The sequence below is a fragment of the Bradyrhizobium sp. S3.2.6 genome, assembly GCF_040546885.1.
Taxonomy (GTDB): domain Bacteria; phylum Pseudomonadota; class Alphaproteobacteria; order Rhizobiales; family Xanthobacteraceae; genus Bradyrhizobium; species Bradyrhizobium cytisi.
This window is the reverse complement of record NZ_JBEPOS010000001.1, coordinates 111,843-167,057: the sequence shown is the minus strand read 5'-3', so window position 1 is coordinate 167,057 and position 55,215 is coordinate 111,843. Positions and strand designations below refer to the sequence as shown.

The following is a 55,215-nucleotide window of genomic DNA, read 5'->3' as shown; positions in this document are numbered from 1 at the left end:
AGGTGCGCTACTCGGCCGATCCGAGCACACATCTTCAGGCGGTGGGTCGCGATGCCGCGGGCCGGCTGCAGTATCGCTATCACGCCGACTGGGAGAAGGTGCGCGAGCACCGCAAGGCGCATCGCCTGGAGAAGCTCGTCGGCGCGCTGCCCAAAATCCGGCGCAAGGTCTCGGCGTTCCTGTCTGGCGACGAGCCGACGCGGGAATTCGCGCTGTCGGCGGTGATCGAGCTGATTGCGCGTACCGCGATCCGTCCCGGCAATGAATCCTACGCCCGCCTCAACGGCACCCGCGGCGCCACCACGATGCTGAAGTCGAACGTCACGCTCGAGGACGATTGCTTCGTGCTGACCTTCAAGGCGAAGGGCGGCAAGGCCGTGCGCAAGGAGTGCGACGCGGCCAAGCTGGTGCGCGCCATCGGCGTCCTCAACGGTGTTCCCGGCAAGCGCATGTTCCAGTATCGCGATGCTTACGGCATCGTGCGCGCGGTCAGCACCACGCAGGTGAACGAATTCCTGCGCGAGATCGCCGGCATCAAGATTTCGCTGAAGGACTTTCGCACGCTGATGGCCTCTGCCGTAGTCGTCGAGTCGCTGTCGCGAATCACGCCGGCGACCAGCCAGCGCGGCCGCAAGAAGCAGGTGCTCGACGCGATCTGCGCCGCCGCCGACAAGCTCTCCAACACGCCGGCGATCTGCCGCAAGAGCTATGTCCACGACACCATCGTCACCGCCTTCGAGGACGGCATCCTGGAGCGATTCGCCGCGACCATGAAGGGGCAGCGCTCGCAGGCCCGGCGTGAGCAGCTTTTGCAACAGGTCGTCGCGACCGCGGCGGTTTAATCCGCCGCAGCGCTACACATTGTCCGAAACACCGTTGTCGGGGCCGGGATCGCGGCCCGCAGCTGCGCTTGTGAGTCGGTCCAGATAATGCGCCCACCCTCTCGCATGCGCGGCCACCTGCTCCTCGTTCGGCAGCCCGCTATGTGTCATGCGCAGCAATGTTCCGCCGTCGCGTTCGATCAGGTCGATCTCGACCAGGCTCGAGCCGGGCGGCACTTCCTGACCGCCCTCCCAGCCGAACGTGTAGGCCAGACGGTGCACCGGCACGACCTCGCGGAAGGCGCCGCGGGCGACCACGCCGCGCGGGCCGATACCGCTAAGCAGATAGAGCCCGCCGGGATGCGGCTCGGTGGTCGCATCCGAGCCCATCCAGCTCAGGATTTTCGAGGGGTCGGTCAAATAGGCGAAGACGGTGGCGCGCGGGGCTGCGATCTGGGTCTCGCGTCGCAATACGAACGGCTCGGTCATCGGCGATGATCCCCTAGGCTGATTTTGGGACATGGCGCCGCCACAGCGCCCCGTCAAGGATTACCCGTGACAAAGGCGGCCGGTCTTCGCCATCATCAGCCGATGCAGCTCTCCCCGACCCTCGCCTGGCTTGTTGACGCGGCCTCCGACAGTGCCGGGGCCGATCGCCTGCTCGCGGAACTCGGTGCCCATCTGATCGCCGACGGCCTGCCGCTCGCGGCCGGCGCCCTGACGCTGGAGGTGCCACATCCGCTGATCGCGAAGCGAACCTGGTTATGGCGTGCGGAGAACGGCCGGGTGATCGAGGCGCTTGGCTTTGCACCGGGCGGATTGGCGCCCGATCCGCCCAACGATGCTGGTCGCCGCTGGTTGCGCGACATCGCAGGCGGCGAGGTCCACGAAGAGATCGTCGGACGGCAAGATGGGCCGTTGCTGGGCTGGATCGGGCCGCGACAGTTCACGGCAGACGAGATCGAGCAATTGCGCCGGGCCGCGCGCTTTGCCGCAACGCCCCTTGCCGTGCTTGCCGCGCGCGCCACGTTGCGGGCAACGCTGGACGGTTATCTCGGCAAGCGCAGTGCAGAGCGGGTGCTGGCGGCGCCGTTGCGACGCGATCTCGGCGAGACCATTCAGGCCGCACTGCTTTACGCAGACTTGCGCAATTTCACGATCCTCTCTGAAACCACGCCGCCCGCCGATGTCATCGCGGCGCTCGACGCCTGGTTCGATCGCATCGCCGGTGCCGTGCATGCCTTCGGCGGCGAGGTGCTGAAGTTCATCGGCGATGGCGTGCTGGCGATTTTTCCGGTGATCGACGCCGCGCCGCGTCAGGCCTGCGATTCAGCCCTCCGTGCGGCAGGTGCGGCGAGGGCCGGCATGGCTCATCTCAATGAGGAGCGCCGCGCACGCGGCCTGCCGCCGCTGTCGTTCGGTGCCGCACTTCATCTCGGCGAAATGCTCTGGGGCAATATCGGCGCCGCCAACCGGCTGGACTTCACCGCGATTGGTCCCGCCGTCAACCTCGCGAGCCGGCTCGAAGGATTGTGCAAGCCGCTCGGCCGGACCGTGCTGGTGTCGGGTGCGCTTGCCGCCGAGACGGACGCGCAACTGGTACCGCTCGGAACGCGTGCGCTGCGTGGGATCGCTTCGCCGTGTGAGGTGTTCGCGCTGCCGGAGGCGTGAACGACAGAGGAGACTATAGTCCGCCCATCTTGCAAACCAGCTTCCATTCCTCGGCCGTCACCGGCTGCACCGACAGACGCGAATATTTCACCAGCGCCATGTCGGCGAGTTTTTTCTCGGCCTTGATCGCGGCCATCGTCACCGGTGTCTTCAAGGGCTTGTCGGCCCTGATGTCGACGCAGACGAACTTTTCGGTCTTGTCGGTCGGATCCGGATAGGCCTCCTTGATGACTTCCGCGATGCCGACGATCTCCTTGCCCTCGTTGGAATGATAGAAGAACGCCTTGTCGCCCCTCTTCATCGCGACGAGGTTCTGGCGCGCGGTGTAATTGCGCACGCCGGTCCAGGCCTCGCCCTTGGCGCCCTTCGCGACCTGCTGCTCCCAGGACCACGCCGACGGTTCGGATTTCACCAGCCAGTACGCCATGTTCATTCCTCTGCCTTGAACGGCCGTGTCAGCAGCCCCGAGATCGCGGCGTCGATCGTGCTCCTGCCGCTCAGGATCGCTGCGACCGCCTCTGATACTGGCATCTCGACGTTTTGCGAAGCCCCGAGTTCGATCAGCACCGGCGCGGTGAACTCGCCCTCGGCAAGCTTGCCGGCGGGCGGCTGCTCACCGCGTCCGAGCGCGAGGCCGAGCGCGAAATTGCGCGATTGTGGGCTCGAGCAAGTCAGGATCAGATCGCCGAGGCCGGACAGGCCGGTGAGCGTCTCGCTGCGGGCGCCGAGTGCGCTGCCGAGCCGCGCCAGTTCGCTGAAGCCGCGCGTGGTCAAGGCGGCGAGCGCGGAGGCGCCGAGGTTGCGGCCGACCACGATGCCGGCGGCGATCGCGAGCACGTTCTTGGCAGCGCCGCCGATCTCGACGCCGCGGACATCCGTGGTGTGATAGGGCCGGAAAGTCGCCGAGCCCAGCGCCTGCACCAGCGCGCCCGCCAAGGCCTCATCCTTTGCCGCCAGCGTCACCGCCGTCGGCAGGCCGCGCGCGACATCGTCGGCAAAGCTCGGACCCGACAGGATTGCGGGCAGCGCATGGGGCGCGGCTTCCGCGATCACATCGGTCATGAACTTGTGGGTGCCGTGCTCGATGCCCTTGGCGCAGGCGATGACCGGCACAGGCGTCGAGACGTGCGAGGCCACCATGTTGACCGCGCCGCGCAGATGCTGCGCCGGCGTCGCGATCAGCAGCATATCGGCACGCGCGGCGAGCGACAGCTCGCTCGTCACCATGATCTCCGGCGCGAGCCGCACGCCGGGCAGCCGCGGATTGTCACGGGTAGATGCGATCCGCGCTGCATGTTCGGCGTTGCGCGCCCACAGCGTCACGTTCCGTCCGGCGCGTGCGGCCACCGTCGCCAGCGCCGTACCCCAGGCACCCGCGCCGATCACCGCGACGGACCGGAACGCAGTCATGGCGCGCTCCCTCTACTCCCTCTCTCCGCTCTTGCGGGGAGAGGGTTGGGGTGAGGGGCCTCTATCCACAAAGACGGCGAGATCTGGAATCGCGGAGAGCCCCCCTCACCCGGATTGCATCTACGATGCAATCCGACCTCTCCCCGCAAGCGGGGCGAGGTGAAGCGGAGCTCGTGGCCGCACCACAGCATTCAGTATCCCGCCCGCGTCTTGCCGTAGCCTGCCGGCGCGGTCGCATTGGCGTCGAGCAGCCAGCGCGCGCGCGGCTGCGCCTCCATCGTATCGGTGATGCCGAGCGCGAGGCGTTCGGCGCCGGCCCAGGCGATCATCGCGCCATTATCGGTGCAGAGTGCGGGCGGCGGTATGATCAGCTGCGTCTGCGCTTCGCGGGCAACGTCGAACAGCGCACCGCGGATCGCCTGATTGGCGGCGACCCCGCCGGCTGCGACCAGCGCGTGCGGCGCGCCGAATTGCTCCCGGAAAAGTCTGAGACCGACCCGCAGCCGGTCGGCCGTGGAATCCAGCACCGCGGCCTGAAAGCTCGCGCAGAGATCGTTGACGTCCTGCGGCGCGATCTCAACCAGCCGGTTCGCTTCGGTGCGGACTGCCGTCTTCAATCCCGACAGGGAGAAGTTGGCATCGGGACGTCCCTGCATCGGCCGCGGGAAGGCGAAGCGCGCCGCATCGCCGTGCGCGGCCGCGCGTTCGACCTGCGGGCCGCCTGGATAGGGTAGGCCCAGCATCTTCGCGACCTTGTCGAAGGCCTCGCCGATCGCGTCATCGACGGTGGTGCCGAGCCGCACATATTGGCCGACGCCGGTGACCGCGACAATCTGGGTGTGGCCGCCGGAGGCGAGGAACAGGCAGTAAGGAAATTCTACGCCATCGGTCAGACGTGGCGTCAGCGCATGCGCCTCGAGATGATTGACCGCGACCAGCGGCGTGTCGTGCACCATCGCGATCGCCTTTGCGGTGGTCAGCCCGACGATGACGCCGCCGATCAAGCCCGGGCCCGCAGCGGCCGCGACGCCGTCGAGCTGGGCATAGTCGATGCCGGCTTCGTGCATGGCACGGTCGATGATGCCGTCGAGCACGTCGACATGGGCGCGCGCCGCGATCTCCGGCACCACGCCGCCGAAGCGGGCATGCTCCTCGACCTGCGACCGCACGATATTGGACAGGATCCTGCCGCTGCCGTCAGGCGCGCGCTCGATCACGGCCGCCGCGGTCTCGTCGCAGGTGGTCTCGATGCCCAGTACCAGCATTGGCGAATTGTTATCCAATTTGCGCCCTTGCGCTCATCCGTAAAGCAGAGTTCTGGTACGTCCGGTAGCATTCCGGGGTTGGCTTGCGCAATCGTCACGCGCCGTCCTCCCTCGCGAATGCGTCGCCGCCACGTGGTCCGGGAACACAAGCGATGTCCATTCTTGTCACACGGCCGCATCCCGACAATGAGGCGACGGCGGAAAATTTGCGCGCGCGGGGACATGTGGTGTTGCTCGCGCCGGTGCTCAAGTTCGAGCCGGTCGCTTTCCATGACGAGAGTGAGACGGGCTATAGCGCCATCATCGTGACATCGGCCAATGCGATCCGCGCCGTCGTGCCGCAATTGCGGGACCTCGGCCTCTTGGAGCTGCCGCTGTTCGCGGTCGGCGAGCACACGGCTGCCGTGGCACGCGAAGTCGGCTTCGCGGACGTGATCGTCGCCGGCGGCGATGCCGCTTCCTTGCGCGACAAGGTGATGCAGAGCGCGCGCGCCAAGGTGCTGAAGAAAAAGAGTACGCTGCTTTATCTTGCGGGCGCCGATCTGTCGCGGGATCTCGGCGGCGAGCTCGGCGCGGAAGGCTTTAGCGTGGTCACTCAGACGACCTACCGTATGGTGCCGGTCAAGCTTCTGCCGCGCGACGTCTGCGACGGCTTTGCCGCGCATGGCATCGCGGCGGTGCTACACTACTCCCGGCGCAGTGCGCGGGCCTTTCTGGATGCGGCCCGGGACGAAGGCGTCGAAATCTCGGCGCTGGCGATCCCGCAATGCTGCCTGTCCGAGACGATCGCCAGCGTGCTGCGCGATGCCGGGGCGTCGCAGGTCCTGGTGGCCGCGACCCCGGACGAAAATGCCCTGTTTGACGCCTTGGAGCGTGCGTTGCGGACCCGTTTGGCGTAAGAGGACGGGCCGAATCCGAGGCAATCGGGCTCGTCTCTGGTAGGAAAGTGTGAGGAACCGTCACGATGGCCGACGACAAGCCTGAAGACGCAGGATTGGCCCCCGAGTCCGGCCGTGCCAAGCGCACCCCGCCTACCATCGACCTCGAGGCGACCGAAGTCTCCACCCAGCCGCAGGATGTGGCGGGTGAACCGGAGGCGCAGCCTTCGGCCGAGCGGGCAAACGCTGAGCAGGCCGGTGCTGAAGACGCCAAGGTCGAGACGGCCAAGGTCGAGGCAACCAAGGCCGAGCCGGAGCATGGCGAGGTGCAGGCGGCCGTTGCATCGGGCGCCATTTCTCCCTGGATCATCGCGCCATTTTCCGGCGCGGTTGCAGCCGCAGTCGTGATCGCGGTCGGCTGGGCGTTGGGTTGGCCCGCGGTGCAGGCGCCGCCGGCCGCGCCGCAAGTGACGAGTGCCACGGTCGATGCGCTGAGCGGACGTGTCGCCGCAGTCGAAGCCAGGACGGGCAAGCCCGCCGCCGATCCGGCCGTCGTCGCGCGGCTCGATGCGCTGGAGAAATCCGTCGGCACCCTGCGCGGCGACATCGCCAATTTGCGCGCGCAATCCGACAAGACCGCGAGCGCACTGAACGACGCGAAATCCGCGTCGGGCGACGCGGCGGCCTCGTCCGGCCTCGCCGCCCTCGACGACCGCATCTCCCGGCTCGAGCGCGCCAGCACCACCGCGCGCGCGGAGCTCGCACAGCAGGGCGAAAAGATCGCCGATGCCAAGGTGATGGACGACAAGTCGTTGCGCTACGTGGTCGCCGCCACCCTGCTCGACGTTGCCGTTCGCCACAATGATCCCTATGAGGCGCAGCTCACTGCTGCGCGGTCGCTCGCGACCAAGCCCGAACTGCTGAAGCCGCTTGATGCGTTTGCCGCGTCAGGGATTCCGACGCCGGTCGCTCTGACCCGCGAGCTCCTCAACATCGTGCCGAAATTGTCGCCGCCGCCGGAGGCGCCGAGCAGCAGCGCCGGCATCGTCGAGCGCCTTCAGGCGGGAGCGTCAAAGCTCGTCCGCATCGAGCGCACCGACGGCGTCGGCAATGACCGCGGCGCCATCGTCGCGCGGGTCACGGCCGCGGCGCTGCGCAACGATTTCGTCGAGGCGCGCCGCGAGCTGAAGACGCTGCCCGAGACCGATCGCGTGCCGGCACAAGCCTGGCTCGAGAAGGCCGACGCGCGCGATGCCGCGCTCGCGGCGTCCCGCAAATTCGCCGACGACGCTCTCGCTGGTCTCGCCAAGCCTGGTCAATAGGCCTGGTCAATAAGATTCGCGCAACGATCCGCGCGTATAGGGATAGCCATGCTTCGCATCGTTCTCTTCCTTGTTCTGATTGCGCTCGCAGGCGCCGGCGCGGCCTGGGTTGCCGATCAGCCCGGCGATGTCGTGCTGACCTGGGGCGGTTTCCGGGCTTCACCGAGCATTCCGGTGTTCGTGCTCTGCCTCGGCATATTCGCAGTCCTGATCGTCTTGCTCTGGAGCATCCTGACCGTGATCTGGCGCGCACCGGGGCGGATGCGCCGCCGCCGGCATGAAAAGCGTCATGCCCGCGGCCGCCACGCCATCACCCACGGCCTGCTCGCGATCGGTCATGGCGATACTGCGCTCGCCCGCCGTCACGCCGAAGCGGCGCGACGACACGCGCCGAACGATCCGCTTGCGCTTCTCCTGCACGCGCAATCGGCTCAGCTCGACGGCAATCGCGACGCGGCACAGCGCGCCTTCCGCGCCATGGCCGAGCGCGAGGATACCCGGCTGCTCGGCCTGCGCGGCCTGTTCATCGAGGCGCAGCGCGCCGACGATGCGGTCGGCGCCGTGATGATCGCGGAGGAAGCGATCAAGCTGTCGCCGTCCTCGACCTGGGCTTCGCATGCGGTGCTCGGCTTCCGCTGTGCGCGCGGCGACTGGAGCGGCGCGCTCGCGATCCTGGATTCGAACCTGTCCGCGGGCCTGATCGACAAGCAGGGCTACCGCCGGCAGCGCGGCGTGCTGCTGACGGCGCGCGCGCTGGAATTGGAGACGATGGACCTCGACGTCGCGCGCGAGAGCGTGATGGAAGCCGTCAAGCTCGCGCCGACCCTGGTGCCGGCGGCGGTGCTCGCCGCGAAATTCGAGAGCGAGGCGCATCAGGTGCGCCGCGCCATGAAGCTGGTCGAGGCTGCCTGGCTTGCCAATCCGCATCCTGATCTTGCCGACGCCTATGCGCATGTCAAACTCGGCGATGCCGCGCGGCAGCGCCTGCAGCGGATCGAGACGCTCGCGGCGAAAACGCCGGCGGACAAGGCCGGCCATGTCGAGGGCCAGCTTGCGATCGCGCGCGCCGCGATCGATGCGTCCGAGTTCGCCCGTGCGCGCAAGGTGCTGGCGCCCTACGTCAACGATCCGACCCAGCGCGTCGCGCTGCTGATGGCCGAGCTCGAGCGCACCGAGCATGGCGACGGCGGCCGTGCCCGCGCCTGGACCTTGCGCGCGGTGCGCGCCCGTCACGACCCGGCCTGGACCGCGGACGGCTATGTCAGCGAACGCTGGCGTCCGGTCTCCCCGGTCACCGGCCGGCTCGACGCCTTCCAGTGGCAGACGCCGGTGGCGAGCCTGCCTTCGGACAAGAGCACGACGATCGAGTCCTCCGCCTTCGAGGAAGCCATGCTCGCGGCCCCCCCGCCGAAGCGGGTAACCGTAGCCAACGATGCGCCGGCGGAACCGGCCGTGATCGCACCTATCCCGACCCCGGCCCCTGCTTTGGCCGCGCAGGACAACGCGCCTCCGGCGGTCGAGGAAGAACCGGTGGTGACACCTGCTGAGCCGGTCGAGCCGGTCCCTGAGGCCGCCGAATCATCGCCGCTGGCGGCAACCCCGGTGTTCCGGGCCCGTGCCGACCTCGGCAAGCCCATACAGGCGCCGATCCAGGCCATCATCCCGATCGTTCGGGCGCCGGATGATCCCGGCATCGATGACGACGGTCCGAGCGATGAATTTACGGAACAAATCGGTACATCCAAGGCCCAGGCCGGCGGTTGGCGCGGATTCTGGTCGCGCTGGGGCGCGTGAGCCGCATTCGCCTGCCGCTTGTCCTTGCCAATCCGGGCCATGCCCGATATCAGGAGCGCGTATCGGGGCCGGCATCGCCCGGGCCCGGCAGGGTTCGCCGCAATAGCTCAGCTGGTAGAGCACGTCATTCGTAATGACGGGGTCGGGGGTTCGAGTCCCTCTTGCGGCACCAGCACTCAGATTTCATCCGATCGTCACAAGCCCAGGTTTTGCCCACTGACGCCCGCGCGCCCGTGATCGCGCTCGATGCTTGTGTCACTGCGGTGCGCTGCTGAAATCGGAGACGGCAGCCGGCGTGATTTTCATCACATAACCTCCCGCGGCCCTCCCGTAGTGTCCTGGTCACGCAAACACGGGGAATTTTCACATGCGCAAGATCATTCTGGTTGCCGCCATGGTTCTGGTCTCTGCATCTGCCGAGGCAGGCGGCGCACGCAGCCTCTCGCTGGCCGCGGCCAATGAGCAGGCCCCGGCTGCACAAGCGGCCGCGCCGACGACCGCAACGACCGAGGTGAGCGAAGTCGCGCCAGTGTCCGACGCTCCGAAATATGTCGATCGTCCGCCGGCGGTTTCGGCCACGGCACCGGCCGCGGCGAACACGACGACGTCGGCGCCTGCCGGGTCCCAGCCTGCGCCCAAGTCCACCGCGAAAGCCGACAAGCCCAGGCACACGCGGACCTGGACCGAAGGCCGCATCATCAGCGAGCTGCACCGCCACGGCGTCTACTGGTAAGCGGCGGCGTGACACTCCCAAAATGGAAATGGCCGGGCTGAGCCCGGCCATCATGCTCGTCGAAACCTGACGCGCTCAGCGCTGCGAAACCGTCTGCACCACGCTCGAGACCGGGCGCGCGTTGGTCGCGCTGGACGCAGGCACCTTCAACTCCCTGAGCACCGCTTCGTCATACTCGGGCAGCGAGTCGAATGTCGTCTTCGCCTTGATCTGCACGACCTTGTAGCCACCGGCCTTGAGGCGCGCGAGCAGCGTCGGCAGCGCTTCGCCGGTGCGCTTCTGGAAGTCATGCATCAGGATGATGCCCTTGCCGAGCTTGTCGAGCTTGGTCATCACGTTGCTGATGATCTTGTCCGGCGTGCTCTCCTTGCGGAAATCGAAGGAGTCGACGTCGGTCGAGAAGATTCCGAGGTTGCGGCTGCCGAGATAGCCCACGAGCGCCGGATTCTGCTGAAGCTGCGGGAAGCGGAAGAACGGCGACGGATTGGTGCCGAGCGCCCATTTCACCGCACTGAATCCCTTCTCGATTTCGTCCTTGGCTTCCTGCTCCGTCATCTTCTTGCCGTTGAGATTGACGTGCGACCAGGTGTGCGCGCCCACCGTGTGGCCTTGGGCCAGAACCTGACGCAGGATCTCCGGATGCCAGGTGGCGTGCTTGCCGACCGAGAAGAACAGGCCCTTGGTGCATTCATCGGCCAATGCCTTCAGCACGGCGGGCGTGTTGTGCGGCCACGGACCGTCGTCGAAGGTCAGCACGACCTCCTTGTCGGCAAGGAAATCAAACTGCTTGAACTGCTCGAAGCCAAAGCCCGGGCCGCCCGTCGTGTCGATTTCGACCACGCGCGAGACGCCCAATGCATTCGGATTGGTGCAGGTCGTCGTCTGCTGAACCGGTGCCACCGCCGGTGCGGGCGCTGGCGCGGACCCGGCGGCAGGAGCGGCGGGTTTGCCCGCGAGCGCCGCAGTGGTCTCGACGTCGTCCTTGGCGGCAAGCTTGGCCGGCGCCGGCAGAGGATCGGCCGCACGGGCGGCTGTTGTCTTGGGAGCGCCCTGGTCGGCGCGCGAGGAATAAAAATACCAACCTCCGGCGATCACGACCGCCGCAAGGACACTGGCCAGCATCAGGCCCAACGCATTACGCATCGCTACTCTTTCCAAATACGCAACCAAACCAGCGGAATTGCCCGCGCGCCCGGCCATTAATGCGAAGGAACAGTTAACGTGACACCAACACGACAGCGGTTGCAGTGGAATTTCAGGTGGATGCGCCAAAGTGACCGATGTCACGGAGAGTGGGCCGCCCGTGACGGTGATCACAGTGGAAAGGATTTTGGAGGAGCATGGTCATTCCCATCAACAACGGGCCCGCTTCCCGCGGTGCCAATGGGAGCTTCGAATGACCACCTCGTCCTTCACCGCCAAGATCCGCGACACCGGCCTGGCTCTGGGCTTTGCCGCCATCGTCTCGATCATCTCGACCACCTCGGGCTTCGCCTTCTCGGCCGAAGCGCAGCAGATGTGCACCGGCGACGCCTTCCGCCTGTGCTCGTCGGAAATCCCGAACATTCCGAAGATCACCGCGTGCATGACGAAGCATCGCTCCGATCTGAGCGCCGGCTGCCGCGCCGTGATGGACAAGGATCTTGCCAAGGGCGCCTCACGCAAGGTCGCTGACGCCCAGGACGGTCAATAACAGCGCAACGATAGCGTCGTTGCGTCGGTTAGCTCCCCACGCGATGTGCCCCGGCGTCAAGCCGAGGCCACGCGGCAATCAGCCTGCAAAGTCAGCCTGCCAATAAAGCCGTTGCGGCTCCTGCATCACCGCTCTAGCTTCGCCCGCACATCTTTCCGGGTACAAGGTATTACGCGATGAGCCGATTTCTTTTCATTCTTCCTTTGATCCTGTGCGCATCCGGCGCTTCAGCGCAGCAGCAGCCCGGCCACGACGCCTGCGCGCGCGACGTCACGCGTCATTGCCGCGCCGTGATGAATAGTGGCGATAGCGCCGTGCTCGCCTGCCTGAAGCAGAACCGCGCCAAGCTGAACAAGGCCTGCGACAAGGTGCTGACGGAGCACGGGCAGTAAAGGCCTACGTACTGCTGCCCGCCGCTGTCGCGACCACCGGCAGCACCTCGGCGTTGGCGCGATCCGGCGTCTCTTCCTTCCAGCGCACCGAGCCGAACGGCCGCTCCAGCATGCGGCGGATCCGCACCGGATCGGGGCCGATGTGGAAATCGATCGCCTGCTGATGCAGCGCGCGTTCGGACTGGGTCGAACGGTTGCGCTGGCGTAAGTAATCGAACCAGGTCGGGCAGTGATAGCGCTCGGTCCACAATTCGGGATCGGCGATGTCCCGCGCGATCGACCAGCCATAGGCGCCGTTGCGCTGCCGGGAGAGCTGCACGTCCTGCATCACATTGTGGAAGGCGCGCGCGTTCGCTTGGGAGACGCGATATTCGATCTCCACCACCAGCGGTCCGCTGCGCCCGGTCAGCGACAGCTTGACTTCGGGATCGGCCAGCACCTCGGCATCCTCGTTGCGGGCGCCGACGCGCGGCATCGCAAGCCAGATTCCCAGCAGCGGCGAGAGCAGCATCAGACCGGCGGCCACCAGCAACGCGACCTCGACGCCGGCATAGTCGGTGAGATGGCCCCAGCCCCAGGCGCCGATCGCGATGCCGCCGGAGATCGAAGCCTGGAACGCGGCGAGGGATCGCCCCGCGACCCAGCGCGGCGCCGAAAGCTGCACACCGATATTGAACAGTGCGACGGAGGCCATCCAGACCGCGCCGGCCAGCACCAGCGCAGCCGCGGTCAGCACCGGCTCGCTGGAGAGCGCTAGCGCCGCCATCGCAAACGCCATCGTGATCGTGCAGGCGCGGATCGCGGACTCGCCGCTCATGCGTTTGCGCAATTCGTGGATGTTGAGCGCGCCGACGACGGCGCCCATGCCGAAAGCGCCGAGCATGATGCCGTAGGTCTGCGCGCCGCCATGCAGGAGGTCGCGCGCGACCAGCGGCATCAGTGCCATCACGGCACCGCCGCACAGGCCCATCACCAGCGTACGCAACAGCACGATCTTGATCGGCGGCGAGTTGGTGATGTAGCGGAAGCCCGAGACCATCGCGCGGTTGAGTCTCTCCCGCGGCAGACGTGAGGGCTCGGTCGTCCGCCGCCAGAGCAGCAGCACCACCAGCAGCGGCAGATAGAGGATCGCGTTGCAGGCAAAGGCGGCCACCGCCCCGAGCGCGGCGACGATGACGCCGCCCACCGCGGGGCCGAAGCTGCGTGCGATATTGTAGCTGATGCCGTTGAGCGCGACCGCCGATGGCAGGGCTTCGGGCGGCACCTGCTCGCTGACCGAGGACTGCCAGGCAGGTCCGAACAGCGCATTGCCGCTGCCGACTACGAAGCAGAAGGCCAGCAGCGTCTCCGGGGTGATAAGCTTGAGCCCGGCCAGGACGGTGAGGGCGGACGCGCCGATCAGCGCGATCATGAGCGAGACCAGCGTCACGATGCGCCGGTCATACATGTCGGCGATGGCGCCGGCCGGCATCGAGATCAGCATGATCGGCAGCATCAGGGCGGTCTGCACCAGCGCCACCTTGTCGGCGGAGGCCGCCATCTGCGTCATCGCCCAGGCCGCGCCCACGCCCTGGATCAGGAGGCCGAGATTGGAAAGCAGGCTCGCGAGCCAGATACGCCGGAACACGGTATACCGCAGCGGCGCCGCAATGCCGTCGGTGGAGCGTCTCTGGCGGTTGGTCTGCTCGGTCATATCCTCTTACAACTCGTCTGGCAGAAATGACTTCAATGATTTCGGCATCTCCAGTGATGCCTGCGAAAGTCCTTCGCTGTCCAGTGGTTAGGCCGCTATAAGCGGTGCAAAGACATGGTTCTGACGGGGAGGAACAGATGAAGCTGTCACGACGGACGATCCTGCAGGGTGCGGGTGGCCTGGCTTTCGCGGTTGCGAGCTTCCGCGGCGATGCGCTGGCGCAAGCGCCATCCGCGGCCCGGAGTCCAGACAACAACCCTGAGGTGCCGCCGATCCTGTTCGTCCATGGCAATGGCGACTACGACGCACTCTGGATGACGACGCTGTGGCGGATGGAATCCAACGGCATCGCGCGTGACAGCATGATGGCGATCAATTTCACCAATCCCAGCGCGCGCAGCGACGATACGGTCGAGCAGGCCAACCGCTCCTCGACCGAGGATCAGCGCCGCGAGCTTGCCGCCGCCATCGCCGAGCTGAAGCGCCGCACCGGCGCGTCGCGCGTCGCGCTGGTCGGCAATTCGCGCGGTGGTAACTCCATCCGCAACGTCATCAAGAACGGGGGCGCCGGCGACGTCAGTCACGCCGTCCTGTGCGGCACGCCCAATCACGGCGTGTTTGCGCTCGATGATCTCCTCGGCAGCGAGTTCAACGGACGCGGACCCTTCCTGCGCGGCCTGAACGACGGCGACAGCGAGGTGACGCCGGGCACGGCTTTCCTTACCCTGCGCAGCGACGGCATGGACAAATATGCGCAACCCGATGGCCGCTTCATGGGCAAGCCGGGCATGCCGACAAATGTCACCGCCGAGGGGCCGGAGCTGAAGGGCGCGACCAATCTCGTGCTCGGCACGATCGACCATCGCGAGACGGCATATCACCCGCGCGCTTTCCGGGAGATCTACAAGTTCATCGCCGGCCGCGAACCTGCGCGCATCGCGATCGCGCCAGAGCAGACCGTTCACATCAGTGGATTGGTCACGGGCGCGGTAGACGGTGTGCCGACCAATCGCCCCGTGGCCGGGGCGGTGGTGGAGATCAACTATGTCGACCGCGAGAGCGGGGAGCGAAGGGGCGATGTGGTGCACCGCGCGACGACGGGCGCCGACGGCCGCTGGGGGCCGGCCACGGTCGATCCGACCTCGCCGCTCGAGATCGTCCTGACTACGCCGGACGCCCCGATTACGCATTTCTACCGCTCGCCCTTCCCGCGCTCCTCCGACGTCGTGCATCTGCGCGCCGCGCGCCCGTTCATGCCGGCGGACAAGGACGCCGGCGCGGTCGTGATCATGACACGCCCGCGAGGCTATTTCGGCCTGCCGCGCGACATCGTCCTGTTCGACGGCCAGGAGCCCGCCGACGTCCATCCGGGCGTGCCCACGGATGCGGCAGCAACCCTGCGCCTTCCGGCCAGCGAGGTCGGGCGCAATATCGTGGCCCAGTTCAACCAGGAACGAATTGTGGCACGCGCCTGGCCGGCCTCCGAGAACAGGATTGCGGTTGCCGAACTGACTTACTAGCTAATTGCCTGCGTGAGGTCTGCGGGAGAGAGCCATGAACATCGCCAGCGTGCGTCGGCCCATCATCCCCCCGACCCCGCCGCGCGCGCCGGACAATCTGTCGTTCTTCGGCCGGCTTGCGGTGATCAAGCAGAACATGATCGCCACCTGGGGGCAGCGCGCCTATGAGGAAGAGATCATCCAGGGCCGCTTCCTCCTGCACAAGAGCTTCATCCTGAACCAGCCGGATGCGATCCGGCACGTCCTGCTCAGCAATTACGAGAACTATACGCGGACACCGGCGGGCATCCGCATGCTGCGTCCCGTGCTCGGTGAAGGTCTCCTGCTCGCCGAGGGCCACGCCTGGACGCATCAGCGCCGGACGCTCGCACCCGCCTTCACGCCGCGCGCCACCGCCAATCTCGTCCCGCACATGACGGCGGTGCTCGACGAGACCATCGCGAAGCTGGATGCGCGCACGAACGAGCCGATTGATCTGCGCGAGATCATGCAACGCATGACGCTGGAGATCGCCGGCCGCACGATGTTCTCGTTCGGCATGGACCGGCACGGTCCGACCTTGCGCAACTTCGTCATGGAATATGCCGAGCGGCTCGGGCGGGCCTACTTCCTCGACATGGTGCTGCCGGTCTCCTGGCCGACGCCGATGGATCGAGCCCGCGCCCGCTTCCGTACCCGCTGGACCGAATTCGTCGCGATGCTGATCGCCGAGCGGCGGGCGGCGGGCAAGAATGAGGGCGCGCCGCCGCGCGATCTGTTCGATCTCATGAACGAGGCGCGCGATCCTGAAACCGGCAAGGGCTTTTCAGACGAGCAACTCGTCGACGAGGTTGCGACCATGATCCTCGCAGGTCATGAGACGACCGCGACCGCGCTGTTCTGGGCGCTTTACCTGCTGGCGCTCGATCCTGATACGCAGGAGGAGGTCGCCTCCGAGACAAGCGGCGAGCATCTCGACAGCATGGCCGATATCGACCGGCAAAAATTCACCCGCGCCGTGGTCGATGAGACCATGCGGCTCTATCCGCCGGCCTTCCTTGTCGCCCGGGCCGCGCGCGGCAAGGACGTTGTGGCCGGTGCTAAGGTCAGCAAGGGCGACATCATCATGATCGCGCCCTGGCTGCTGCACCGGCACGAGAAGCTGTGGGATCAGCCGAACGCGTTCATTCCAAAGCGCTTCATGTCGAAAGAGGCGCCCGATCGCTTCGCCTATCTGCCGTTCGGCGCGGGCCCGCGCGTCTGTGTCGGCGCGCCGTTCGCGCAAGCCGAATCCGTGCTGGCGCTGGCGCGACTGATCGGCGCGTTCCGCGTCGAGCTGGCCGACACAATTCCCGTGATCCCGCATGGTGTCGTCACGACCCAGCCGGATCACTCACCCATGTTCCGCATCACGCGCAGGTGACAGGCGTTCGTCTGGCTAATGGCGTGATCCACCCTAGATAGAGTTGCGCCATGAGCGATATTCAAGCCCAGCTTTCGGTCCTGAAGCAGACCGCCGACCCGAAGGCGGTAGATGCGATTCAATACCTCATCGGCCACGGTGAGGATCACGAGCTCAATCGCGTCAATGTGCTCGACTTCTCCAGGCAGCATGGCGTGGATGAGGAGCGCGCGATCTCGGCCTTCCTGCATTCGGCACGGCTCGGGTTGTTCGATCTCGGCTGGAACGTGCTGTGCCCGGGATGCGGCGGCGTGCTGGGGGCGCACTCGACGCTGAAGGCACTGAAGCCGGACGATTATCACTGTGCGCTTTGCGCCTGCGGCTACAAGGCCTCGGTCGATGACCAGGTCGAAGTCTCCTTCACGGTGAATCCGCGCGTGCGCCATATCGCGGCGCACGACCCCAACTCGCTTCCGGTGTGGGAGTATTTCAAGCAGGTGTTCTGGAGTTCGGGCGTCGACTTCAACAAGGAGTCGTTTGCCACGCTCGCCAACGAGGTGACGCTCGATACGATGGAGTTGCCGGCCGGCGAGAAGGCGACGATGTCGCTGCAACTGCCGAACGATTTCATCATCATCTTCGAACCGGTGACGCACGCCGCCCATTTCATCGACGTCCAGGGGGAGCCGACCAAGGACCGCCAGCAGCTCGCCATCATGTACAACAGGGTGCAGGCTCCGACCGGCACCGCGACGATGCGGCCGGGCCCGCTGCGGCTATCGCTGGAAAACCAGGCCGGCGTCCGCGTGCTGCCGTCGGTGTTCATCGCGGCCGAAGCGCTCCATCATCTGATCGGCAAGCGCAAGCCGTTCCTTACCGCCAAGCGGATGCTGTCGAACCAGACTTTTCGCGATGTCTTCAAGGCGGACAATCTCAGTCTCGACCAGCGGCTCCAGATCACCTCGCTGACCTTCCTGTTCACCGACCTCAAGGGCTCGACCGCGCTCTACGAGCGCGTCGGCGATCTTGCCGCTTTCGATCTCGTGCGCGCGCATTTCCATGCGCTGCTGGAGATCATCTCGTCCGAGAAAGGCGCGGTGGTGAAGACGATTGGTGATGCCGTGATGGCGACGTTCGTCCGTCCCGAGCATGCCATCGTCGCGGGCCTGCGGATGCGCGCGGCGATGGACCAGCTCAACAAGCAGCGCGGCACCGCTGATCTCATCGTCAAGATCGGCATCCATGAAGGTCCGTGCCTCGCGGTGATGCTCAATGAGCGGCAGGATTATTTCGGCCAGACCGTCAACATCGCCGCGCGCGTGCAGAGCCTGTCGACCGCGCGGGAGATCCATATCACCGGCCCGGTGCTGGATGCGCCGGCGGTCGCCGAGGTTTTGCAGCAACGTGCCATCAAGCCGATCCAGAAGCAGGCAGCGCTGCGCGGCATCGCCGACAAGATGGTGGTGTACGAGATACCGTGAGGCCTTTGCGCATTAGCGCTACCCAGATTGCCGAAACGTAATGCAGCGCGCGGAACTGACGCATGTTGCGCCGGTTGAGTTTCCCACTCATATAATGCCGGTAGCGGCTGCGTTCCTCGCGGCGTCATCGATTCAGGTAGGATCTTATGCTCGACGGCCTGCGCCAATTCATCGCCGACATTGTTGCTCCTCATGCCCAGGACCGCGCCTTCGGCGATAGCGATTATCGGCTGGCGGCCACCGCACTCCTGGTCCACGTGGTTTCGCTGGACGGGCAGCCGACGCAGGCCGAGCAGAGCAAGCTGCACAATCTGATCGAAAGCCATTTTAAGCTCGACCGTGGCGCGGCCGACCGGCTGATTGCGGATGCGACTGAGGTCGAGGGCGAGGCGGTCGATCTTTATCACTTCACCAGCGCGATCATGCGCTCGCTCGACGAAGAGGGCCGCAAGCGCATCGTGCAGATGATGTGGGAGCTGGTCTATGCCGACGGCGAGGTCACCGAGTTCGAGGACAACGTCGTCTGGCGCGCCTCCGACCTGCTCGGGATTTCCCAGCGCGACCGGATCGATCTCAAGCACGCGGTCGCGAACCGCGCCGGCGGTCAGGTCAAAGATGGCGCGCTCGGCGGCTGAGCTGTCGCCAACGCGGCATGATTTCCGGTTGTATGGACCACATGACGAAACTTTAATGTAGCCTCCGGACCTCGCGTTTCCGGATTCCCCTGTAAATCCGCGGTTTCTTCTGCTCCCTGTTGTCCGCTCAGGCCGCCATGCTGCCAGCGCCGCTTGCCTGTCGCGCGCGGCCTATGCTCCAGTTCCGCCATTACGAAGGTCAAAAACTTCAATTCAAGAGACTGCGATCGTGACTGAGCGGGTAACCTTGATCACCGGCGCCTCGGCGGGCATCGGCATGGAGCTGGCGCGTGTGTTCGCCGCGAACGGACACCGGCTCGCGCTGACGGCGCGACGTGCCGACCGGCTCGAGGCGCTCGCAAACGAGCTCACCGCCAAGTGTGGCAAGAAGCCGATCGTGATCGCCTGCGACCTGCAGCAAGCAGATGCCGGCGAAAGGATCGCTGCCGCGCTCGCTGCCGAAGAGGTCGAGCTCGACAATCTCGTCAACAATGCGGGCTTCGGCGTGTTCGGCGACGCCATCGAGCGCGACCGCGACGAGCAGGTCGGCATCGTCGACGTCAACGTCCGCGCGCTGACCGATCTGTCGCTGCGCTTTGCCGATCAGCTCATCCGGAACAAGGGCGGTCTGCTCAATGTCGGCTCCGTCGCGGGCTTCCTGCCCGGTCCCGGCATGGCGGTCTATTACGCGTCCAAGGCCTATGTGATCTCGCTCACCGAGGCCCTGCGGGCGGAGCTCGCGCCGCGCGGCGTTCGTGTCACCGTGCTCTGCCCGGGTCCGGTGCCTACCGAATTCCAGGCCCGCGCCGGCGTCGGCTCCGGGCACGATACGGCGATTCTCAATGTCCCCGCCGCCGATGTCGCGCGGCAGGCCTATCGTGGCCTGATGGCGAATAAACGGGCCGTGCTGCCGGGTCTCGGTATCAAGATCGTGCCGTTCGCACTGCGTTTCTTCCCGCGCGGCTTCATCCTGTTCGCCACCAGCCGGTTCCAGCGGCAAAGACGCTAGAGCCCGTTCCGATGGAATCGGAACAGCTCTGGCTTCTTGTTTGACGCGTTTTCTTGACGCGAACCGGGATCCACTTCGCTCGAAAACGCTCTGACGAACGCCCGAAGCACCCGTAGTGGCCCGGAGCTTGCTTCAATGTCGGGGCGTGTGTGCGCGAACTCACACGATGTTAACCGTCGCTTAGCTATGCTGGCGGCTTGAACCGATAGCACTCGCAGAGACCATGTCGTTTCGGACGGACAGGTTTGGTGGCGCAGAATTGGTGTCCTTCCCCAGAAGGACGCCGAGCGCGGCCGCCTCAGAGCACCCTCTGCCGGTTCTGATCGTCCTGCACCAGGAATCCTCGACGCCCGGCCGCGTCGGCAACGCGCTGCGCGCGCTCGGCCATCATCTCGACATCCGCAGGCCGCGCTTCGGCGATCCGCTGCCCGACACGCTCGACCGGCATGCCGGCGCCGTGGTCTTCGGCGGCCCGATGAGCGCTAACGATCCCGACGACTACGTCCGCCGCGAGATCGACTGGATCCAAATTCCACTCCGCGAACAGCGGCCGTTCCTCGGCATCTGCCTGGGCGCGCAGATGCTGGCGATGCAGCTCGGCGCACGCGTCGCGCCGCATGCACAGGCACTGACCCAGATCGGCTACTACCCGATCCGCCCGACCGCGGCTGGCCGCGCGCTCTGCGCGGACTGGCCGGCGCAGGTCTATCACTGGCATCGCGAGGGATTTCAGTTGCCTTCCGGCGCCGAATTGCTTGCGGAAGGCGATGATTTTCCGATCCAGGCGTTCCGCACCGGCAATGCCTTCGGCGTGCAGTTTCATCCCGACGTGACCTACGCGATGATGCATTGCTGGACCACGCGCGGCTATGACGGTCTCAGCGCGCCTGGCGCGCGCGAACGGCATCATCATTTTGCCGATCGCGCGGTCTACGATGCCGCGGAACGCGTCTGGCTCGATCGTTTCATCGACGGCTGGCTGGCGTACCGGCCTGTGCTGGCGCAAGCCGCCGAGTGATCGCGCGTTCGCGCAAGTCCTTGGTGCAAGTCCTTGGCGCAAGTCCTTGCCTCATCCCTGGATATGCTAGGCTCGTTGCCAACGAGCGCGCGCGAACGCGTGCCGGCCAGACCCTCAGTGGGGCGACCATCGAGGCGAACCGGGAGATGATGGTGGCGTTGAACGGCAGCGATTTTCGCGAGGGGGTCGCAAGCTTCATGGAGAAGCGGCCGCCGCGCTTTACGGGGAAGTAGGGAAGCACTCCGTGGATAGGTCCGCCGTCGCCCTGCGGGCTATGCCGGGACAGCCTTCGCTCACTTCGCTGCGAGGTAGCTCGGCTGGCTTGCCTAGCCGTAGCTCGCGTAGCGAGCGAAGGCTGGTGGAGCCAGGCGGGATCGAACCGCCGACCTCGTCATTGCGAACGACGCGCTCTCCCAGCTGAGCTATGGCCCCTTTGCTGGCCGCTCTGGTAAACGCGGCCGACAACCGGGCGCCATTTAAGTCCCTGCCAAGGTCAAGTCAAGGACGGGTGCAACCCGGTTTTAGCCATCCGGGCACCGACCTCCCTTGTTTGGGCCGGGGGGAACCGGTATCTAGCCAAGACCCGTCCCACGACTGGCCCAGAGAGTGTTTCGCTGATGCGCCCGATAGTCTTCATTCTGATCCAGATCATCAATCTCTACATCTACCTGCTGATCGCATCGGCAATCCTGTCCTGGTTGATCGCGTTCAATGTCGTGAATACCCGCAACCAGTTCGTCGGCGCGGTCTGGGAATTTCTCTATCGGATTACCGAGCCGGTCCTCGGCCCTATCAGGCGCCGGCTGCCTGCGATGGGCGGGCTCGATCTGTCTCCGATCGTCGCCTTCTTCGTGCTTTGGCTGATCCAGCTCTATCTCGCCGAGTACGTCTATCCGAACGTGCCCTAGTCCGGCGAAACCGTGATGGAGCCTCGATGGATCCTTGGCGGATCTCCACCACGGGCGTCAGCATCGCGTTGCGGGTGACGCCGCGGGGCGGACGTGACGGCGTCGACGGGGTCGAACAGCTCTCCGACGGCCGCAGTGTGCTGAAGGTGCGTGTGCGTGCCATCGCCGATGGCGGCGAGGCCAATCGCGCCGTGCTGGTGCTGCTGGCGAAATCGCTTGGCGTACCCAAGGCCAGCGTCACTCTTTTGTCGGGGACGACGTCGCGGCTGAAGCAGGTCGCCATCGCGGGCGATCCGGCACGACTTACCGAGGCGTTGCGCGAGCTCGCTTCCGTCAAATCGACAGGCATAAGGAACTGACATGACGGCCACGATCATCGATGGAAAAGTCATCGCCGCGGACCTTCGTGCGCGCGTCGCGGACGAGGTCGCCCGCGTCAAGCGCGACCACGATCTGGTGCCGGGCCTCGCAGTGGTCCTGGTCGGCAACGATCCCGCCAGCGAAGTCTATGTCCGCTCCAAGCATACGCAGACCCAGGCAGCCGGCATGGCCTCGTTCGAGCACAAGCTGCCGGTGGACGTCTCGCAAGCCGATCTGCTGGCCGTGGTCGCAAAGCTCAATCGCGATCCCGCCGTGCACGGCATTCTCGTGCAATTGCCGTTGCCCAAGGGGCTGGACACAGAGGCGGTGATCAATGCCATCGATCCTGCCAAGGATGTCGACGGCCTGCATCCGAACAATGCCGGGCGGCTCGCCGGCGGCTTCGCGGCGCTGTCGCCCTGCACCCCGCTCGGCTGCATCATCCTGACCAAGAGCGTGCACCCTTCCCTCGAGGGCATGAACGCCATCGTGATCGGCCGCTCCAATCTGGTCGGCCGCCCGCTGGTGCAGTTGCTGCTGAACGAGAACGCGACGGTGACGATCGCCCATTCGCGCTCGCGCGACCTGCCCGGACTCGTGAGGCAGGCTGATCTCGTCTATGCCGCGGTCGGCAAGCCCGAGATGGTGCGCGGCGACTGGCTGAAGCCGGGTGCGACCGTGATCGATGTTGGCATCAACCGCATGCCGAAGGCCGACGGCAAGACCCGCCTCGTCGGCGATGTCGCCTATCAGGAAGCGCTTGGCGTTGCCGGTGCGGTGACGCCGGTGCCGGGTGGCGTCGGCCAGATGACGGTCGCCTGCCTGCTCGTGAACACGCTGCGCGCAGCTTGTGCGATCGCGGGGGTGCCAAGGCCAGCGGTGTAGTTCACCTCGCCCCGCTTGCGGGGAGAGGTCGGCGCGAAGCGCCGGGTGAGGGGGACTCTCCGCGAGTCCAACGCTCACCGTCCTTGCGGAGACTCCCCCTCACCCCGACCCTCTCCCCGCAAGCGGGGCGAGGGAGAACAGCTCACGCCTTCTTTTTCTTCTCGCGCTCGATGCCTTCGAGGATCAGCTTCTGCGCTTCCTCGGGGCCGCCCCAGCGCATGATCTTCACCCACTTGCCCTTCTCGAGATCCTTGTAGTGCTCGAAGAAGTGCTGGATCTGTTGCAGCGTGATATCGGGCAGGTCGGAATACGACCTCACCTTGTCGTAGCGCTGCGTCAGCTTTGACGACGGCACCGCCAGAATCTTCTCGTCGCCGCCGGCCTCGTCCTCCATGAACAGCACGCCAACCGGGCGCACGCTCATGACGGCACCGGGGATGATGGCGCGGGTGTTGATGATCAGCACGTCGCAGGGGTCGCCGTCATCGGACAGGGTGTGCGGGATGAAACCGTAGTTTCCGGGGTAACGCATCGGCGTGTAGAGGAAGCGGTCGACCACCAGCGTGCCGGCTTCCTTGTCCATCTCGTATTTGATCGGTTCGCCGCCCACGGGGACTTCAATGATGACGTTGACGTCCTCAGGGACGTTTTTTCCGATCGAGACCGCATCGATACGCATTAAATAGGCTCCGTTGTCGCCGAGGTTAAATCGCGCCCGGCAGCGATTTTGGCGCTGTCATACGCGGGCTTGGCCCCCCAATCCATCGTGTTTTTTGAAATAATGAATCCAGCGATCACCGGCGCAAAAAGCAACGGTATCGACGAATTGGCAGCGCTGCCGATTAAGGTTTCAGCAGGTCAATTGGTCCAGGCGAAGGCAACCTTGTCGAGCGACTTCGGCCCGAACCGCTCCGATGAGCGTGCCACCATGCGGCCACCCAGCGCCCGGTAGAACTCGGTCGCCGGATCGTTGTCCGAGAGCGCCCACACCACCATGCTCTTCAGATTGCTCTGCATGAGGTCGCGGCGGGCGGCGGTGAACAGGCGACGGCCGAAGCCGAGGCCCTGAAACTCGGGGCGCAGGTACAGCTCGTAGATCTCGCCGTCGAAATGCAGGCTGCGGGCGCGATTGCGGCCGTAGTTCGCGTAACCCGCGATCTTGTCGCCGAACACCAGCACGCTGACGCGGCTGCCCTTGCGGATCGCGCTGTCCCACCACTGCGGACCGCGACGGTTGATCAGCTTCTCCAGCTCGGCGCCGGGAATGATGCCCTGATAGGCGGAACGCCAGGCTTCGTCATGGGTGGACGCCACCGCAGTTGCATCTGCAGCTTTGGCCGGCCGGACCTCGATCAGGGTTGTGCTCATGGAGGCGATCAAACCAAGTCGCCGCGCCGGCGGCAAGACCTATCGTTAATTATCGGTTAACCTGTGGACTTTCTGCATCAGTATTTTAACCATGTTGTACCGAAAAAAGACAAGCCGCCATTTCGAACGGCAGTGGTCTGCCATGCGCCGGTGCAAAACTCCGCGGTCTCAGCGAACGAACGGCGATGGCAACGCAGAAAGTCCGCCCAGAGTGATTCGTTCCGAATACTCTGGCCTGTGTCATCCGTGTTCGTCCTCGGTCATTCATGCGGCTCCTCGATACCCTTGCTCTACTTCTGCTGTCTGTGCTGACGGCGCAGCCTCTGAGCGCGCAGGTCACGTTCGGGGCAGCGGGCGCAGAGAGCGAGCCGTTCCGGCGGCAGGAATGGCGCGTGCCGTCCCCGGATACCGACATTGCCGCACGCGCGCTGCTGTTTCGTCCCGCCGGTGCCGGTCCGTTTCGGCTTGCGGTGATCGCACATGCGTCGACACAGAACGTGTTGCGTCGCGCACAAATGCCGCAGCCGGAATATCGCGCACTCGCAGCGTTTCTCGTCGCGCGCGGCTTTGCCGTGCTGGTGCCGGAGCGACTCGGCCATGGCGCGACCGGCGGCCGCTATGTCGAGGACCAGGGTGGCTGCGACGAAGCGGACTACGCACGCGCGGGCCGCGCGACAGCGGAGCAAATTTCGCTCGCGCTGGACTATCTGCAAAAGCAGGCTTTTATTCGCAAGGATGCTGCGGTCGTGATCGGACACTCCGCAGGCGGTTGGGGCGCACTGGCGCTCGCGAACGCCGACCCGAAACGGATTTCCGCGATTGCAGTATTTGCGCCCGGACGCGGCGGTCACGCCAATGACGAGCCGAACAAGGTCTGCGCGCGACATACGCTTCTCGCTGCTGCGGCCGAATTCGGCAAGACGGCGCGCATTCCCGTCACATCGCTGGTCGCAGTCAATGACAGCTATTTTGCGCCGGCATTTTCGAAAGAGCTGGCGGATGCGTTTCGCAGCGGCGGCGGCCAGGACGATGTTCGCATCCTGCCGGCCGTGGGCAGCGAAGGACACTGGATGATCGAGACCGAGGCGGGCGTTCAAGCCGCAAGCAACGAGCTTGGGCGTGCGCTGAAGCTGGTGGTGGCGAAGAAGCCATGACGTTGTATTTCCTGGTCGCGCCCCCGATGTTGGACAATCGCTGATGCATAAATGGCCCGATGACGACGTGATTCTGTTCGACGGCGTCTGCATTTTCTGCTCGCGCTGGGTGCGGTTCGTCGCGCAGCGCGACACGACGAAGCGCTTTCGGTTCACGCCGATTCAATCGGACTATGGGGCAAAGCTCGCGCGGACGTTCGGCATCGATGCCGATGATCCCGATACCAATGCGGTGGTCCATGGCGGCGAGGTGTATATGAAGTCCGACGCCGCGCTGACCGTGCTGTCGCTGCTTTCCGGCTGGGGTTGGGTGCGCGCGCTGTTCGCCGTGCCGAAGCCGCTGCGCAATGCGGTGTACAGCCTCATCGCACGCAATCGCTATCGCATTTTTGGGAAGTATGATGCGTGCTTCGTTCCCGATGCCGATTTGCGGGCACGGGTGATCGAGTAGCTCGCAATGACGGAGTGTGCAGTTACGGCTTGCCAAGAGCCGCCAGCACTTCCTTCGCCGCGCGCTCGCCGCTGTCCCGCGCTCCATGCGCCGTCGTGAAGAAGTTCGGCGACGTCGCTTCGCCCGCAAAGAACAATCGCCCATCCACTGGCGCGGCCAACACCGCACGGTCGCCGGCGTGCCCCGGCAGCGCGTGCGAGTACGACCCTCGCGCAAACGGATCGCGCCCCCAGCGGGACTCGTACAGCGGCTTCAGCTTGCGGCGGATGTCGTCGCCGAGAAAGCCCGCGATCTCGTCGATGCTGTGCGCGGCGATGGCGCCGTCGCCGGCGGCTTCGAGCTCCCTAGCAAAGCTGCCGCCGAAAAAGCCTTCGATGCAGGGCTGGCCGAACGGGCGGATGTGATAGGTGCCCATCTCGGTGCGCATGCTGGCGCCGCGCAGGTTTCCTTCCCTGGGGAAGGCTTCGGCGTCGTCGAGTGCCAGCGTCACCTTGTCGTCGACGCCGAGCGGCAGGCCGCGCGCTGCGTCGACTTTGGCCGGTAGCGGCGGCGAGAAGCGGATCGCCTCCTCCGCGATCAGGTTGGTCGGAACGGTGACGATCACCTTGTCCGCGGCCATCGTGCCCTGTGACGTCTCGATGCGGACCTGTTTGTTCGAATGATCAATCAGCGTGACGCTGCAGTTCAGGGCCACCGGGCAGGGCGCGCCATAGGCCGCGATGAGCGCGCCATAGCCGCGGCGGACGCGCCAGTTGAGCTCGCTGTCCTCATAGGCGTCCCAGTCGAGCGTCGACATGTCCTTGAGCTCGCAGCCGTTGATGTAGGTCGAGATCGCGTCGATCATGGGGTTCCAGCGATTGCCGGGCTCGAGGCTGCGGCTGGCGGGCTCGTCCTTGCCCTTTTGCGCGGCCTGCCAGAGCCGCTGGTAGAACGCGTCCATCGCGCCCATGAAATCGTCGCGCTCGCCTTGCGGAAAGGCATTGCCATAGGCGCGCTCGCGCCAGGGCGGCAGGTCCTTGTTGAGCTCGAATTCGAGCGCGCGTGCGATTGGAACGAACGAGTTCTTGTCGGCCGAGTGCAGCCAGCCGCAGCCGACGTCGAAGGTGATCTCGGGTGAGGCCTGCACGGTCCAGGCGCGGCCGCCGAGCCGGTTGCGCGCCTCCAGCACGATCACCGAGAGGCCTGAACCGCGCAGCGCATGTGCTGCGCCGAGGCCGGCTGCACCGGCACCGATGATTGCGACGTCGACGGAAGAGGGGAACGACATGGGTGGCCTCTAGCACGTCTCTGGTACGCGCTAAAGTCACCACAAATCAGGTGTCATCACCCGCGAAAGCGGGTGATCCAGTATTCCAGAGGCAGTCGTTAGAGGGCCGAGAGAGCGCGGCGTACTGGATTCCCCGCTTTCGCGGGGAATGACAGCGAGCGAGAACGTGGCTTACGCCACCGCTTCCTTGGACTTTTCCGCGCGCTTGCGCTCGTTCGGGTCGAGGTGCTTCTTGCGCAGGCGGATCGACTTCGGGGTGACCTCGACGAGCTCGTCGTCCTCGATATAAGCGAGTGCCTTTTCGAGAGTCATGCGGATCGGCGGGGTCAGGCGCACGGCTTCGTCCTTCGAGGTCGTGCGGATGTTGGTGAGCTGCTTGCCCTTGAGCACGTTGATCTCGAGATCGTTGTCGCGGGTGTGCTCGCCGACGATCATGCCCTTGTAGACCTTCCAGCCGGGCTCGATCATCATCGGGCCGCGGTCTTCCAGCTTGAACATGGCGTAAGCCACCGCTTCGCCCTGGTCGTTGGAGATCAGCACGCCATTGCGGCGGCCCTGGATCTCGCCCTTGTACGGGGCATAGCCGTGGAACAGGCGGTTCATGATCGCGGTGCCGCGGGTGTCGGTCAGCAGCTCGCCCTGGTAGCCGATCAGGCCGCGGGTCGGCGAGTAGAACACCAGGCGCAGGCGGTTGCCGCCGGAGGGCTTCATCTCGACCAGCTCGGACTTGCGCTCGCTCATCTTCTGCACGACGACGCCGGAATGTTCCTCGTCGACGTCGATCACGACCTCCTCGATCGGCTCCATGGTGGCGCCGGTCGCCTCGTCCTTCTGGAACACGACGCGCGGGCGCGACACCGAGAGCTCGAAGCCCTCGCGGCGCATGGTCTCGATCAGGATCGCGAGCTGCAATTCGCCGCGGCCGGACACTTCCATCGCATCCTTGTCGGTGGCCTCGACGACGCGCAGCGCGACGTTACCCTCGGCTTCGCGCAGCAGGCGGTCGCGGATCATGCGGCTCGTCACCTTGTCGCCTTCGGTGCCGGCGAGGGGAGAGTTGTTGACGATGAAGGACATCGACACGGTCGGCGGGTCGATCGGCTGCGCCGGCAGCGGCACCTCGACGGTCGGGTCGCAGAAGGTGTCGGCGACGGTGCCCTTGGTCAGGCCGGCAATGGCGACGATGTCGCCGGCTTCGGCTTCATCGAGCGGCGTGCGCTCGAGACCGCGGAATGCCAGGATCTTGGTGATGCGCCCGGTCTCGACCAGCTTGCCGTCGGCATGCAGCACCTTGACCTGCTGGTTCGGCTTGAGAATGCCGGACGAGATGCGGCCGGTGATGATGCGGCCGAGATAGGGGTTGGCCTCGAGGATGGTGCCGATCATCCTGAACGGACCTTCCTCGACCGTCGGCGGCGCGACGTGGCGCAGGATCAGGTCGAACAGCGGCTCCATGCCCTTGTCCTGCGGACCCTCGGGGCTTTCGGCCATCCAGCCCTGCTTGGCCGACCCATAGAGGATCGGGAAGTCGAGCTGCTCCTCGCTGGCGTCGAGCGCCGCGAACAGGTCGAACACCTCGTTGATGACTTCGGTCGGACGCGCGTCGGGACGGTCGACCTTGTTGATGACGACGATCGGCTTGAGGCCGACCTTGAGCGCCTTGGAGACCACGAACTTGGTCTGCGGCAGCGGGCCTTCGGCGGCGTCGACCAGCACAAGCGCACCGTCCACCATGTTCAGGATGCGCTCGACCTCACCGCCGAAATCGGCGTGGCCGGGAGTGTCGACGATGTTGACGCGGGTGTCCTTCCACTGCACCGAGGCCGCCTTGGCCAGAATGGTGATGCCGCGCTCGCGCTCCAGGTCGTTGGAGTCCATGGCGCGATCCGTCACCTTCTGGTTCTCGCGGAAGGTGCCGGATTGCTGGAGGAGCTTGTCGACGAGGGTGGTCTTGCCGTGGTCGACGTGGGCGATGATGGCGACGTTACGAAGATTCATGAGTGAGCTTCTTTGCGATCGGACAATGGGTTAAGCGCGATCTCGCCGGTCAAGCCGGGACCTCTTCACGGATAACGCTGGAAACGTGGAAAACGGGGCCTGCTACGCCCAAAAAGGAAACCCGGCCATATCGACCGGGCAGCCTACGCGTTTGCGGCGCAATATAAGCAAAAAGCGCCAAAAAACAATGCGTTCTTTCTGGGTTGGTTGATTGAATTTTGCCCGGGAATCCCCGGGGGTTAGGGACGATTCTGGGCCAAATCGGCCCTTTAACCCGTGGTGGCCGCCGCAATCAGCCCTGAGCGGAGCCGCGGTCCGGCTGCTCGGTCGGATAGACCCCGCGCAGCACCTCCTCGAAGTGCATCTTCACGGCGTCGTTGCAGAGGCAGGCGCGCAGGCGCAGGCCGGCATGGTTGCGGACCAGGATCGAGCCGCGCCGCGTGTCGAGCACGCCTTCGGCCCTGAACGATTGCAGCACGCGGCTCGCATAGCTGCGCCCCACCCCGAGCAATGTGGCGAGCTGCTCATGCGTCAGTGGCACGCTGCTCTCGTCGCCGGTCCGCTCCATCGCTGCCAGGATCCATTTCGCCGTGCGCTGCTCGATCGAGTGGATGGCGTTGCAGGCGGTCGACTGGAACATCTGCGCCAGCATGCAATCGGCGTAGCGGGCAAAGATATTGCGCAGCGATGGCGAGCTCAGCTTGGCTGCTTCCAGCTTGGCGACATTGATGCGCACAAACGGGCCGCCGAATTTCACGCAGATGCGGGTGTAGGCCGGCAGAAATCCTTCGCTGACGATGCCGCCCACCGCGCCTTCGCGACCGACCAGAATGGTCTCGACGTCACGGCCGTCCTCATTCGGGACCAGAAACGTCGCGAGCGAAGGCCCGCAGGGAAAATGCACGACCTGGACGTCGTCGCCGGGACTGTAGAGCAGATGGTTCGCGCCGACGTCGTCGAGGGTGACATGGGGCGCGAGCAGCGCATAATCCGCCGCGTTCAGGCGCCGCAAGAGATTGTTGGCGGGGCGGCTCTCGATCTCGTTTGCCAGGCTGATACGCGCGTCCATCGTGAACTTTCCCTCCTCCTCTCCACATTAGCGGGCTCGGTTCACGGCTTGTGTGCACATGTGGACAGACATCAAAACTGTTCTGTGGTGAGTTTCGTTCCGGGAACCCTCCGATGTGGGCTTGGGCGCAGGCGTCGGGATGAGGCCGTCCAGATTGGTGAAAAACATGCAGCCCTCGATAGCAGCCAGGATCATGATACCTGCTTCCCCGGACCGTTCGGCCGACGTTCCTGCCGATGTTCTCATCGTCGAGGACGATCCGATCATCGCCATCGATTTCGAGGATCGACTGCTCGGCTTTGGTGTGACGAGCGTGCGCACCGTGGCGTCGGTGGCGCAGGCGCTGCAGGAGATCACGGCACGCGCGCCCGACTTCGCGCTGCTCGATGTCGAGCTGATCCGCGAGAAGAGCTTTGCAATCGCCGAGCGGCTCGCCGCCCTGGAAATCCCTTTCGTCTTCGTCACCGGCTACGGCGCGGAGACCGGCATCCCTGCGCAATTTGCCGCGCGTCCGCGGCTGCAAAAGCCGTGCTCCAGCGATGCGCTGGAAGCGGCGTTGCAGGCGCGCGACGCGTGACGGCGCGGTAGCCTCAGGCCTGCTTCGGATCGAGCGTGGTCGACCACAGCGCGACGTCGGCGCGGTCGCGCAACGTCACAATCATCTGGCCCGAGGCACCGTCGATCTTGACGTGACCGAAGAACTGCATGCCGGCGGACGGCGGCAGGTTCTGCTTGTCGAGGCCGGGCGCCTTGATGAAGCGCACCTCGGGGCCGAAGGTGTTGTCGAGCTCGTTCGGACCGAACGTGCCGGCATGCAGCGGACCCGAGACGAATTCCCAGAACGGCTCGAAATCCTGGAACTGGGCCTTGTTGGGATCGTAATAATGCGCCGCGGCGTAGTGCACGTCCGCGGTCAGCCACACCGTGTTCTTGATCGGTGCCATCTTGATGAAGCGCAGGATGTCGGCGATCTCGAGCTCGCGGCCGCGGGCCGGACCGTCGCCCTGCGCGAATGCCTCGGAGCCCTTCTTGTTGGTCGCATCGTCATAGACGATCAGGCTGAGCGGCATGTCGGAGGCAATCACCTTCCATGTCGCGCGCGAATTGAGCAGGCCACGCTTCAGCCACGCCATCTGCTCGGGCCCTAGGAAATAGCTGGCCGGGCCGTAGTCCGACTCGAGGTTGGCGCCGTTCGGGCCGCGATAGCTGCGCTCGTCGAGCACGAACACGTCGAGATGCGGGCCGTAGGAGATCTGGCGATAGACCCGGCCCGGCTCGTTGATGCTCTCGCGCATCGGATACATCTCGTGGAAGGCGCGGCCCGCGCGCGCCGCGAGCAGCGAGATGTCGCGCACCTTGTAGGTCGCCGGCAGATCCTTCGACAGCGACCAGTTGTTGGTCACCTCGTGATCGTCCCACTGCACGAAGATCGGCACCTCGGCATTGAAGGCGCGGACATTGTCGTCGGTGAAATTGTATTTGTGCGCGGCGCGGTACTCGTCCAGCGTCTCGGCGACCTTGGCCTTCTCGGGAATCGTGACGTTCTTCCAGATCTTGCCGTCGGCAAGCTTGACCTCGGAGGGGATCACGCCGTCGGCGTAGATGGTGTCGCCGGAATGCAGCAGGAAATCCGGCCGGTGTTTTCGCATGGCCGCGAAAGTGACCATGCCGCCGTCGTCGGGATTGATGCCCCAGCCCTGGCCGGCGACGTCGCCGCCCCAGACAAAGCTGACGTCGCGGCGGTCGGCGGGCGCCGTGCGGAAGCGGCCGACCACGGGCTCGCCTTCGATCGCGGTGTGGGAGAGATCGCGGAAGCGGACGCGGTAGAAGATGTCCTGGCTGGCAGGAAGATTGTCCACCAGCATCTTTGCGGTGAAGTCGCTCTCGGGCAGCGCCGCGATCGGCGGCAGCGCGCGGGCGTCCTTGAAGGACTCCGTGGTTGCCACCTCGACCAGCATCTTCGCGGGCCGGTCGGTCCGCGCCCAGACCACGCCGCCGTCGACTGTGACGTCGCCGGACTGCACGCCATGGGTCACCGCCGGCCGGTCGGCCGCGCGCGACAGATGCGGCATCGCGATCGCGCCAAGCGCACCGGCGCTGGTGCTGAGGAAACGACGGCGGGAAAATTTGATCTTCATGGATCGCTCGCTGGCTAGCAGTCTCGCGCGCATCTCGCGCCGTCATTCCGGGTTAGCGCTCTGCGCGCCCCGGAATGACAGCGGAAGCTATATTGAGACAATGTGACGCGGCGATTACGCGCGCAAGCGTTTATGCGTTGCCGGCGGCCCGGAATTGCGTGCCGGCGCGTTGCAGGTTCTGCGGCATGCTGGACAGCACGGCCTTGCGGTCGGCAACCGCAGTGTGGAACTGGTCGAGCACGATGTTGAAGGCGGTCAGCGCGCCTTGCTCGATCGCGCCGTGGTCGTAGCAGCGCAGCGTGTCGCGCAGGATCTCGTCGGCCTCGGCCTGCATCTGGTCGAGGTCTTCGGCGGTCTCGCTCTTGCGGGCGGCGGCGAGCATGTCGAGCAGCCGTTCGCGCAGATGGCTGTTGTTGTCGCGCTCGTCCTTCCTCAGATAGCCCGCGAACCACGCACCGAGCGAGCCCATGGCGGAAAGCGCCATCAGGCTCCACCAGATGTAATCGCTGTACTTGTCGAGGAAGGTTTTCTCCTCGCCGTCGACGAAAGCGGCCGCGCCCGGATGCACGGGGATCACCGCGTCCTTGTCGGTATCGGGCGTCTCGATCTTCGCGGCCTGCGGGAATTCGGTCAGCAATTGCTGGCGTACCGCGAAGAGCTGCCGGGTGAAGGCCGCGACGGTGGTCTCGGACAGGCCTTTGCGCGCCACGATGTGGTGCGAGAAGCTGATGGTCTTGACCTCGTCGTCCGGACGATCGGGCGAACCACCATAGGTACCCGCAGGAATCTCCGACGCTTCATAGACCGGATGATTCTGCGCGATCGCGTCCGCCGAATCGATTGCGAGGAAGGTCAGCGTGCCGCCATCCTTGGCCGATGCGGCAATCGCATCCGCCGTGATCTTGCTGTTGACGGGGCCCGCCGCGAGGTAGACGTCGGCCTTCTGTGACTTGATCGCCTCGGCAGCTTCATTGGCCGGGAATTGCACGATCTCGACCTTGGCGGGATCGACGCCGTATTGCTGCAGGATCACCTTGAGCAGATTGACGTTGGCCTGCGTGCGGCCGACCACGCCGACACGATGGCCGGCGAGCTGCGCGATCTTGGTGATTTTCGCGCCCTTCTTCTTGCCCTTGCCGGGCACGGACCACAGCACCGCGACGTTCTTGCGCAGCGTCGCGACGGCTTGGGCGTTCTTGGGGACATTGAGATCGCCGCGCACGATGGCGAGATCGGCCTTGCCCTCCGCGAGCAGATCCGCGCTGGCGGTGGCGCCGTCAGTCTGGATCGGGCGCAACCGCACAAAGCCTTTGCTCTGCGCAAAGGCCTGCGTCAGTGTCTGCACCACCTTGACGTCGTCGCTGTTGGCGGGACCGACCGCGATCTTCAAGGTCACCGGTCGCATCGCGAAATAGTAGCCGCCGGCCAGTGCGCCGACGATTGCGAGCACCAGCGCCAGAGACACGAGTGCCGTCTTCCGCGCCGCGGATCGCGGCGAAGGCGGAGAGGACGTTTCGGCCAGGTTGGCGTCCCCGGTCATCGATCTCCCAAACAGGCGCTTCAGGCTCAGTTTCATCTTGGCCGGCGATTTACGCCCGCAACTGTAGCAAATTTCTTGTCCGGCGGGGTTACATCTCCGTCATGGTTAGCGGATCGGCCAAACCCCGTATGAACCCCGGCCGTAGGCACGGTGTTAGGGTAAAGTTCCCCTGAAAACGGAGGCGATCATGGCAGAACGGCTATCGGCGGACGCACGCAGGCAGGCGCTGGGCGGTATCCCGGGCTGGGCGGAGGTCCAGGACGGCAAGGGGATCGGGAAGACCTTTGTCTTCAAGGATTTCAACGAGGCTTTCGGCTTCATGACCCGCGCGGCGCTGGTCGCCGAGAAGATGGATCACCACCCCGAATGGCGCAACGTCTACAAGACGGTCGAGGTGGTGCTGTCGACCCACGACGCCGGTGGCGTCACCAAGCTCGACATCACGCTCGCCACGGCCATGAATGCGATCGCCAAGCTGACGCAGGGCTGACGTCTTGCAGGGGCGGGCCGCGTCCCCATCTTGTGATCGACACGGGATGCGGCCATCCGCCGCGTCCGGCTGAACGGGAGTTTGTCGAACATGGCTGCCGAGCACAGCGTCGGCTTCGAGCCGGCCGATCGGCTCGCGGAAGATCGTGAAAGCGTGCGCCGCCGCTTCTGGCGCAAGCTGAAGCGCGTCGTCGCGCATCTACCGTTCGCCGAAGATCTGCTCGCCGCCTATTACTGCGCGTTCGACCGGCAGACGCCGCGCCATGTCCAGGCGTCGCTGCTGGGCGCGATCGCCTATTTCATCTTGCCGTTCGACTTCATTCCCGACGTGATGCCGGTGCTCGGCTTCACCGATGACGCCGCCGTGCTCGCCACCGCCATTCGCATGGTCGCCAGCCATATCACGTCGGAGCACCGCGACGCGGCGCGCGCTGCGCTGAAGCGCGGGGTGGATGAGGCGGAAGCGGCGTAGCAGACGCTATTGGCGGCACGTCGTCGCCACACCCACTGCCGTCATCCCTCGCGAAGGCGGGGAATCCAGTACGCCGCGGCCTCTCGATTCAATCTCCGGCGTCTCGGAGTACTGGATCGCCAGCCCCAGTGCGCAATTGCGCACAAGGCGGGCGATGACGGCGAGTGTGTAGCTGCTCGCTACTTCTTTTCCGCGCGCGCCTTCTCCGCATCCCACGCCTGGAATTGCCTGAACAGCGTGTCCCTGTCTGCGTCGGACACTTTCGCGGCTGCGGGGGCCTGCTTCAGGAATGCCTCGAAGCGTTGCTGTGTCACCGGTTCGACGCCGTGCCGGTCGAGCCATTGCTGCGCCACCGGCAACCTGTTCCAGCCGGACAGAGGTGCCGCGAGCGAAACCTCCTTCCATTTGGGATGGAACGGCGGGTTCTGAAGCGCGGGGAATTTGGTGAAGAACGCGTCCACGAACAGCGCGAGCTTGCGATAGCGCTCGGTGTTGGGCGCCCAATTATAGGCCGCGAGCACGGCGGGCACCGCGATGGTGTCCACGCTCTCGCCGTCCTTGATCAGGTTGGGGTAGTCCTTGGCGGTCAGCGTCGTCGGCAGATAGTCGTTCTGGAGCGGCTTTGCGTAGTCGACTTTCGCAAGGTGAAAGCGGCCGTCATTGCCGAAGGTCGAGACCGATTTGTACGGCTTGCCGCCGACCACGATCACTGCATCGATCTCGCCGGCTTTCAGCTTTTCCATCGCGATGCGCTGCTCGACATAGACGAACTTGGCCCTGATCCCGAGCCGCTCGAACACGGTAAGCGCGGTAACAAAGGTGCCGCCATTCGGCAGGTCGACGCTCACCGTCTTGCCTTCGAGGTCTTTCAGCGTCGCGATCGATCTCGGCGCGATCACCTGCATCTCCTCGTTGTAGAGTTTCGTCACATAGGTGAACTGCCGCTTGATGTCCTTGGCGAAGCCTTTGCGTTCGAGATAGTCGAGCGTATCGGCTCGCACGATTCCGAGATCGACGCCCTGCAAAAACAGGATGTCGGCGACGCTCTGCACCGAGCCACGGCCGACGATCGGCAGCACCCGGATCTTGTTGCCGTCGTCGAGCACCGAGGCGAGGTCGGCGCCGAACTGCACATAGGTGCCGCCGATCGTGCCGGTAATCAGCGTGACGGTGTTGGCGTTGAGCGCCTGTTTGGTCGAGGTCGAGCCGAACTGGAAGATGGCCTTCAGGCTGTCCGAGACCTTGGCCGGATCATATTCGGTCTGCTCTGCGCGTGCGGTGTAGGCACAGATCGTCATGATGGCGGCAAGCGCCATTTTCAAAGCGTTACGCATGATGTCCCCTGAAGCGTTCTAGTTCGAGAGAAGAGCGAGGCGCTGCTGCGCGTCCGCCGATCCGAGGGCTGCGGCCCTCTGGTACCAGTCGCGCGCCGCGGCGGCGTCGGCGGTGATGCTCCGCGTGTCCTTGGTGCCCAGTACGATTGGATCATAGGTCTGCGCCAGCAGGAACGCAGCCGTCGCATCCTGCGCATTCGCCGCGCGCTCGAGCAACAGCCGCGCCGCGGCGATGTCGCCGACGGTCATTAGGCTCCCGGCGCGCGCCATCAACCCGGCCAGCGTGTCGGCGTCGAGGGTCTTGGCCGGCGGAGGTGACGCGGGCTGTTCGGTGACAGATGCCGGTACAGGCGCAGGTGGCTGAGCCTGTAGCGCGGTCTGGTAGGCGGTTGCGATCGCCTCGCGGCTCGGCGCCGTTGGCGCGGACATGTCCAGTGCGTCAGCACTCGCCAGCATCGTGTTGGTCACACGCGCGGCATCCTTGACAGGACTCTGCCGTGCGGCGGGCGGATTGGCGGAAGCTGCGGCCTCGTCCGCGGCCGCGCCCATCCACGACTTGGTGTTGATGGAGAGCAGCCGGTTGAGGTCGGACTGAAACAGCGCGACCGGAACCGCGATGGCCGCCGCCGCCAGGATGGAGGCGAGAATGCGCGGGACGATCCTGACGCCGGTGCGCAACTCGCGTGGCGCGAATTCGCGCGGATCCGGCGGGCTGAGCGGATCGGACAGGAAGAGTGGAATCGGATCGTCCGGAGAAAGTTCGGCCCGTGCGGCGCGTGCACGGATATAGGACGCGGTAGGCGGATGTGATGCGACTTGATCGGAGTCGAGCGACCTCGACCCCCTGGACTGACGGAAGGCCGTCGTCTCCATGGTGATGCTCCCCAATACTGACACAACGCGGGGCATTGCCGGTTTCAGTTTTCTTGTTTGTTGTCCAGGAGCGCCCTGCAAACTGGAACCGGTAAATCGCAATTTGAATCAGCCCAAAAAGCGACGGCGATTGGGGCGAATCGGGAAATATTCGGGTTTCATTACGGCGAGGCGGCGAAATGCACCGCAATTTTAGCGGGAATGGTTGAGAGGGATTTTACGGACAACGGTGGGCATGCTGTCTGTCCCGCACTCGCTGTCATTCCCCGCAAAGGCGGGGAATCCGGTACGCCGCGGCCTCTCGATTCAATTACCGGCGTCTCGGAGTACTGGATCGCCCGGTCGAGCCGGGCGATGACAGCGGGCGTGTGCGGTGACACACGCCTCCACCCGCATTCTCACGGATGCAAGATCACCTTGCCCATGGCCTGACGACCCGCAAGCACCTTCAATGCGTCGGCGGTCTGCGCCAGCGGGAAGGTGCGGTCGACGTGGGAGGAGATCTTTCCTTCCGCCGTCCACTTCACGAGCTTCTCGAGATTGGCGCGGTTCTTCTCCGGATTCTGCCGGGTCCAGGCGCCCCAGAACACGCCGCGGATGTCGCAGCCCTTCAGCAGCGCGAGGTTCAGCGGCATCTTCGGAATGTCGCCGGCGGCAAAGCCGATCACGAGGAAGCGGCCTTCCCAGGCAATCGAGCGCAGTGCCTGCTCGGCATACGCACCACCAACCGGATCGAAGATGATGTCGACGCCCTTGCCGCCGGTGAGTTTTCGCAAGCCTTCCTTCAGATCTTCCTTGCCGTAGTTGAGCGTGAGCTCGGCGCCATGTGCTTTGGCGAATTCGAGCTTCTCGTCCGACGAGGCGCAGGCGATCACCTTCAGGCCCATCAACTTGCCGAGCTCGCAGGCAGCGAGGCCCGTGCCGCCGGCAGCACCAAGCACCGCGAGCGTCTCGCCCGGCTTCGGGCTGGCGCGATCTTCCAATGCATGCAGCGCGGTGCCGTAGATGATGATGATGCCGGCCGCACGGTCATGGTCGAGATTGTCGGGAATCTTCACGATCGTTGCCGCCGGCAACGCGATCTTTTCGCGCGCGCCGTTATGGCCGCAGGAGGCGACCACGCGATCGCCGACCTTGAGGTCGGTGACACCGGGGCCGATGCTCTCGATCACGCCCGAGACTTCAGCAGCCGGCGAGAACGGAAACGGCGGCTTGATCTGGTACTTGCCCTGAATCATCAGGATGTCGAAGAAGTTCAGCGCTGCTGCCTTGATCGCGATCACGGCTTCGCCGGGACCAGCCACCGGATCCGGCACATCGGCAAGCACGAGATCGTCGGGCTGGCAATATTGCGAGCAGAGGATGGCTTTCATGGCGGCACCTTCTTGAGAGAACTTGGCGTTTCAGCGAATTATAGTTGGCCCGTTTCTGCCGGATTTAGCACGGCCCGACAATCCAGTTTCTTTGCCCAAAGCGATGCGCAGGCCTATCCTCACGTCATTGCGAGCGGAGCGAAGCAATCCAGAAACCGTACCGCGGAAATAGTCTGGATTGCTTCGCTGCGTTCGCAATGACGAAGCAAGAACAAAAGGGAGGATTCAAACGATGTTTGAAACAGGTCTGCTCAGGGGCAAGCGCATTCTCGTCACCGGCGGCGGCTCGGGCCTTGGTGCCGCGATGGGACGCCGCTTCCTCGCGCTCGGCGCCGAGCTCGTGATCTGCGGTCGCAAGCTCGACCGGCTGGAGGCAACCGCGAGCGAGATGCGCGCGCAGAGCAGCGGCAAGGTCACGACGATCGCGTGCGATGTTCGCGATGGTGTCGCCGTCGACGAGATGATGGATGCGATCTGGCGCGAGGCACCGCTCGACATCCTGGTCAACAATGCGGCCGCGACCTTCATCGCGCAGAGCGAGCATCTGTCATTCCGCGCAGCGGACGCGGTCCTGGCGCCGACCCTGCATGGCGCGATGTACTGCACGCTCGCCGCCGGCAAGCGCTGGATCGACGGCAGGCACAACGGCGTCGTGCTCTCGATCCTCTCGACCTCGACCATCACCGGCCGGGCCTTCACTGTTCCCTCGGCGATGGCGAAGTCAGCGGTGCTGGCGATGACCAAAAGCCTCGCGGTCGAGTGGGGCCCGAAGGGCATCCGCACCGTCGCGATCGCGCCCGGACCGTTCCCGACCGCCGGTGCATCGGGCCAGCTTCGCCCCGAGGGCCGCGACGAGGGCTGGACCGCGCGAAATCCGATGGGGCGCACGGGCGAGCACAGCGAGCTCGCCGACCTCGCCAGCTTCCTGGTCTCGGACCGTGCCGGCTACATCAACGGTGAGATGGTGGTAATCGACGGTGGGGCGCATTTGCGCAGTTCCGGCGCCGAAGATTTGTTGCGCTGGACCGATGCACAATGGGCCGAGCAACGTGCCGCGCGGTCCAAAGGCTGACCCGCTAACTGCCTTCCCAAATTGAACTTTTCCGGCTATCCCTGCGACGGGGACAAAGCACGGCCGGGCCATCTTCCAGTCACAATATTGAGGGAACCACTCCAGCATGTGGCGGGTGCTGATTTTAGCTTTGATGACTGGCGTGACAGCCTGTGGAATCACCGGTTCCGCGCGGGCGCAGACGCCGCAACCGGCGCCGAAGGCTGCGGCAAAGCCGGCCGCTGCCGCCGCCAAGACGGCAGCCAAGCCCGAGGGCAAGCCGGTTGGTCCTGCCGCGGCGGTTGCGGGCGGCGCAGAGCCGACCCTGATCGGCCAGTTCGGCACCTGGGGCGCCTATTCAGCGACGCCCAACGGCAAGAAGGTCTGCTTTGCGCTGGCAAAGCCGTCGTCGTCGAAGACCAATCCGCCGAACCGGCCACGCGATCCCGCCTATGCCTTCGTCTCGACCCGCCCGGCCGAGAAGGTGAACAACGAAGTCTCGGTCATGATCGGCTATGCGCTGAAGCCGGGCTCGGAATCCTCGGTCGAGGTCGGGGGCGCCGCGTTCGCCATGTATACGCAGGGCGACGGCCTCTGGATCAAGAATGCGGCCGAGGAGGAGCGGATGGTCGAGGCCATGCGCAAATCCGCCGATCTCGTGGTCAAGGGCGTCTCGGCCAAGGGGACGGAGACGACCGACACCTTCTCGCTGAAGGGCCTCGCCCAGGCGCTCGACCGGATTTCGCAAGACTGTCGACGATAAGACTGCCGACGATAAGATTGCAGGCGTTAGGGCTGCGGGCGAGAAGGTCGCAATCGGCCGTTCCGGTTGCTATATAGGGCCGGTTCCAAGTTTCTCCGTCATTCCGGGATGGTCCGAAGGACCAGACCCGGAATCTCGAGGTTCCGGGTTCGACGCTTTGCATCGCCCCGGAACGACAAGCCATTAGGTCCATCCAATGCAACCGACGACCGAGCCGCGCGACGCAATCCTGGTGGAGAAGACTCCACTCGAAACCTATGTGCCCCCGGCGAAGCCATCGCTGATCGGTCTGTCGCGCACCGAGCTTGCCGATCGCCTCGGCGACATCGGCGTCGCGCCCGCGCAGCGCAAGATGCGCGTGCAGCAGCTGTGGCACTGGCTGTATTTCCGCGGCGCCCAGAGTTTCGACGACATGACCTCGATCTCGAAGGGCATTCGCGCCGAGCTCGCAGAGCATTTCACGGTCGATCGGCCCGAGGTCGTGGCCGAGCAGATCTCCAACGACGGCACCCGCAAATGGCTGCTGCGGCTGCCGAGCGGCGACAATGTCGAGAAGGCGCATGAAGTCGAGTGCGTCTATATCCCCGAGACCGATCGCGGCACGCTCTGCGTCTCGTCACAGGTCGGCTGCACCTTGAATTGCTCGTTCTGCCACACCGGCACGCAGCGCCTGGTGCGCAATCTCACCGCCGGCGAGATCGTTGGCCAGATCATGGTGGCGCGCGATCGCCTCAATGATTGGGCCGATCGCGAGGACGGCACGCGCCGCGTCACCAACGTCGTGATGATGGGCATGGGCGAGCCGCTCTACAATTTCGATGCGGTGCGCGATGCGCTGCTGATCGTCGGCGACAATGAAGGCATCGGCATCTCCCGCCGCCGCATCACGTTGTCGACGTCGGGCGTGGTGCCGAACATCGTGCGCGCCGGCGAGGAGATCGGCGTCATGCTCGCGATCTCGCTGCATGCGGTGCGCGATGAGCTGCGCAACGAGCTGGTGCCGCTCAACCGCAAATACCCGATCAAGGAGCTGCTGCAGGCCTGCCGCGATTATCCCGGCGCCTCCAATGCACGCCGCATCACCTTCGAATATGTGATGCTTAAGGGCGTCAACGATTCGCTCGACGATGCAAAGCTGCTGGTCAAGCTGCTCAAGGGCGTCCACGCCAAGATCAACCTGATCCCGTTCAATCCCTGGCCCGGCACGGCCTACGAATGCTCGGACTGGGACCAGATCGAAAAATTCTCCGAATACATCTTCAACGCCGGCTATTCCTCGCCGGTGCGCACCCCGCGTGGCCGCGACATCCTCGCCGCCTGCGGCCAGCTCAAGTCGGAGACGGAAAAGCTCAGCGCGCGCGAGCGCCAGGCGCTGCGCGCCATGGCGATGACGGATTGATGATGCGCGGCCGCGCTCTCGCATCCTCGTCATTGCGAGCGCAGCGAAGCAATCCAGAGTCTTTCCGCGGGGGCAGACTGGATTGCTGCGCTTCGCTCGCAATGACGGAGAGGGCAGTGTCATGTCCCTGATCGGTCGCCTCATCGTCATCTTCATCGGTTTCCTCGCCGCCTGTTTCGTCGGCGGCATGATCGTCGTCGTTGCGCTGCTGTTTCCGGAATTCTCCGATCTCGGCGCCGGTCCCGTCGATCAGGGCACGATCGACATTATGCTCGGCTTCGGCTTCATCTTCGTCTCCGGCTTTGCGCTGGTGCCGGCGGCTGTGATCGTCGCGATCACCGAAGCGCTCTACATCCGCAGTGCGCTTGCCTATGCCGTCGGCGGCGGCTTGGTCGGGCTCGCCTGCTATCTCGGCCTCGTTCCCTTCCACTCCGACACGTTGCAGTTCGAGGGCATCGTGCGGCGCCATCTGGAGATCATGACCGGCGCAGGCATCGTCGCCGGCGTGGTCTATTGGCTGATCGCCGGCCGCAACGCCGGCGCCTGGCGCCAGCCGTTGCCCCCGCGCCAGCCGCCTCCACCGCTGCCATTGAATTCAAGGCCGGATGCACAGTAATTCGTGCCGTCATTCCGGGGTTTTCATCCCCGTTCCACTCCGCTAAACCGCGCGCCATGAACCGGACTGGACTCTTCATCGCCCTGGCGCTGTGGCTCGTGATCGGGGTTATCTTCGGCCTCTATCCCGAGCTCGATCTCAAGCTCGCCGCGCTGTTCTTCGATCCCGGGACAAAAACCTTTCCGCTCAAGCTGAACGTCTGGGCCGGCATCGCGCGAGACGCTGCGATGTGGATCTCCTGGGCCTTGGTGCTGCCTTCGCTGGTCGCACTCGTGGTCAAGATGATCCGGCCCGATCGTCCCTTGATGGTGTCGGGGCGCGCGATCGTGTTCCTGCTGGCCACGATCATCCTGTCGGCCGGCATTCTCACCAACCTCACCTTCAAGTCCTATTGGGGCCGGCCGCGGCCGGTGGTGGTGACGGAGTTTGGCGGCGACCAGCAGTTCGTGGCGTGGTGGGATCCGCGCGGCGATTGTGCGCGCAATTGCTCGTTCTTCTCGGGCGAGGGTGCGACCGCGTTCTGGACGCTGGCGCCGGCTGCGCTCGCACCACCACCATGGCGGCCGCTTGCCTACGCCGGCGCGGTAGTGTTCGGCGCCGCGACCAGCGGGCTCCGGATGGCCTTTGGCGGGCACTTCTTCACCGATGTCGCGACCGCCGGCCTCGTCACCTTCGTCGTGATCTGGTTCGGCTACGCGCTGATCTACCGCTGGCCGCGGACCCGGTTTTCGGACGAGGCGGTCGATGCCGCCCTGACCCGGCTGAACATGCCCGCCTACCGGCTCCGCCAGCGCCTGTTCGGTGGCAAGACCGGTCCCGCAGCGTCGATTTGAGCCATTAAATGCGTGCTCAGGTCAGCGAAATTTGATATTCGCGCGGTCAAACCGCACAAGCTATCAGCCCCGCAAGACCCGATTGGAAGCGCCATGACCACGATCCTGAAAAGCCTGCCCAAGGGTGAGAAAGTCGGCATCGCGTTTTCGGGCGGCCTCGACACGTCAGCGGCGCTGCTCTGGATGAAGCAGAAGGGCGCGCGCTGCTACGCCTATACCGCCAATCTCGGCCAGCCTGACGAAGCCGATTACAACGAGATCCCGCGCAAGGCGGAGGCGTTCGGCGCCGAGAAGGCCGTGCTGGTCGATTGCCGCACCCAGCTCGTCCACGAAGGCATCGCCGCGATCCAGTCGGGCGCCTTCCACATCTCGACCGGCGGCATCACCTATTTCAACACGACGCCGCTCGGGCGCGCCGTGACCGGCACGATGCTGGTCGCGGCAATGAAGGAGGACGGCGTCAATATCTGGGGCGACGGCTCGACCTTCAAGGGCAACGACATCGAGCGCTTCTACCGCTACGGCCTGCTCACCAATCCGGGCCTGCGCATCTACAAGCCCTGGCTCGACCAGCAGTTCATCGACGAGCTCGGTGGCCGCGCCGAAATGTCGGCGTTCATGACGGCACAAGGCTTCGCCTACAAGATGAGCGCCGAGAAGGCGTATTCGACCGACAGCAATCTGCTCGGCGCCACGCACGAGGCGAAGGATCTCGAAAGCCTCGACAGCGGCATCAAGATCGTCAACCCGATCATGGGCGTGCCGTTCTGGCGCGATGACTGCAACGTCAAGGCCGAGAAGGTCGTCGTGCGTTTCGAGGAAGGTCAGCCGGTCGCGCTGAACGGCCGGACTTTTGCCGATCCCGTCGCGCTGTTCCTCGAAGCCAATGCGATCGGCGGCCGTCACGGCCTCGGCATGAGCGACCAGATCGAGAATCGAATCATCGAGGCGAAGAGCCGCGGCATCTACGAGGCGCCCGGCATGGCGCTCTTGCACATCGCCTATGAGCGTCTCGTCACCGGCATCCACAACGAGGACACGATCGAGCAGTACCGCATCAGCGGCATGCGCCTCGGCCGTCTGCTCTATCAGGGCCGCTGGTTCGACTCGCAGGCCCTGATGCTGCGCGAGACCGCGCAGCGCTGGGTCGCGCGCGCCGTTACCGGCGAGGTCACCCTCGAGCTGCGCCGCGGCAACGACTATTCGATCCTCAACACCGAGAGCCCGAACCTCACCTATGCGCCGGAGCGGCTCAGCATGGAGAAGGTCGAGGACGCCGCCTTCACGCCCGCCGACCGCATCGGCCAGCTTACCATGCGCAACCTCGATATCGCGGATACGCGGACCAAGCTCGGTCTCTATGCGAAGACCGGCCTGCTATCGGGCAGCGAAGGCTCGCAGATTTTCAAGCTCGAGAACGACAAGGACTGACGTAACCCGCGACTGTCGCCTCATTCGTCATTGCGAGCGAAGCGAAGCAATCCAGAATCTCTCTGCAGAGACAGTCTGGATTGCTTCGTCGCTTCGCTCCTCGCAATGACGACGCACAAAACAAAAATGGCCGGGATCGCTCCCGGCCATTTTGCATTTATGCGCGTCGCCTCAGCGCGGCGGCGTGGTGCCGGGCGGAGGCGGCGGCAGCGAGGCCTGGCCGCCGTTGAGCAGCGGCGTGATGCGGCGGACGGTGACGCGCCGGTTGATCTGGCTCGGTCCGTCGGTCTGCTCCTTCAGGTACTGCTTGCCGTAGCCCTGCGACGTCAGGTTCTCCGCGGGCACATTGAACTGCTGGGTCAGCAATTCGGCTGCGGATTGCGCGCGGCGATCCGACAGCGACAGATTGTCGACGTCGTTGCCGGTCGCGTCGGTGTGGCCCTCGATCAGGAACACCTCGCGCGGGTTGCGCTGGATCGCCCGATTGAGGCCGTCGGCGATGACTTGCAACTTCGCAGCCTGGTCCGGTGGGATGGTCCACGATCCCGTCTCGAAATTGATCGTGTTGACGTCGACGCTCGGCATCTGCATGCGAACATTGGGGCTGTAGCGGATTTCGTCGAGCGAATAGCGTCGATCGATCCGTTGCACCGGCGGTGCTTCCATGGCGCCGTAGATCATGTCCGGCGTCGCATCCTGGGCGTCGACGATGTAGCGATCGTAGGGAATGCTGACGACCGGCGGCGGCACGTCGACATAGAAGCCGCCGACCGACCGCGGATCGCGGTAGCTGTTGTCGATGATGACGAGCTCACGCCCGCCTGGGTCCCTGCGAATTCGACGCAGCAACGAACCGTCCGGACCGACCACGGTGATCACCTCGCTGCCATCGGGACGGATCACGACGGTGCGGGTTTCGCCGCCGACAGTCTCGGTGCGGATGTCGCGGGCGCCATAGCGGAAGCGATAGAGATCGTTGCCGCGGACGTATTCCTGCCCGCCGGGGTCGCGGATGATGATGCGATCCGGCTCGGTGTAGACGGTGCGGCCGCCTTCGACGACTTCCTGCCGCTGATTGCGGTAGTCGGCGATGGTGGCGCCGATCACGGCGCCGGCCACGACGCCCGCGCCGATTGCAAGCGGCGTCAGGTCACGCTGCGGCGGACGCGGCGGTGGCGGCAGCGGCGTGGTTGTCGTCGGCGCGGCGCGGAAGGCCGAGCTGACTGTCGGCGGGGCGTTCTGCGCCCTGTCGGGCGGTGGCGTGGCGGCCGCCGAACCAGGGACGACAGACGGCGCCGCGGCGCCGGCGGGCGGCGCGGGTCGGGCCGGGACGCCCGCCTGCGGTGCCGCCGGCGGCGTGCCTGCAGGAGGTGTTCCGGCAGCCGCAGGCGCGCCGGCGGGCGGCGTTCCACCCTGACGTCCTGGAGGCTGCGTCACCGCGCCGCCAGGAGCCGGCGTTGCCGTCGGGGCCGGGGTCGGGGCGGCACCTGGAGCCGGTGTTCCTGGAGCCGGTGTTCTTTGAGCCGGTGTTCCCGGAGCTGGGGTTCCTGCAGCCGGCGGAGCGCCCGGACGTCCGGGCGGCGTCGTCGGGGTCCCACCCGGAGCCGGCGTGGCACCTGGAGCCGGTGACCCTGCAGCCGGGGGAGCGCCGGGGCGTCCGGGCGGCGGGGTGCCAGGCGCTGGGGTCGCGGACGGTGTGGGCGTGGTTGTCGGGGCAGCAGGTGTCGTGCCCGGGCGAGCTGCCGGCGCTGCGGGCGACGGAGTGGGCGTTGCGGTCGGGGCTGGCGTTGCCGCCGGCCCAGGCCGTGCCGCGGGGCCCGCTGAAGGTGGCGTGGCCGCAGCAGGCGGAGGCGGGGCAGCCGGACGCGCCGGTGCTGCGGCGGGCGGCGGCGGAGTTGGTGTCGGTGCATGCTGCTGCGGGGCCGCGGCCGGAGGAGGTGTCGGCGCATGTTGCTGCGGAGCCGCGGCCGGAGGCGGCGTCGGTGCCTTGGGTGCAGCAGGCGGCGGGGGCGGCGGAGGAGCCTGACGAGTCGCGGGCGGCGCGGCCGGGGGAGGCGGCGGCGTCGGGCGTGACGGCGCAGCAGCGGGCGGGGGCGCGGCCGGCGGATGCGGCGGGGCAGCCGCCGGCGGCGGTGCGGCCGGCGCCTTTGGCGCAGCAGGTGGGGCAGCAGGTGGCGGCGGCGCTGCCGGGCGCGCGGCGGGCGGCGGGCCCTTTGGCGCTTCCTTCGGAGGCTGCTTCGGTTTTCCGTCAGGGCCCAATTCTGGCTGGGCCTGCGCGACCACGAGCGGCGGCGCGGTTTGCGCATGCGATGCGGAGCTTGCGAATTGCATCGCGGTCAGGGCCGTCGTGGCAAGCAGCACGAAACGAAGGTTGGTCATGTGGTTCAACTTCCCCGGAAGGTTCTTTGACGAAGTCTTGGTTTGACGGAGTCTTGGTTTGACGAGGTGTCGGTTTGACGAAGTGTCGGAATGAACGGCTACGCGTTAGGCTGCATTGTGGCGGGCGAAGACATTGCGTCGCGATTTATTTCTGCATGCAAATCATCTCACACAAGCAACGTTCATTGCGCATTCAGGCGCAGCTTGCAATCGCCCCACATATGATCGCTCGCCTCACATGTGATCCTGCGACGAATTGGCATCCGTCGCGGGATTGGGTTTGGTCGGTCCATTCGGTCCGCGCGAGGGAATCTCTTCCGGCATCCGCCCGGGCAATTCATCGGGCTGCGGTGATTCGCCGGGTTCGTGCACCGGCGGCGTGATTTCAGGCTGCGGATTGCCCGGCGGAATTCCCGGCGGCGGCTCGGTGGGCGTGCCGGGTGTCGATGGTGGTATCTCGGGCGGTTCGATCGGCATCGGCATCATCGAGACCAGTTGTCAGGAGAACGACAACGATGATGCCATGCCAATGTTCCCTGCGGCCTGCGCTATTCCGGCGCGTGACAGACCGCCTCGATGTTGTGGCCGTCGGGGTCCAGCACGAAGGCGCCATAATAGTTCGCGTGATAATGCGGGCGAAGGCCCGGCGCCCCATTGTCGCGGCCCCCGGGCGGACATCGCGGCCTTGTGGAACGCGTCGACGGTCGCGCGTCAGCGTGACAGGAACGTGTTGCTTCGTGTCTTGCGCGCGATCGCAAAGCCGCGCGCGACCATGTCGGCGATACAATCTTGCTGCCATTCGTTTTGGGACAGATGCTCGATCACGACCGCGCGCGGCCACAGCGATGGCGGCGCGTCGCGGAAGAAGCCGATCAGCACGCGGTCCTCAAAACCTTCGACGTCGATCTTGAGCGAATCGACCTGCGTGACGCCGGCCTCCTCCAGAATGCGCGTGAGCCGCAGCGACGGCACCTTGATCGCATCACGGCTGGCGGCGCCGGTGACGACGTGCGTGGCGCCGAGATTGCCGCCGCCGCTTTCGATCATCAGCTCGCCGTCGCTGTCGCCCGCGGCGGCCTGCACCAGGCGCACCTGCATCGCGTTCGATGCGGCGTGATTGAAGGTGAGCCGTCCGAATGTCGTCGGATGCGGCTCGATCGCCACCACCTTGCCGGTGGGGCCGACCTGCCGCGCCATCACCAGCGCAAAAGTGCCGACATTGGCGCCGACATCAATGAACGTGCCGCCGGCCTGCGTGTGCTGGCGCAGGAAGTCGAGCTCGTCGAGATTGTAGTCGGGATTGAACAGCGCACCGCGTTCGGTCGCGCTGCCCTGGTGATAGAAGCGGAACGAGGCGCCCTGATATTGCACGTCGATCGGGCCGCCGCGCAGCAAATTGACCAGCCGCGACATCCACGGACGGAACGCGCCGCGCTTCAGCCTCGATCCCTGCGCAAGGCGAATGATTGCGGCCTGTGCTGCGTTCGGCGCAAACGCGCCGAACGGCGCAGATGAAAGGGCATTGTCGGGCGTCAAGCAGGCGATCCTCGTTGCAGGCGGCGCATGCATAGCCGGTTTTGCCGGGGACTCCAACGCTCCATCACAGCTGTCGTCCCGGGGCGCGAAGCGAGCCCGGGATCCATAACCACAGGGAGCCGTGTGGCGCGGGAATCCCGCTCCGGGTCTTGGCCAAACTATGTCCTGCGGGTATCGCGACGAGCGCAAGCGCTCGCGCGGGGATCCCGGATCTGCGCTCCGCTTCGCTGCGCTTGTCCGGGATGACGGAGAGAGGTCACGCCGCCTTTTTCGCCACCGGCTTGCGCAAGGGCAACCGCAAGCTGCTCGGCCGCTTCGTGCGTGCGGCAGGGTCCGGTCACTCCGCGGCGCCGTCGCGCACCCGTTTCAGCCGCGCTGCGTGGTGCAGGAGGCGCGACAGCTCTTCGATCGAGTAGGGCTTTTGCACGAGATCGAAGCCGGCGACGCCGCCTTGCGACAGCGCCTCGCTATAGCCCGTGGTCAGCACGATCGGCACGCTGATGCAGCGATCGCGGATCGCCTGCGCGAGATCGAGGCCGGTCATCCCTGGCATGACGACGTCGGAGAATACGACATCGAAGCGATCGGGGTCGCCGACCAGCTCGGTGAGCGCGTCGGTGGCGTTGTCGACCAGCGTGATGCTGTAGCCGAGCTCGGTCAGGCCGTCGGCGGCGAAATTGCCGAGCTCAATATTGTCCTCGACGACCAGCACCGACATGCCGCTGCCCGCCACGGCCGGTGCGGTGGTCGGCGCCTGGCTTCGGGGCAAGAGATTCGCCGGCACGCGCGGCAGATAGAGCAAGAAGGTGCTGCCCTGGCCGACCTCGCTCACGACGGTTACCTCGCCGCCGGATTGCCGGGCGAAGCCGAACACCTGCGACAGGCCGAGGCCGGTGCCCTGCCCGACCCGCTTGGTGGTGAAGAACGGCTCGAAGATGCGGCCCAATTGTGCGGCGGGAATACCGATGCCGCTATCGCTGACGGCGACGCAGACGAACCCAGGATTTTTCAAGGTCTGGCCGCCCGAGAGCTGCGCGAGCGTGTCCGGAACATTCGTCGCCGCGTGCACGGTGAAGACGATCCGGCCCTTGCCCTGCATGGCGTCGCGCGCGTTGGTCGCCATGTTGATGATGGCCGTCTCGAACTGGCCGGCATCGGCATTGACGAGGCAGGGCTCGGCCGGCAGCCGCGTGACGATTTCGATTGCCGGTCCGAGCAGTGTGGCGAGCATGTCGCGCAGCGACTGCATGCGATCGCCGATGTCGAACACTTCGGGCTTCAAGGTCTGGCGCCGCGCGAAGGCCAGGAGCTGCGAGGTCAGCTTGGCGGCGCGCGCGACCGCCTCCGCAATCGCCGTGATGTAGCGCTGCCGCCGCTCGTCGCTCAGTTGCGGCCGGTTCAGGAGATCGACGGACGCACGGATCACGGTCAGGAGGTTGTTGAAGTCGTGCGCGACGCCGCCGGTGAGCTGGCCCAGCGCCTCCAGCCGCTGGCTGTGCTTGAGCGCCTCTTCGGCCTCGCGCCGCTTGGCAGCCTCGGTCTGGAGATGCTGGGTGCGCCGGAAGGCGAAGGCCAGCAGGATGAACAGCAGCGCGGTGGCGGGCACGCCGAACACCAGGTGCTGGCTCATGGTGGCGAGCCAGCGTGCGCGGATCGCCGAGGTCTCGAGGCCGGCGCTGACATAGATCGGATATTCGGCGACGCGCCGGTAGCCGATGCGCCGCTCGATCCCGTCCGAGGGCCAGGCGATGGTCATCAGCCCATGATCGGGATGGGCTGCGATGCTCCGGCCGACTGCGCCGTTCGGATCGAGCCGAAACTCGCGATCGAGCCGCGGGAAATGCGCCAGCAGCACGCCGTCGGTGCGCCCCATCGCGAAGAAGCTGCCGGGATCGGTGCCGATCCTCGCGTAAAAGCTCTCGAAATATTCCGGCAGCACGGACGCCTGGATCACGCCGGTGAAGCTGCCATCGTCGGAGTTGCGGCGGCGACTGACGCCGAAGAAGCGCGCGCCCTGGTAGGGTGGCCGCGGCGTCAGCGAGGCGCCGATGAAGGTGCCGATGCTCTGGTCGACATGAGCGTAGAAGTAGTCGCGGTCGGCAAAGCTCAGCTCCGGCGGCGGTGACACCAGGCTGTTGACCAGCGACACTCCGTCCGCATCGAAGATCCAGGCCGATTTGAGCTGCGGCAGCGCATCGGTCAGTTGCTTCAGGCGCCGGTGCAGCGCCGGTTCCCGCGACCGGATGACATCGTCGGGAAGGTCGCGCACGACCTCGTTGAGCTCGGCAAGGCTGCGATCGATGGTCTCGAACACCTTGAGTGCGTGTTCATGGGCGACATCGAGCGTGCGCTCGATCTCACGGTCGGCGATGTCGAGCGTCGAATTATAGGAGACCGTGGAGGCGATCGCGAACAGCGCAATGGGCAGCGCCAGGGATGCAGCCATCATCCACTGCAACAGTCTCAGCGAGTTGCGTTGTGCGCCCTGCACGGTCGCTCCGGTCCCCCGGCCGGAAGCTTACTAGAATCTTGCGCCGGGAAGGAAGCGGCTTGTGGTGGGAACCGGAGGTTGTGGCTCGCGGATTCGCCCGCGGCGCGGGTTGGGGTGAATTTTACCCAAAATCGCCCCAACGACAGAATGTCCCGGGCATTTCGGCCCGGGATCGCAGCACGAATGACGCCTAGATCTGGCGCTCGACCATCTTGAGCTTGAGCTCGGCGATGGCTTCCGCCGGGTTGAGGCCCTTCGGGCAGGCCTTGGCGCAGTTCATGATGGTGTGGCAGCGGTAGAGCCGGAACGGATCCTCGAGATTGTCGAGCCGCTCGCCGGTGGCCTCGTCGCGCGAATCCGACACCCAGCGGTTGGCCTGGAGCAGCGCCGCGGGACCGAGATAGCGGTCGCTGTTCCACCAATAGCTCGGGCAGGAGGTCGAGCAGCAGGCGCACAGGATGCACTCGTAGAGGCCGTCGAGCTTCTCGCGGTCCTCGTGGCTCTGGCGCCATTCCTTCTGCGGCGTCGGCGAGGTCGTCTTCAGCCACGGCTCGATCGAGGCGTACTGCGCGTAGAAATTGCTGAGGTCAGGAACGAGATCCTTCACCACCGGCTGGTGCGGCAGCGGATTGATCTTCACCGCGCCGTCCTTCACGTCGTGCATCGAACGCGTGCACGCCAGCGTGTTCTGGCCGTCGATGTTCATGGCGCAGGAACCGCAGACGCCTTCGCGGCAGGAGCGGCGGAAGGTCAGCGACGGGTCGATGTGGTTCTTGATCCAGATCAGGCCGTCCAGCACCATCGGACCGCAATCATGGGTATCTACGTAATAGGTGTCGACGCTCGGATTCTTGCCGTCGTCCGGATTCCAGCGATAGACGCGGAATTCGCGAAATTCGGTCGCGCCCGGGGGCTTCGGCCAGGTCTTGCCGCCTGATATCTTGGAGTTCTTCGGAAGTGCGAATTCAACCATTTCGATAAGGCTTTCGCTGTTCGCTCAGTACACGCGCGCTTTGGGCGGGATGTACTGCACGTCGTTGGTCATGGTGTAGTCGTGAACCGGGCGGTACTCGATCTTGACCTTGCCGTTGTCGTCGAGCCAGGCCAGCGTGTGCTTCATCCAGTTCTTGTCGTCGCGCGCGGAGAAGTCCTCGCGCGCATGCGCGCCGCGGCTCTCGGTGCGGTTGGCGGCCGAATTCATCGTCACCACCGCTTGCGCGATCAGATTGTCGAATTCGAGCGTCTCGACGAGATCCGAATTCCACACCAGCGAGCGGTCGGACACGGCGATATCGGTGATGCCGCTGTGGACCTTCTCGATCAGGTTCTGGCCTTCGCTCAGGATGTCGCCGGTGCGGAACACGGCGCAGTTATTCTGCATCACGTGCTGCATGCCTTCGCGCAGCTTTGCCGTCGGCGTGCCGCCGGAGGCGTAGCGGTAATGGTCGAGGCGGCCGAGCGCGAGGTCGGACGAGTTCGCCGGCAGCTCGGGCTGCTTGCCGTTCGGCGTCAGCTTCTCGGCAAGACGCAGTGCAGCCGCGCGGCCGAACACGACGAGGTCGATCAGCGAGTTCGAGCCGAGGCGGTTGGCGCCGTGCACGGAGACGCAAGCGGCCTCGCCGATCGCCATCAGGCCGGGGATGATGGCGTTATCGTCGCCATCCCTCTTGGTCAGCACTTCGCCGTGATAGTTCGTCGGGATGCCGCCCATGTTGTAGTGCACGGTCGGCACGATCGGGATCGGCTCGCGCGTCACGTCGACATTGGCGAAAATCTTGGCGGATTCGGAGATGCCCGGCAGGCGCTCGGCGAGCACTGCGGGATCGAGATGGTCGAGATGAAGGAAGATGTGGTCCTTCTTCTTGCCGACGCCGCGCCCCTCCCGGATCTCGATGGTCATCGCGCGCGAGACGACGTCGCGTGACGCCAGGTCCTTTGCGGACGGCGCATAGCGCTCCATGAAGCGCTCGCCCTCGGAGTTGACGAGATAGCCGCCTTCGCCGCGCGCGCCTTCGGTGACGAGGCAGCCTGAGCCGTAGATGCCGGTCGGGTGGAATTGCACGAACTCCATGTCCTGCATCGGCAGGCCGGCGCGCAGCACCATGCCGCCGCCGTCGCCGGTGCAGGTGTGTGCCGAGGTGCAGGAGGCGTAGGCGCGGCCGTAGCCGCCGGTCGCGAGGATCACGGTCTGGGCGCGGAAGCGGTGCAGCGTGCCGTCATCGAGCTTGAGCGCGACGACGCCGCGGCAGGTGCCCTGGTCGTCCATGATCAGGTCGATGGCGAAGAACTCGATGAAGAACTCGGCCGCGTGGCGCAGCGACTGGCCGTACATCGTGTGCAGCATGGCGTGGCCCGTGCGGTCGGCGGCGGCGCAGGTGCGCTGTGCCTGGCCCTTGCCGTAGTCCATGGTCATGCCGCCGAACGGACGCTGATAGATCTTGCCGTCCTCGGTGCGCGAGAACGGCACGCCCCAATGCTCGAGCTCGTAGACCGCCTCGGGCGCGTTGCGCACCATGTATTCGATCGCATCCTGGTCGCCGAGCCAGTCCGACCCCTTCACGGTGTCGTACATGTGCCAGCGCCAGTCGTCCTTGTGCATGTTGCCGAGCGAGGCCGAGATGCCACCCTGTGCCGCAACCGTGTGCGAGCGCGTCGGAAAAACTTTGGTGATGCAGGCCGTCCTCAGGCCGGCCTCGCTGCAGCCGACCACGGCGCGCAGGCCCGCACCGCCGGCACCGACCACGACGACGTCATAGGTGTGGTCCTCGATCGGATAGGCTTTTCCGTTGGTGGCGGGAGCGGCGTTGCCCTTGCCATTCGTCTCTGTGGCCGATCTTCCGGTTGTCATGGATTACACTCCGGATGAAAGTTGGAGAATCGCGTAGATCGAGGCGAGCGCAACCGCGGCCGCGAAGAAATTGTTGAGCATGATCGAGATGAGCTTCAGCTTCTCGTTATGCACGTAATCCTCGATCACGACCTGCATGCCGATCTTCATGTGCCAGGCGCTGGCGACGATGAAGAGCAGCATGATGATGGCGACCGGCAGCGAGCCGAGGATCTGCTTGGCGCCGGCCTGATTGCGGCCGAGCAGCATCATGATGATGACCAGCACCGGGATCATCAGCAGCGTCATCGCCACCGCCGTGAGGCGCTGGCGCCAGAAGTCGGATGTGCCGGAATGCGCAGCACCGAGGTTGCGGACGCGGCCGAGCGGAGTGCGCATGCTGCGCTTCGGGGTATCGGCTGTGCTCACCGTCCACCTCCGATCGCGTAGGCAATGATCCAGACCAGCACCGTTAGGGCGATGCCGCCGATCAGTGCGCCCCAGGTCAGCGCTTCACGCTCATTGGCCTTGAATCCATAGCCGAGATCCCAAACGAAGTGCCGGATGCCGCTCAGCATATGGTGCATCAGCGCCCAGGTGTAGCCGAACACGATCAGCCGGCCGATGATGCTGCCGGTGAAGCCCTGGACGTGGGCGTAGGCGGCAGGGCCCGAGGCGGCTGCGATCAGCCACCAGGCCAGCAGCAGGGTTCCGAAGTACAGGGCAATGCCGGTGGCGCGATGGACGATGGACAGCGCCATCGTCAACGTCCAGCGGTAGACTTGCATGTGTGGTGAAAGCGGTCGTTCGATCCGTGCGGTCATGGGCTTTTGATGTCTATTGCGGCCCAGCAGGGGGCACGCGGGGATCGCGAAAGGTCGGCTCTATTTACGGAGTCGATTTGGCCTGCGCAATCACCAAATCGACATAAATCGAACCATCGTTCAGCTCTACGGCGTTGATGCGACAAGCCAATCAGGGGCTTGGTATACCACAGCGATGGTGCACCGGCCAAGGATAGAATATAAATTCATCCTTTGGGCGACCCGTCGAGGCGCATTGAAATCGCTATTGGAACGGCTCCAAGCCGCCGACCGGCTGCCACCGTTCGAACCAGGCAGTTCATGATGTTCGGCACCGCGCGGCCGGACGATGCGCCCTTTCCAATTTCCGCCTTGCGCATCGATTTTCCGTCAGGCGGCGGATATGCGCACCCTGCATTCCACCCCAGCCGGGAGGCGTGGCGTGTCGACCATGCAAATCGGATCGCCTACAGATTGTTGCGCGGCTCATTCCGAACGGACGAACCGGAGAAGCTGCGGGGCAGGTCCGGGTGATTGCAGGTCTCGATATCGCGGAAATCGTGGAGCTCGCGCTGCTGCTGATCGCAGTCGGCGCGCTGTCCGGATTTCTCGCCGGTGTGTTCGGCATCGGCGGCGGCGCGATCCTCGTGCCGGTGTTCTACGAATGCTTCCGCCTCGCCGGCGTGCCGCT

At 65.4% G+C, this 55,215-nt stretch carries 53 protein-coding genes, 2 tRNA genes and 2 pseudogenes (2 of these 57 running past the window's edge); 31 read left to right on the top strand and 26 right to left on the bottom strand.

The genetic code is table 11. The annotated features are described in order from the left end of the window. Positions 1-842 carry the 3' portion of a DNA topoisomerase IB gene (locus tag ABID58_RS00805; protein WP_354031183.1) on the top strand. The gene continues 328 nt to the left of window position 1, outside the view, so the window shows 842 of its 1,170 coding nt (coding positions 329-1,170); its start codon lies beyond the left edge, outside the window; the stop codon is at positions 840-842. 12 nt (positions 843-854) lie between these two features. Here the strand turns inward: ABID58_RS00805 and ABID58_RS00800 are convergent, their stop codons facing one another. Further along, entirely contained in the window at positions 855-1,310 is a 456-nt protein-coding gene (locus ABID58_RS00800) for an SRPBCC family protein (RefSeq protein ID WP_148752806.1), read from the bottom strand. A 102-nt stretch (positions 1,311-1,412) separates the two neighbouring features. Between ABID58_RS00800 and ABID58_RS00795 the strand changes: the two genes are divergently transcribed. After that, complete coding sequence (locus tag ABID58_RS00795) at positions 1,413-2,492, top strand: adenylate/guanylate cyclase domain-containing protein (protein WP_354031656.1); 1,080 nt, start codon at positions 1,413-1,415, stop codon at positions 2,490-2,492. A 13-nt stretch (positions 2,493-2,505) separates the two neighbouring features. On the opposite strand, the gene ABID58_RS00790 is transcribed toward ABID58_RS00795, so the two are convergent. From ABID58_RS00790 to tsaD, 3 genes are all read right to left on the bottom strand, one after another. Continuing rightward, positions 2,506-2,919 (bottom strand): EVE domain-containing protein, encoded by a 414-nt coding sequence (locus tag ABID58_RS00790; RefSeq protein WP_354031182.1) that lies wholly within the window; start codon positions 2,917-2,919, stop codon positions 2,506-2,508. A gap of 2 nt (positions 2,920-2,921) precedes the next feature. Beyond that, a complete protein-coding gene (locus ABID58_RS00785; protein WP_354031181.1) occupies positions 2,922-3,902 on the bottom strand; it encodes an NAD(P)H-dependent glycerol-3-phosphate dehydrogenase in 981 nt (326 codons plus the stop codon). A 191-nt stretch (positions 3,903-4,093) separates the two neighbouring features. Further along, complete coding sequence (gene tsaD / locus ABID58_RS00780; RefSeq protein WP_354031180.1) at positions 4,094-5,167, bottom strand: tRNA (adenosine(37)-N6)-threonylcarbamoyltransferase complex transferase subunit TsaD; 1,074 nt, start codon at positions 5,165-5,167, stop codon at positions 4,094-4,096. A 152-nt stretch (positions 5,168-5,319) separates the two neighbouring features. Between tsaD and ABID58_RS00775 the strand changes: the two genes are divergently transcribed. From ABID58_RS00775 to ABID58_RS00755, 5 genes are all read left to right on the top strand, one after another. Next, positions 5,320-6,066 (top strand): uroporphyrinogen-III synthase, encoded by a 747-nt coding sequence (locus tag ABID58_RS00775; RefSeq protein ID WP_148752811.1) that lies wholly within the window; start codon positions 5,320-5,322, stop codon positions 6,064-6,066. Between the two features lie 65 nt (positions 6,067-6,131). Continuing rightward, complete coding sequence (locus tag ABID58_RS00770; protein WP_354031179.1) at positions 6,132-7,367, top strand: COG4223 family protein; 1,236 nt, start codon at positions 6,132-6,134, stop codon at positions 7,365-7,367. Positions 7,368-7,415: 48 nt separating this feature from the next. Further along, entirely contained in the window at positions 7,416-9,161 is a 1,746-nt protein-coding gene (locus ABID58_RS00765; protein ID WP_354031178.1) for a heme biosynthesis protein HemY, read from the top strand. A 96-nt stretch (positions 9,162-9,257) separates the two neighbouring features. Beyond that, a tRNA-Thr gene (locus tag ABID58_RS00760) sits at positions 9,258-9,333 on the top strand. 195 nt (positions 9,334-9,528) lie between these two features. Then, positions 9,529-9,894, top strand: coding sequence for a hypothetical protein (locus ABID58_RS00755; RefSeq protein ID WP_354031177.1), 366 nt, complete (start codon positions 9,529-9,531; stop codon positions 9,892-9,894). A gap of 75 nt (positions 9,895-9,969) precedes the next feature. Here the strand turns inward: ABID58_RS00755 and ABID58_RS00750 are convergent, their stop codons facing one another. Then, positions 9,970-11,037, bottom strand: coding sequence for a polysaccharide deacetylase family protein (locus ABID58_RS00750; RefSeq protein ID WP_148752815.1), 1,068 nt, complete (start codon positions 11,035-11,037; stop codon positions 9,970-9,972). A 253-nt stretch (positions 11,038-11,290) separates the two neighbouring features. On the opposite strand from ABID58_RS00750, the gene ABID58_RS00745 reads away from it, so the two are divergent. Continuing rightward, positions 11,291-11,587 (top strand): hypothetical protein, encoded by a 297-nt coding sequence (locus ABID58_RS00745; protein ID WP_148752816.1) that lies wholly within the window; start codon positions 11,291-11,293, stop codon positions 11,585-11,587. A 176-nt stretch (positions 11,588-11,763) separates the two neighbouring features. Beyond that, positions 11,764-11,979, top strand: a complete 216-nt coding sequence (locus ABID58_RS00740; RefSeq protein WP_354031176.1) for a hypothetical protein — start codon at positions 11,764-11,766, stop codon at positions 11,977-11,979. A gap of 4 nt (positions 11,980-11,983) precedes the next feature. Here ABID58_RS00740 and ABID58_RS00735 read toward each other — a convergent pair whose 3' ends face one another. Continuing rightward, positions 11,984-13,672 carry an MFS transporter gene (locus tag ABID58_RS00735; RefSeq protein WP_354031175.1) on the bottom strand — a complete coding sequence of 563 codons (1,689 nt, stop codon included), beginning with the start codon at positions 13,670-13,672 and terminating at the stop codon, positions 11,984-11,986. Between the two features lie 137 nt (positions 13,673-13,809). Between ABID58_RS00735 and ABID58_RS00730 the strand changes: the two genes are divergently transcribed. The 7 genes and pseudogenes from ABID58_RS00730 to ABID58_RS00700 all read left to right on the top strand — a co-directional run. Further along, positions 13,810-15,192, top strand: a complete 1,383-nt coding sequence (locus tag ABID58_RS00730; protein WP_187435019.1) for a hydrolase — start codon at positions 13,810-13,812, stop codon at positions 15,190-15,192. Positions 15,193-15,226: 34 nt separating this feature from the next. Then, entirely contained in the window at positions 15,227-16,594 is a 1,368-nt protein-coding gene (locus ABID58_RS00725; RefSeq protein WP_148752820.1) for a cytochrome P450, read from the top strand. A 50-nt stretch (positions 16,595-16,644) separates the two neighbouring features. Then, positions 16,645-18,054 carry an adenylate/guanylate cyclase domain-containing protein gene (locus ABID58_RS00720; protein ID WP_148752821.1) on the top strand — a complete coding sequence of 470 codons (1,410 nt, stop codon included), beginning with the start codon at positions 16,645-16,647 and terminating at the stop codon, positions 18,052-18,054. A 146-nt stretch (positions 18,055-18,200) separates the two neighbouring features. Next, entirely contained in the window at positions 18,201-18,689 is a 489-nt protein-coding gene (locus tag ABID58_RS00715; protein WP_354031174.1) for a tellurite resistance TerB family protein, read from the top strand. 229 nt (positions 18,690-18,918) lie between these two features. Beyond that, positions 18,919-19,698 carry an SDR family NAD(P)-dependent oxidoreductase gene (locus ABID58_RS00710; protein ID WP_354031173.1) on the top strand — a complete coding sequence of 260 codons (780 nt, stop codon included), beginning with the start codon at positions 18,919-18,921 and terminating at the stop codon, positions 19,696-19,698. A gap of 223 nt (positions 19,699-19,921) precedes the next feature. Continuing rightward, complete coding sequence (locus tag ABID58_RS00705) at positions 19,922-20,716, top strand: glutamine amidotransferase (RefSeq protein WP_354031172.1); 795 nt, start codon at positions 19,922-19,924, stop codon at positions 20,714-20,716. 107 nt (positions 20,717-20,823) lie between these two features. Next, a pseudogene (locus ABID58_RS00700) lies at positions 20,824-20,949 on the top strand (enoyl-CoA hydratase); the annotation flags it as partial. A gap of 123 nt (positions 20,950-21,072) precedes the next feature. Here ABID58_RS00700 and ABID58_RS00695 read toward each other — a convergent pair. Beyond that, positions 21,073-21,148: transfer RNA gene (locus ABID58_RS00695), tRNA-Ala, on the bottom strand. A gap of 185 nt (positions 21,149-21,333) precedes the next feature. Between ABID58_RS00695 and ABID58_RS00690 the strand changes: the two genes are divergently transcribed. The 3 genes from ABID58_RS00690 to folD are packed head-to-tail and all read left to right on the top strand — an operon-like array spanning position 21,334 to position 22,869. Then, positions 21,334-21,624 carry a YggT family protein gene (locus ABID58_RS00690; RefSeq protein ID WP_148752825.1) on the top strand — a complete coding sequence of 97 codons (291 nt, stop codon included), beginning with the start codon at positions 21,334-21,336 and terminating at the stop codon, positions 21,622-21,624. A 26-nt stretch (positions 21,625-21,650) separates the two neighbouring features. Then, the gene (locus ABID58_RS00685; protein WP_148752826.1) at positions 21,651-21,983 is read left to right on the top strand and encodes a DUF167 domain-containing protein; all 333 of its coding nucleotides are present in this window, start codon (positions 21,651-21,653) and stop codon (positions 21,981-21,983) included. A gap of 1 nt (position 21,984) precedes the next feature. Further along, complete coding sequence (gene folD, locus ABID58_RS00680; RefSeq protein ID WP_148752827.1) at positions 21,985-22,869, top strand: bifunctional methylenetetrahydrofolate dehydrogenase/methenyltetrahydrofolate cyclohydrolase FolD; 885 nt, start codon at positions 21,985-21,987, stop codon at positions 22,867-22,869. Between the two features lie 142 nt (positions 22,870-23,011). Here folD and ppa read toward each other — a convergent pair whose 3' ends face one another. Both ppa and ABID58_RS00670 read right to left on the bottom strand, forming a co-directional pair. Further along, positions 23,012-23,548, bottom strand: a complete 537-nt coding sequence (ppa, locus tag ABID58_RS00675; RefSeq protein ID WP_148752828.1) for an inorganic diphosphatase — start codon at positions 23,546-23,548, stop codon at positions 23,012-23,014. Positions 23,549-23,727: 179 nt separating this feature from the next. Beyond that, a complete protein-coding gene (locus ABID58_RS00670) occupies positions 23,728-24,237 on the bottom strand; it encodes a GNAT family N-acetyltransferase (protein ID WP_027533231.1) in 510 nt (169 codons plus the stop codon). Positions 24,238-24,503: 266 nt separating this feature from the next. Between ABID58_RS00670 and ABID58_RS00665 the strand changes: the two genes are divergently transcribed. Continuing rightward, positions 24,504-25,391 carry an alpha/beta hydrolase family protein gene (locus tag ABID58_RS00665; protein ID WP_354031171.1) on the top strand — a complete coding sequence of 296 codons (888 nt, stop codon included), beginning with the start codon at positions 24,504-24,506 and terminating at the stop codon, positions 25,389-25,391. Between the two features lie 43 nt (positions 25,392-25,434). Next, complete coding sequence (locus tag ABID58_RS00660) at positions 25,435-25,842, top strand: thiol-disulfide oxidoreductase DCC family protein (protein WP_354031170.1); 408 nt, start codon at positions 25,435-25,437, stop codon at positions 25,840-25,842. A gap of 22 nt (positions 25,843-25,864) precedes the next feature. Here the strand turns inward: ABID58_RS00660 and ABID58_RS00655 are convergent, their stop codons facing one another. The 3 genes from ABID58_RS00655 to ABID58_RS00645 all read right to left on the bottom strand — a co-directional run bounded on the left by ABID58_RS00655 (position 25,865) and on the right by ABID58_RS00645 (position 30,176). Next, complete coding sequence (locus tag ABID58_RS00655) at positions 25,865-27,109, bottom strand: flavin monoamine oxidase family protein (RefSeq protein WP_354031169.1); 1,245 nt, start codon at positions 27,107-27,109, stop codon at positions 25,865-25,867. A 171-nt stretch (positions 27,110-27,280) separates the two neighbouring features. Then, a complete protein-coding gene (gene typA, locus ABID58_RS00650) occupies positions 27,281-29,107 on the bottom strand; it encodes a translational GTPase TypA (RefSeq protein WP_148756248.1) in 1,827 nt (608 codons plus the stop codon). A 292-nt stretch (positions 29,108-29,399) separates the two neighbouring features. After that, the gene (locus ABID58_RS00645; RefSeq protein ID WP_354031168.1) at positions 29,400-30,176 is read right to left on the bottom strand and encodes a Crp/Fnr family transcriptional regulator; all 777 of its coding nucleotides are present in this window, start codon (positions 30,174-30,176) and stop codon (positions 29,400-29,402) included. A gap of 193 nt (positions 30,177-30,369) precedes the next feature. Here ABID58_RS00645 and ABID58_RS00640 point away from each other — a divergent pair, with 193 nt between their 5' ends. Beyond that, positions 30,370-30,753, top strand: a complete 384-nt coding sequence (locus tag ABID58_RS00640) for a response regulator (RefSeq protein WP_354031167.1) — start codon at positions 30,370-30,372, stop codon at positions 30,751-30,753. A gap of 13 nt (positions 30,754-30,766) precedes the next feature. Here ABID58_RS00640 and ABID58_RS00635 read toward each other — a convergent pair whose 3' ends face one another. Together ABID58_RS00635 and ABID58_RS00630 are read right to left on the bottom strand one after the other, a co-directional pair. Next, positions 30,767-32,314: an alkaline phosphatase D family protein gene (locus tag ABID58_RS00635; RefSeq protein WP_354031166.1), complete on the bottom strand. Its 1,548-nt coding sequence runs from the start codon at positions 32,312-32,314 to the stop codon at positions 30,767-30,769. 130 nt (positions 32,315-32,444) lie between these two features. Further along, positions 32,445-33,890, bottom strand: coding sequence for a TAXI family TRAP transporter solute-binding subunit (locus ABID58_RS00630; protein ID WP_354031165.1), 1,446 nt, complete (start codon positions 33,888-33,890; stop codon positions 32,445-32,447). Between the two features lie 151 nt (positions 33,891-34,041). Here ABID58_RS00630 and ABID58_RS00625 point away from each other — a divergent pair, with 151 nt between their 5' ends. Further along, the gene (locus ABID58_RS00625) at positions 34,042-34,344 is read left to right on the top strand and encodes a 4a-hydroxytetrahydrobiopterin dehydratase (RefSeq protein ID WP_148756243.1); all 303 of its coding nucleotides are present in this window, start codon (positions 34,042-34,044) and stop codon (positions 34,342-34,344) included. A 90-nt stretch (positions 34,345-34,434) separates the two neighbouring features. Then, on the top strand, positions 34,435-34,815 hold the full coding sequence (locus ABID58_RS00620) for a YkvA family protein (RefSeq protein ID WP_148756242.1): 381 nt from the start codon (positions 34,435-34,437) through the stop codon (positions 34,813-34,815). A gap of 179 nt (positions 34,816-34,994) precedes the next feature. Here ABID58_RS00620 and ABID58_RS00615 read toward each other — a convergent pair whose 3' ends face one another. From ABID58_RS00615 to ABID58_RS00605, 3 genes are all read right to left on the bottom strand, one after another. After that, positions 34,995-36,149 (bottom strand): TAXI family TRAP transporter solute-binding subunit, encoded by a 1,155-nt coding sequence (locus ABID58_RS00615; RefSeq protein ID WP_354031164.1) that lies wholly within the window; start codon positions 36,147-36,149, stop codon positions 34,995-34,997. An 18-nt stretch (positions 36,150-36,167) separates the two neighbouring features. Continuing rightward, entirely contained in the window at positions 36,168-37,022 is an 855-nt protein-coding gene (locus ABID58_RS00610) for an SEL1-like repeat protein (RefSeq protein WP_354031163.1), read from the bottom strand. A 398-nt stretch (positions 37,023-37,420) separates the two neighbouring features. Further along, positions 37,421-38,395, bottom strand: a complete 975-nt coding sequence (locus ABID58_RS00605; protein ID WP_148756240.1) for an NADPH:quinone oxidoreductase family protein — start codon at positions 38,393-38,395, stop codon at positions 37,421-37,423. Positions 38,396-38,627: 232 nt separating this feature from the next. Here ABID58_RS00605 and ABID58_RS00600 point away from each other — a divergent pair, with 232 nt between their 5' ends. The 6 genes from ABID58_RS00600 to argG all read left to right on the top strand — a co-directional run bounded on the left by ABID58_RS00600 (position 38,628) and on the right by argG (position 44,488). Continuing rightward, the gene (locus ABID58_RS00600) at positions 38,628-39,467 is read left to right on the top strand and encodes an SDR family oxidoreductase (RefSeq protein ID WP_354031162.1); all 840 of its coding nucleotides are present in this window, start codon (positions 38,628-38,630) and stop codon (positions 39,465-39,467) included. A 106-nt stretch (positions 39,468-39,573) separates the two neighbouring features. Further along, positions 39,574-40,209 (top strand): invasion associated locus B family protein, encoded by a 636-nt coding sequence (locus tag ABID58_RS00595; protein WP_148756238.1) that lies wholly within the window; start codon positions 39,574-39,576, stop codon positions 40,207-40,209. Positions 40,210-40,405: 196 nt separating this feature from the next. After that, on the top strand, positions 40,406-41,608 hold the full coding sequence (gene rlmN, locus ABID58_RS00590) for a dual-specificity RNA methyltransferase RlmN (protein WP_354031161.1): 1,203 nt from the start codon (positions 40,406-40,408) through the stop codon (positions 41,606-41,608). A gap of 121 nt (positions 41,609-41,729) precedes the next feature. Further along, on the top strand, positions 41,730-42,224 hold the full coding sequence (locus ABID58_RS00585; RefSeq protein ID WP_148756236.1) for a hypothetical protein: 495 nt from the start codon (positions 41,730-41,732) through the stop codon (positions 42,222-42,224). 56 nt (positions 42,225-42,280) lie between these two features. Continuing rightward, positions 42,281-43,057 (top strand): phosphatase PAP2 family protein, encoded by a 777-nt coding sequence (locus tag ABID58_RS00580; protein ID WP_354031160.1) that lies wholly within the window; start codon positions 42,281-42,283, stop codon positions 43,055-43,057. 93 nt (positions 43,058-43,150) lie between these two features. Continuing rightward, a complete protein-coding gene (gene argG / locus ABID58_RS00575) occupies positions 43,151-44,488 on the top strand; it encodes an argininosuccinate synthase (RefSeq protein ID WP_354031159.1) in 1,338 nt (445 codons plus the stop codon). A gap of 171 nt (positions 44,489-44,659) precedes the next feature. Here the strand turns inward: argG and ABID58_RS00570 are convergent, their stop codons facing one another. The 9 genes and pseudogenes from ABID58_RS00570 to sdhC all read right to left on the bottom strand — a co-directional run bounded on the left by ABID58_RS00570 (position 44,660) and on the right by sdhC (position 54,545). Then, positions 44,660-46,867: an OmpA family protein gene (locus ABID58_RS00570; RefSeq protein WP_354031158.1), complete on the bottom strand. Its 2,208-nt coding sequence runs from the start codon at positions 46,865-46,867 to the stop codon at positions 44,660-44,662. A gap of 234 nt (positions 46,868-47,101) precedes the next feature. Next, entirely contained in the window at positions 47,102-47,344 is a 243-nt protein-coding gene (locus tag ABID58_RS00565; protein WP_187435433.1) for a hypothetical protein, read from the bottom strand. Positions 47,345-47,415: 71 nt separating this feature from the next. Beyond that, positions 47,416-47,578, bottom strand: a pseudogene (locus ABID58_RS37360) (VOC family protein); the annotation flags it as partial. After that, positions 47,579-48,403 (bottom strand): FkbM family methyltransferase, encoded by an 825-nt coding sequence (locus ABID58_RS00560; protein WP_187435434.1) that lies wholly within the window; start codon positions 48,401-48,403, stop codon positions 47,579-47,581. A gap of 337 nt (positions 48,404-48,740) precedes the next feature. Beyond that, positions 48,741-50,894 (bottom strand): hybrid sensor histidine kinase/response regulator family protein, encoded by a 2,154-nt coding sequence (locus ABID58_RS00555; protein WP_354031157.1) that lies wholly within the window; start codon positions 50,892-50,894, stop codon positions 48,741-48,743. A 190-nt stretch (positions 50,895-51,084) separates the two neighbouring features. Further along, positions 51,085-51,867 (bottom strand): succinate dehydrogenase iron-sulfur subunit, encoded by a 783-nt coding sequence (locus ABID58_RS00550; RefSeq protein ID WP_354031156.1) that lies wholly within the window; start codon positions 51,865-51,867, stop codon positions 51,085-51,087. A 24-nt stretch (positions 51,868-51,891) separates the two neighbouring features. After that, entirely contained in the window at positions 51,892-53,742 is a 1,851-nt protein-coding gene (gene sdhA, locus ABID58_RS00545) for a succinate dehydrogenase flavoprotein subunit (RefSeq protein WP_354031155.1), read from the bottom strand. 3 nt (positions 53,743-53,745) lie between these two features. Beyond that, on the bottom strand, positions 53,746-54,120 hold the full coding sequence (gene sdhD / locus ABID58_RS00540) for a succinate dehydrogenase, hydrophobic membrane anchor protein (RefSeq protein WP_187435438.1): 375 nt from the start codon (positions 54,118-54,120) through the stop codon (positions 53,746-53,748). Between the two features lie 26 nt (positions 54,121-54,146). Further along, positions 54,147-54,545 carry a succinate dehydrogenase, cytochrome b556 subunit gene (gene sdhC, locus ABID58_RS00535; protein WP_148756059.1) on the bottom strand — a complete coding sequence of 133 codons (399 nt, stop codon included), beginning with the start codon at positions 54,543-54,545 and terminating at the stop codon, positions 54,147-54,149. Between the two features lie 509 nt (positions 54,546-55,054). Between sdhC and ABID58_RS00530 the strand changes: the two genes are divergently transcribed. After that, on the top strand, positions 55,055-55,215 hold the start of the coding sequence (locus ABID58_RS00530) for a sulfite exporter TauE/SafE family protein (RefSeq protein WP_354031154.1). Its footprint extends 700 nt past the window's final position; only the first 161 of its 861 coding nucleotides appear in the window; it begins with the start codon at positions 55,055-55,057; its stop codon lies beyond the right edge, outside the window.

What these genes read in the sequence shown, in the direction of transcription:
- ABID58_RS00800 (WP_148752806.1), bottom strand. Translation starts at nt 1,310, where the DNA reads ATGACCGAGCCGTTCGTATTGCGACGCGAGACCCAGATCGCAGCCCCG.
- ABID58_RS00795 (WP_354031656.1), top strand. Translation starts at nt 1,413, where the DNA reads ATGCAGCTCTCCCCGACCCTCGCCTGGCTTGTTGACGCGGCCTCCGAC.
- ABID58_RS00790 (WP_354031182.1), bottom strand. Translation starts at nt 2,919, where the DNA reads ATGGCGTACTGGCTGGTGAAATCCGAACCGTCGGCGTGGTCCTGGGAG.
- ABID58_RS00785 (WP_354031181.1), bottom strand. Translation starts at nt 3,902, where the DNA reads ATGACTGCGTTCCGGTCCGTCGCGGTGATCGGCGCGGGTGCCTGGGGT.
- tsaD (WP_354031180.1), bottom strand. Translation starts at nt 5,167, where the DNA reads ATGCTGGTACTGGGCATCGAGACCACCTGCGACGAGACCGCGGCGGCC.
- ABID58_RS00775 (WP_148752811.1), top strand. Translation starts at nt 5,320, where the DNA reads ATGTCCATTCTTGTCACACGGCCGCATCCCGACAATGAGGCGACGGCG.
- ABID58_RS00770 (WP_354031179.1), top strand. Translation starts at nt 6,132, where the DNA reads ATGGCCGACGACAAGCCTGAAGACGCAGGATTGGCCCCCGAGTCCGGC.
- ABID58_RS00765 (WP_354031178.1), top strand. Translation starts at nt 7,416, where the DNA reads ATGCTTCGCATCGTTCTCTTCCTTGTTCTGATTGCGCTCGCAGGCGCC.
- ABID58_RS00755 (WP_354031177.1), top strand. Translation starts at nt 9,529, where the DNA reads ATGCGCAAGATCATTCTGGTTGCCGCCATGGTTCTGGTCTCTGCATCT.
- ABID58_RS00750 (WP_148752815.1), bottom strand. Translation starts at nt 11,037, where the DNA reads ATGCGTAATGCGTTGGGCCTGATGCTGGCCAGTGTCCTTGCGGCGGTC.
- ABID58_RS00745 (WP_148752816.1), top strand. Translation starts at nt 11,291, where the DNA reads ATGACCACCTCGTCCTTCACCGCCAAGATCCGCGACACCGGCCTGGCT.
- ABID58_RS00740 (WP_354031176.1), top strand. Translation starts at nt 11,764, where the DNA reads ATGAGCCGATTTCTTTTCATTCTTCCTTTGATCCTGTGCGCATCCGGC.
- ABID58_RS00735 (WP_354031175.1), bottom strand. Translation starts at nt 13,672, where the DNA reads ATGACCGAGCAGACCAACCGCCAGAGACGCTCCACCGACGGCATTGCG.
- ABID58_RS00730 (WP_187435019.1), top strand. Translation starts at nt 13,810, where the DNA reads ATGAAGCTGTCACGACGGACGATCCTGCAGGGTGCGGGTGGCCTGGCT.
- ABID58_RS00725 (WP_148752820.1), top strand. Translation starts at nt 15,227, where the DNA reads ATGAACATCGCCAGCGTGCGTCGGCCCATCATCCCCCCGACCCCGCCG.
- ABID58_RS00720 (WP_148752821.1), top strand. Translation starts at nt 16,645, where the DNA reads ATGAGCGATATTCAAGCCCAGCTTTCGGTCCTGAAGCAGACCGCCGAC.
- ABID58_RS00715 (WP_354031174.1), top strand. Translation starts at nt 18,201, where the DNA reads ATGCTCGACGGCCTGCGCCAATTCATCGCCGACATTGTTGCTCCTCAT.
- ABID58_RS00705 (WP_354031172.1), top strand. Translation starts at nt 19,922, where the DNA reads ATGTCGTTTCGGACGGACAGGTTTGGTGGCGCAGAATTGGTGTCCTTC.
- ABID58_RS00690 (WP_148752825.1), top strand. Translation starts at nt 21,334, where the DNA reads ATGCGCCCGATAGTCTTCATTCTGATCCAGATCATCAATCTCTACATC.
- ABID58_RS00685 (WP_148752826.1), top strand. Translation starts at nt 21,651, where the DNA reads ATGGATCCTTGGCGGATCTCCACCACGGGCGTCAGCATCGCGTTGCGG.
- folD (WP_148752827.1), top strand. Translation starts at nt 21,985, where the DNA reads ATGACGGCCACGATCATCGATGGAAAAGTCATCGCCGCGGACCTTCGT.
- ppa (WP_148752828.1), bottom strand. Translation starts at nt 23,548, where the DNA reads ATGCGTATCGATGCGGTCTCGATCGGAAAAAACGTCCCTGAGGACGTC.
- ABID58_RS00670 (WP_027533231.1), bottom strand. Translation starts at nt 24,237, where the DNA reads ATGAGCACAACCCTGATCGAGGTCCGGCCGGCCAAAGCTGCAGATGCA.
- ABID58_RS00665 (WP_354031171.1), top strand. Translation starts at nt 24,504, where the DNA reads ATGCGGCTCCTCGATACCCTTGCTCTACTTCTGCTGTCTGTGCTGACG.
- ABID58_RS00660 (WP_354031170.1), top strand. Translation starts at nt 25,435, where the DNA reads ATGCATAAATGGCCCGATGACGACGTGATTCTGTTCGACGGCGTCTGC.
- ABID58_RS00655 (WP_354031169.1), bottom strand. Translation starts at nt 27,109, where the DNA reads ATGTCGTTCCCCTCTTCCGTCGACGTCGCAATCATCGGTGCCGGTGCA.
- typA (WP_148756248.1), bottom strand. Translation starts at nt 29,107, where the DNA reads ATGAATCTTCGTAACGTCGCCATCATCGCCCACGTCGACCACGGCAAG.
- ABID58_RS00645 (WP_354031168.1), bottom strand. Translation starts at nt 30,176, where the DNA reads ATGGACGCGCGTATCAGCCTGGCAAACGAGATCGAGAGCCGCCCCGCC.
- ABID58_RS00640 (WP_354031167.1), top strand. Translation starts at nt 30,370, where the DNA reads ATGATACCTGCTTCCCCGGACCGTTCGGCCGACGTTCCTGCCGATGTT.
- ABID58_RS00635 (WP_354031166.1), bottom strand. Translation starts at nt 32,314, where the DNA reads ATGAAGATCAAATTTTCCCGCCGTCGTTTCCTCAGCACCAGCGCCGGT.
- ABID58_RS00630 (WP_354031165.1), bottom strand. Translation starts at nt 33,890, where the DNA reads ATGAAACTGAGCCTGAAGCGCCTGTTTGGGAGATCGATGACCGGGGAC.
- ABID58_RS00625 (WP_148756243.1), top strand. Translation starts at nt 34,042, where the DNA reads ATGGCAGAACGGCTATCGGCGGACGCACGCAGGCAGGCGCTGGGCGGT.
- ABID58_RS00620 (WP_148756242.1), top strand. Translation starts at nt 34,435, where the DNA reads ATGGCTGCCGAGCACAGCGTCGGCTTCGAGCCGGCCGATCGGCTCGCG.
- ABID58_RS00615 (WP_354031164.1), bottom strand. Translation starts at nt 36,149, where the DNA reads ATGCGTAACGCTTTGAAAATGGCGCTTGCCGCCATCATGACGATCTGT.
- ABID58_RS00610 (WP_354031163.1), bottom strand. Translation starts at nt 37,022, where the DNA reads ATGGAGACGACGGCCTTCCGTCAGTCCAGGGGGTCGAGGTCGCTCGAC.
- ABID58_RS00605 (WP_148756240.1), bottom strand. Translation starts at nt 38,395, where the DNA reads ATGAAAGCCATCCTCTGCTCGCAATATTGCCAGCCCGACGATCTCGTG.
- ABID58_RS00600 (WP_354031162.1), top strand. Translation starts at nt 38,628, where the DNA reads ATGTTTGAAACAGGTCTGCTCAGGGGCAAGCGCATTCTCGTCACCGGC.
- ABID58_RS00595 (WP_148756238.1), top strand. Translation starts at nt 39,574, where the DNA reads ATGTGGCGGGTGCTGATTTTAGCTTTGATGACTGGCGTGACAGCCTGT.
- rlmN (WP_354031161.1), top strand. Translation starts at nt 40,406, where the DNA reads ATGCAACCGACGACCGAGCCGCGCGACGCAATCCTGGTGGAGAAGACT.
- ABID58_RS00585 (WP_148756236.1), top strand. Translation starts at nt 41,730, where the DNA reads ATGTCCCTGATCGGTCGCCTCATCGTCATCTTCATCGGTTTCCTCGCC.
- ABID58_RS00580 (WP_354031160.1), top strand. Translation starts at nt 42,281, where the DNA reads ATGAACCGGACTGGACTCTTCATCGCCCTGGCGCTGTGGCTCGTGATC.
- argG (WP_354031159.1), top strand. Translation starts at nt 43,151, where the DNA reads ATGACCACGATCCTGAAAAGCCTGCCCAAGGGTGAGAAAGTCGGCATC.
- ABID58_RS00570 (WP_354031158.1), bottom strand. Translation starts at nt 46,867, where the DNA reads ATGACCAACCTTCGTTTCGTGCTGCTTGCCACGACGGCCCTGACCGCG.
- ABID58_RS00565 (WP_187435433.1), bottom strand. Translation starts at nt 47,344, where the DNA reads ATGCCGATCGAACCGCCCGAGATACCACCATCGACACCCGGCACGCCC.
- ABID58_RS00550 (WP_354031156.1), bottom strand. Translation starts at nt 51,867, where the DNA reads ATGGTTGAATTCGCACTTCCGAAGAACTCCAAGATATCAGGCGGCAAG.
- sdhA (WP_354031155.1), bottom strand. Translation starts at nt 53,742, where the DNA reads ATGACAACCGGAAGATCGGCCACAGAGACGAATGGCAAGGGCAACGCC.
- sdhD (WP_187435438.1), bottom strand. Translation starts at nt 54,120, where the DNA reads ATGCGCACTCCGCTCGGCCGCGTCCGCAACCTCGGTGCTGCGCATTCC.
- sdhC (WP_148756059.1), bottom strand. Translation starts at nt 54,545, where the DNA reads ATGACCGCACGGATCGAACGACCGCTTTCACCACACATGCAAGTCTAC.